The sequence below is a fragment of the Pseudomonas sp. GW821-FHT04D07 genome (assembly GCF_059420225.1).
Map to the genome: position 1 here is coordinate 425,190 of NZ_JBWKTH010000002.1, position 56,045 is coordinate 481,234.

Annotated in this window: 55 protein-coding genes (2 of these 55 cut by a window edge); 18 read left to right on the forward strand and 37 right to left on the reverse strand. The window is 61.0% G+C overall.

Translation table 11 applies throughout. The features are described 5' to 3' along the window. Positions 1–1,323, reverse strand: partial view of a putative bifunctional diguanylate cyclase/phosphodiesterase gene (locus AC07T0_RS05500; protein WP_495000206.1) — the 5' portion only. It extends 1,545 nt beyond the left edge of the window; only the first 1,323 of its 2,868 coding nucleotides appear in the window; its start codon is at positions 1,321–1,323; its stop codon lies beyond the left edge, outside the window. A gap of 381 nt (positions 1,324–1,704) precedes the next feature. On the opposite strand from AC07T0_RS05500, the gene uvrD reads away from it, so the two are divergent. The 4 genes from uvrD (at position 1,705) to AC07T0_RS05520 (ending at position 6,030) form a co-directional block, all read left to right on the forward strand. Beyond that, positions 1,705–3,888, forward strand: a complete 2,184-nt coding sequence (uvrD, locus tag AC07T0_RS05505) for a DNA helicase II (protein ID WP_495000207.1) — start codon at positions 1,705–1,707, stop codon at positions 3,886–3,888. Between the two features lie 90 nt (positions 3,889–3,978). Next, positions 3,979–4,419 carry an EamA family transporter gene (locus tag AC07T0_RS05510; RefSeq protein ID WP_495000208.1) on the forward strand — a complete coding sequence of 147 codons (441 nt, stop codon included), beginning with the start codon at positions 3,979–3,981 and terminating at the stop codon, positions 4,417–4,419. Between the two features lie 191 nt (positions 4,420–4,610). Continuing rightward, a complete protein-coding gene (locus AC07T0_RS05515) occupies positions 4,611–5,486 on the forward strand; it encodes a Tim44 domain-containing protein (protein ID WP_495000209.1) in 876 nt (291 codons plus the stop codon). 136 nt (positions 5,487–5,622) lie between these two features. Continuing rightward, positions 5,623–6,030, forward strand: coding sequence for an SMI1/KNR4 family protein (locus tag AC07T0_RS05520; protein WP_495000210.1), 408 nt, complete (start codon positions 5,623–5,625; stop codon positions 6,028–6,030). Between the two features lie 149 nt (positions 6,031–6,179). Here the strand turns inward: AC07T0_RS05520 and AC07T0_RS05525 are convergent, their stop codons facing one another. Next, positions 6,180–7,943, reverse strand: a complete 1,764-nt coding sequence (locus AC07T0_RS05525; protein ID WP_495000211.1) for a cation:proton antiporter — start codon at positions 7,941–7,943, stop codon at positions 6,180–6,182. A 278-nt stretch (positions 7,944–8,221) separates the two neighbouring features. On the opposite strand from AC07T0_RS05525, the gene AC07T0_RS05530 reads away from it, so the two are divergent. Further along, positions 8,222–8,707, forward strand: coding sequence for an acyl-CoA thioesterase (locus AC07T0_RS05530; protein ID WP_495000212.1), 486 nt, complete (start codon positions 8,222–8,224; stop codon positions 8,705–8,707). A gap of 155 nt (positions 8,708–8,862) precedes the next feature. Here the strand turns inward: AC07T0_RS05530 and pdxY are convergent, their stop codons facing one another. After that, on the reverse strand, positions 8,863–9,735 hold the full coding sequence (gene pdxY, locus AC07T0_RS05535; RefSeq protein WP_495000213.1) for a pyridoxal kinase PdxY: 873 nt from the start codon (positions 9,733–9,735) through the stop codon (positions 8,863–8,865). Between the two features lie 114 nt (positions 9,736–9,849). Between pdxY and AC07T0_RS05540 the strand changes: the two genes are divergently transcribed. Then, on the forward strand, positions 9,850–10,254 hold the full coding sequence (locus AC07T0_RS05540) for a DUF3301 domain-containing protein (protein ID WP_495000214.1): 405 nt from the start codon (positions 9,850–9,852) through the stop codon (positions 10,252–10,254). A gap of 178 nt (positions 10,255–10,432) precedes the next feature. On the opposite strand, the gene AC07T0_RS05545 is transcribed toward AC07T0_RS05540, so the two are convergent. Beyond that, positions 10,433–11,419: a CobW family GTP-binding protein gene (locus AC07T0_RS05545; RefSeq protein WP_495000215.1), complete on the reverse strand. Its 987-nt coding sequence runs from the start codon at positions 11,417–11,419 to the stop codon at positions 10,433–10,435. Between the two features lie 34 nt (positions 11,420–11,453). Here AC07T0_RS05545 and AC07T0_RS05550 point away from each other — a divergent pair, with 34 nt between their 5' ends. Next, positions 11,454–11,804, forward strand: coding sequence for an NADH:ubiquinone oxidoreductase (locus AC07T0_RS05550; RefSeq protein ID WP_178129709.1), 351 nt, complete (start codon positions 11,454–11,456; stop codon positions 11,802–11,804). A gap of 159 nt (positions 11,805–11,963) precedes the next feature. Here AC07T0_RS05550 and AC07T0_RS05555 read toward each other — a convergent pair whose 3' ends face one another. Continuing rightward, positions 11,964–12,614, reverse strand: coding sequence for a DUF1826 domain-containing protein (locus tag AC07T0_RS05555; RefSeq protein ID WP_495000216.1), 651 nt, complete (start codon positions 12,612–12,614; stop codon positions 11,964–11,966). Further along, entirely contained in the window at positions 12,614–13,822 is a 1,209-nt protein-coding gene (zigA, locus tag AC07T0_RS05560; protein ID WP_495000217.1) for a zinc metallochaperone GTPase ZigA, read from the reverse strand. The genes AC07T0_RS05555 and zigA overlap by 1 nt, the downstream gene beginning before the upstream one ends. Positions 13,823–14,024: 202 nt before the next feature. Here zigA and AC07T0_RS05565 point away from each other — a divergent pair, with 202 nt between their 5' ends. After that, the gene (locus AC07T0_RS05565) at positions 14,025–14,405 is read left to right on the forward strand and encodes a glutamine synthetase (RefSeq protein ID WP_495000303.1); all 381 of its coding nucleotides are present in this window, start codon (positions 14,025–14,027) and stop codon (positions 14,403–14,405) included. A 159-nt stretch (positions 14,406–14,564) separates the two neighbouring features. Here the strand turns inward: AC07T0_RS05565 and AC07T0_RS05570 are convergent, their stop codons facing one another. Further along, on the reverse strand, positions 14,565–15,803 hold the full coding sequence (locus AC07T0_RS05570; protein WP_495000218.1) for an N-acetylmuramoyl-L-alanine amidase: 1,239 nt from the start codon (positions 15,801–15,803) through the stop codon (positions 14,565–14,567). A 127-nt stretch (positions 15,804–15,930) separates the two neighbouring features. On the opposite strand from AC07T0_RS05570, the gene folE2 reads away from it, so the two are divergent. The 4 genes from folE2 to AC07T0_RS05590 are packed head-to-tail and all read left to right on the forward strand — an operon-like array spanning position 15,931 to position 19,260. Continuing rightward, positions 15,931–16,827, forward strand: coding sequence for a GTP cyclohydrolase FolE2 (folE2, locus tag AC07T0_RS05575; protein ID WP_495000219.1), 897 nt, complete (start codon positions 15,931–15,933; stop codon positions 16,825–16,827). Further along, entirely contained in the window at positions 16,824–17,492 is a 669-nt protein-coding gene (locus AC07T0_RS05580) for a metal ABC transporter ATP-binding protein (RefSeq protein WP_495000220.1), read from the forward strand. The genes folE2 and AC07T0_RS05580 overlap by 4 nt, the downstream gene beginning before the upstream one ends. A gap of 2 nt (positions 17,493–17,494) precedes the next feature. Further along, complete coding sequence (locus AC07T0_RS05585; protein ID WP_495000304.1) at positions 17,495–18,361, forward strand: metal ABC transporter permease; 867 nt, start codon at positions 17,495–17,497, stop codon at positions 18,359–18,361. A gap of 11 nt (positions 18,362–18,372) precedes the next feature. Beyond that, on the forward strand, positions 18,373–19,260 hold the full coding sequence (locus tag AC07T0_RS05590) for a metal ABC transporter substrate-binding protein (RefSeq protein ID WP_495000221.1): 888 nt from the start codon (positions 18,373–18,375) through the stop codon (positions 19,258–19,260). 159 nt (positions 19,261–19,419) lie between these two features. Here AC07T0_RS05590 and AC07T0_RS05595 read toward each other — a convergent pair whose 3' ends face one another. Then, positions 19,420–19,935, reverse strand: coding sequence for a DUF3617 domain-containing protein (locus tag AC07T0_RS05595; RefSeq protein ID WP_495000222.1), 516 nt, complete (start codon positions 19,933–19,935; stop codon positions 19,420–19,422). Between the two features lie 130 nt (positions 19,936–20,065). Between AC07T0_RS05595 and cls the strand changes: the two genes are divergently transcribed. Both cls and AC07T0_RS05605 read left to right on the forward strand, forming a co-directional pair. After that, complete coding sequence (gene cls / locus AC07T0_RS05600; protein ID WP_495000223.1) at positions 20,066–21,505, forward strand: cardiolipin synthase; 1,440 nt, start codon at positions 20,066–20,068, stop codon at positions 21,503–21,505. A gap of 123 nt (positions 21,506–21,628) precedes the next feature. Beyond that, a complete protein-coding gene (locus tag AC07T0_RS05605) occupies positions 21,629–22,090 on the forward strand; it encodes a hypothetical protein (protein WP_495000224.1) in 462 nt (153 codons plus the stop codon). On the opposite strand, the gene cfaB is transcribed toward AC07T0_RS05605, so the two are convergent. The 4 genes from cfaB to bufA2 all read right to left on the reverse strand — a co-directional run bounded on the left by cfaB (position 22,081) and on the right by bufA2 (position 25,342). Further along, positions 22,081–23,265, reverse strand: a complete 1,185-nt coding sequence (gene cfaB / locus AC07T0_RS05610) for a C17 cyclopropane fatty acid synthase CfaB (protein WP_495000225.1) — start codon at positions 23,263–23,265, stop codon at positions 22,081–22,083. The genes AC07T0_RS05605 and cfaB overlap by 10 nt on opposite strands. 127 nt (positions 23,266–23,392) lie before the next feature. Next, on the reverse strand, positions 23,393–24,184 hold the full coding sequence (locus tag AC07T0_RS05615) for an HvfC/BufC family peptide modification chaperone (protein ID WP_495000226.1): 792 nt from the start codon (positions 24,182–24,184) through the stop codon (positions 23,393–23,395). Further along, a complete protein-coding gene (gene bufB, locus AC07T0_RS05620) occupies positions 24,175–25,020 on the reverse strand; it encodes an MNIO family bufferin maturase (protein ID WP_495000227.1) in 846 nt (281 codons plus the stop codon). Before bufB ends, AC07T0_RS05615 begins: the two co-directional genes overlap by 10 nt. A 70-nt stretch (positions 25,021–25,090) precedes the next feature. Then, the gene (bufA2, locus tag AC07T0_RS05625; RefSeq protein WP_495000228.1) at positions 25,091–25,342 is read right to left on the reverse strand and encodes a BufA2 family periplasmic bufferin-type metallophore; all 252 of its coding nucleotides are present in this window, start codon (positions 25,340–25,342) and stop codon (positions 25,091–25,093) included. A 687-nt stretch (positions 25,343–26,029) separates the two neighbouring features. Here bufA2 and AC07T0_RS05630 point away from each other — a divergent pair. Both AC07T0_RS05630 and lpdA read left to right on the forward strand, forming a co-directional pair. Further along, on the forward strand, positions 26,030–26,368 hold the full coding sequence (locus AC07T0_RS05630; RefSeq protein WP_495000229.1) for a hypothetical protein: 339 nt from the start codon (positions 26,030–26,032) through the stop codon (positions 26,366–26,368). Between the two features lie 129 nt (positions 26,369–26,497). After that, positions 26,498–27,898 (forward strand): dihydrolipoyl dehydrogenase, encoded by a 1,401-nt coding sequence (gene lpdA, locus AC07T0_RS05635; RefSeq protein ID WP_495000230.1) that lies wholly within the window; start codon positions 26,498–26,500, stop codon positions 27,896–27,898. A gap of 1 nt (position 27,899) precedes the next feature. On the opposite strand, the gene AC07T0_RS05640 is transcribed toward lpdA, so the two are convergent. Continuing rightward, the gene (locus AC07T0_RS05640) at positions 27,900–28,373 is read right to left on the reverse strand and encodes an Lrp/AsnC family transcriptional regulator (RefSeq protein ID WP_495000305.1); all 474 of its coding nucleotides are present in this window, start codon (positions 28,371–28,373) and stop codon (positions 27,900–27,902) included. A 143-nt stretch (positions 28,374–28,516) separates the two neighbouring features. Between AC07T0_RS05640 and AC07T0_RS05645 the strand changes: the two genes are divergently transcribed. Together AC07T0_RS05645 and AC07T0_RS05650 are read left to right on the forward strand one after the other, a co-directional pair. After that, positions 28,517–29,140 carry a LysE family translocator gene (locus AC07T0_RS05645; protein ID WP_495000231.1) on the forward strand — a complete coding sequence of 208 codons (624 nt, stop codon included), beginning with the start codon at positions 28,517–28,519 and terminating at the stop codon, positions 29,138–29,140. Between the two features lie 237 nt (positions 29,141–29,377). After that, positions 29,378–30,880, forward strand: coding sequence for an aldehyde dehydrogenase family protein (locus tag AC07T0_RS05650; protein ID WP_495000232.1), 1,503 nt, complete (start codon positions 29,378–29,380; stop codon positions 30,878–30,880). 56 nt (positions 30,881–30,936) lie between these two features. On the opposite strand, the gene AC07T0_RS05655 is transcribed toward AC07T0_RS05650, so the two are convergent. The 24 genes from AC07T0_RS05655 to yidC form a co-directional block, all read right to left on the reverse strand. Continuing rightward, the gene (locus tag AC07T0_RS05655) at positions 30,937–32,991 is read right to left on the reverse strand and encodes a 2Fe-2S iron-sulfur cluster-binding protein (RefSeq protein WP_495000233.1); all 2,055 of its coding nucleotides are present in this window, start codon (positions 32,989–32,991) and stop codon (positions 30,937–30,939) included. A gap of 58 nt (positions 32,992–33,049) precedes the next feature. Then, positions 33,050–33,679 (reverse strand): glutathione S-transferase family protein, encoded by a 630-nt coding sequence (locus tag AC07T0_RS05660; RefSeq protein WP_495000234.1) that lies wholly within the window; start codon positions 33,677–33,679, stop codon positions 33,050–33,052. 129 nt (positions 33,680–33,808) lie between these two features. Continuing rightward, complete coding sequence (locus AC07T0_RS05665) at positions 33,809–34,711, reverse strand: LysR family transcriptional regulator (RefSeq protein WP_495000235.1); 903 nt, start codon at positions 34,709–34,711, stop codon at positions 33,809–33,811. 37 nt (positions 34,712–34,748) lie between these two features. After that, positions 34,749–35,564, reverse strand: a complete 816-nt coding sequence (locus tag AC07T0_RS05670; RefSeq protein WP_495000236.1) for an alpha/beta fold hydrolase — start codon at positions 35,562–35,564, stop codon at positions 34,749–34,751. 285 nt (positions 35,565–35,849) lie between these two features. Next, positions 35,850–36,224 (reverse strand): YjaZ family protein, encoded by a 375-nt coding sequence (locus AC07T0_RS05675; RefSeq protein ID WP_495000237.1) that lies wholly within the window; start codon positions 36,222–36,224, stop codon positions 35,850–35,852. Then, positions 36,122–36,478 (reverse strand): YjaZ family protein, encoded by a 357-nt coding sequence (locus tag AC07T0_RS05680; protein WP_495000238.1) that lies wholly within the window; start codon positions 36,476–36,478, stop codon positions 36,122–36,124. The genes AC07T0_RS05675 and AC07T0_RS05680 overlap by 103 nt, the downstream gene beginning before the upstream one ends. 311 nt (positions 36,479–36,789) lie before the next feature. Then, positions 36,790–38,625, reverse strand: coding sequence for a glutamine--fructose-6-phosphate transaminase (isomerizing) (glmS, locus tag AC07T0_RS05685; RefSeq protein ID WP_495000239.1), 1,836 nt, complete (start codon positions 38,623–38,625; stop codon positions 36,790–36,792). A gap of 3 nt (positions 38,626–38,628) precedes the next feature. After that, positions 38,629–39,408, reverse strand: coding sequence for a DeoR/GlpR family DNA-binding transcription regulator (locus tag AC07T0_RS05690; RefSeq protein WP_495000306.1), 780 nt, complete (start codon positions 39,406–39,408; stop codon positions 38,629–38,631). Positions 39,409–39,524: 116 nt separating this feature from the next. Beyond that, positions 39,525–40,892: a bifunctional UDP-N-acetylglucosamine diphosphorylase/glucosamine-1-phosphate N-acetyltransferase GlmU gene (gene glmU, locus AC07T0_RS05695; RefSeq protein WP_495000240.1), complete on the reverse strand. Its 1,368-nt coding sequence runs from the start codon at positions 40,890–40,892 to the stop codon at positions 39,525–39,527. 112 nt (positions 40,893–41,004) lie between these two features. Next, complete coding sequence (locus tag AC07T0_RS05700) at positions 41,005–41,430, reverse strand: F0F1 ATP synthase subunit epsilon (RefSeq protein ID WP_040071848.1); 426 nt, start codon at positions 41,428–41,430, stop codon at positions 41,005–41,007. A 45-nt stretch (positions 41,431–41,475) separates the two neighbouring features. Next, positions 41,476–42,852: a F0F1 ATP synthase subunit beta gene (atpD, locus tag AC07T0_RS05705; RefSeq protein ID WP_177093899.1), complete on the reverse strand. Its 1,377-nt coding sequence runs from the start codon at positions 42,850–42,852 to the stop codon at positions 41,476–41,478. A 27-nt stretch (positions 42,853–42,879) separates the two neighbouring features. Continuing rightward, positions 42,880–43,740 (reverse strand): F0F1 ATP synthase subunit gamma, encoded by an 861-nt coding sequence (gene atpG, locus AC07T0_RS05710; RefSeq protein WP_248806899.1) that lies wholly within the window; start codon positions 43,738–43,740, stop codon positions 42,880–42,882. A 50-nt stretch (positions 43,741–43,790) separates the two neighbouring features. Then, entirely contained in the window at positions 43,791–45,335 is a 1,545-nt protein-coding gene (gene atpA, locus AC07T0_RS05715) for a F0F1 ATP synthase subunit alpha (RefSeq protein WP_495000241.1), read from the reverse strand. A 21-nt stretch (positions 45,336–45,356) separates the two neighbouring features. After that, a complete protein-coding gene (locus tag AC07T0_RS05720) occupies positions 45,357–45,893 on the reverse strand; it encodes a F0F1 ATP synthase subunit delta (protein WP_248799659.1) in 537 nt (178 codons plus the stop codon). Positions 45,894–45,905: 12 nt separating this feature from the next. After that, complete coding sequence (locus tag AC07T0_RS05725) at positions 45,906–46,376, reverse strand: F0F1 ATP synthase subunit B (protein WP_191489152.1); 471 nt, start codon at positions 46,374–46,376, stop codon at positions 45,906–45,908. 58 nt (positions 46,377–46,434) lie between these two features. Then, positions 46,435–46,692 (reverse strand): F0F1 ATP synthase subunit C, encoded by a 258-nt coding sequence (gene atpE / locus AC07T0_RS05730; protein WP_019694395.1) that lies wholly within the window; start codon positions 46,690–46,692, stop codon positions 46,435–46,437. Positions 46,693–46,825: 133 nt separating this feature from the next. Next, positions 46,826–47,698: a F0F1 ATP synthase subunit A gene (gene atpB / locus AC07T0_RS05735; protein WP_495000242.1), complete on the reverse strand. Its 873-nt coding sequence runs from the start codon at positions 47,696–47,698 to the stop codon at positions 46,826–46,828. A 16-nt stretch (positions 47,699–47,714) separates the two neighbouring features. Beyond that, positions 47,715–48,122, reverse strand: coding sequence for a F0F1 ATP synthase subunit I (locus AC07T0_RS05740; RefSeq protein WP_495000243.1), 408 nt, complete (start codon positions 48,120–48,122; stop codon positions 47,715–47,717). 157 nt (positions 48,123–48,279) lie between these two features. Beyond that, positions 48,280–49,152, reverse strand: a complete 873-nt coding sequence (locus tag AC07T0_RS05745; RefSeq protein ID WP_495000244.1) for a ParB/RepB/Spo0J family partition protein — start codon at positions 49,150–49,152, stop codon at positions 48,280–48,282. 9 nt (positions 49,153–49,161) lie between these two features. Then, positions 49,162–49,956, reverse strand: a complete 795-nt coding sequence (locus AC07T0_RS05750) for a ParA family protein (protein WP_495000245.1) — start codon at positions 49,954–49,956, stop codon at positions 49,162–49,164. Between the two features lie 18 nt (positions 49,957–49,974). Beyond that, complete coding sequence (gene rsmG / locus AC07T0_RS05755) at positions 49,975–50,619, reverse strand: 16S rRNA (guanine(527)-N(7))-methyltransferase RsmG (RefSeq protein ID WP_495000246.1); 645 nt, start codon at positions 50,617–50,619, stop codon at positions 49,975–49,977. After that, a complete protein-coding gene (gene mnmG, locus AC07T0_RS05760; RefSeq protein WP_495000247.1) occupies positions 50,616–52,508 on the reverse strand; it encodes a tRNA uridine-5-carboxymethylaminomethyl(34) synthesis enzyme MnmG in 1,893 nt (630 codons plus the stop codon). The genes rsmG and mnmG overlap by 4 nt, the downstream gene beginning before the upstream one ends. Before the next feature lie 672 nt (positions 52,509–53,180). Beyond that, positions 53,181–54,551: a tRNA uridine-5-carboxymethylaminomethyl(34) synthesis GTPase MnmE gene (mnmE, locus tag AC07T0_RS05765; RefSeq protein ID WP_495000248.1), complete on the reverse strand. Its 1,371-nt coding sequence runs from the start codon at positions 54,549–54,551 to the stop codon at positions 53,181–53,183. 81 nt (positions 54,552–54,632) lie between these two features. Continuing rightward, positions 54,633–56,045, reverse strand: partial view of a membrane protein insertase YidC gene (gene yidC, locus AC07T0_RS05770; protein WP_495000249.1) — the 3' portion only. Its footprint extends 270 nt past the window's final position; only the last 1,413 of its 1,683 coding nucleotides appear in the window; its start codon lies beyond the right edge, outside the window; the stop codon is at positions 54,633–54,635.

The following is a 56,045-nucleotide window of genomic DNA, read 5'->3' on the forward strand; positions in this document are numbered from 1 at the left end:
CTCGGGCAGGTAACCGGTGACTCGGCTGAAAGCCTGGTTGATCGCCAGCAGGATGTAATTCGGGTCGAAAATCACAATGCCTTCACTGGCGGCCTCGAACACCGTCGCGGCCAATTGGCGTTGGGCTTCCTGCTCCTTGTGCGCGCTGATATCACGCCGGGTGCCGACCATGCGCAACACGCGACCGCCGGCGGTACGCTCGACCGCCCGTCCGCGGTCCTCGATCCAGACCCAGTGGCCATCGCCATGCCGGACCCGGTACTCGATCACATAATCCTCGGTGCGCCCCTTCAAATGCTCCACCAGCGCGTGCTTGAGCACCGGTACATCGGCGGGGTGCAGGCGCGGCTTGAGGTGGCCGAGTATCGAGGTCACGTATTCCGGGTCCAGGCCGAACAGCTCCTTGATCTGGGTGTGATGCACCTCGTCGGTCTGCAGGTTCCAGTCCCACAGCCCGAGTTCGCTGGCCTGCAACGCCAGGGCCAGGCGCGTTTCGCTTTTGCTCAAGGCCTGGTTCGCCGCGTCCAGCTCCAGGCTGCGCTGGGCGACCCGGCTTTCCAGGCCGATCTGGGCCTCGCGCAGCTCCTGTTCGGCGCGGCGGCGCTGCTCGATTTCCCGCGCCAGCTCATGGTTGAGTTGTTCGCTACGGGTTTGCGCCCGTTGCAAGCTCTCGATCAGCGCCTGGTTCTGGAAACGCCGTAACAGGCCGCGCCGGATCAGGCGATTGACCTGCAGGGCGACCACGCTCAGCGACACCAGCAGGATCAGCCCGAGCCAGCCCCAGCCTTGCTGTTGTTCACCGCCGCCCCAGAACAGGTAGCCGATGGCCGGCAACAGGCAGGGCAAGGTAAAGGTCAGGAACGCCGGGATGCTCACGGCATAGGCCACGCTGGCGGACAGCGTGGCGGCACCGATCAGGCCGAAAACCCAGGCCTGTTCGAGGAAACTGTCGGTGGGCACCAGGGCAATGCCGGCGCAGGCCAGGGTCAGGCCACTGACCGCCGAGCCCAGCAGGAACATGCGCCGCCAAATCGGCTGGGCCTGCCGACTGGGCATCGCCGAATCGAACGCCGCCACCTGGATCACGCGCAAGGCCACCAGCGCCATCAACCACACCAGCCAGACGCTGACCAGCAGGTAGCGCTGCGGGCTCCAGAGCAACCAGGCGCAGACCAACCCGTTCAACAACATGAATAAAGTCGGCAGCAACGACCCCTGGTACAACAGGCGCGTCCGTTCGACTGTCAGTTCAGTGGCGAACTGTTTGTGGATAACCCGCCCAGCCGCCATAGAGGGGCTCAGCGCGTCAAAGCTCTGGGTCATGGGCAGTATTCTTATAATGGTTAAGCCATAAACGTGGCAGGAGCATACACAAGCATCCGGCTGGACCAAACTGCCTCAAGTCATAAAATGTAATGAATTAGCCAGGCACCAGAGCCCTTGTGCAGGGCCAAAGCAAGGCCCCACGCCACCTGTAGCCGATGACTGACCGGTCGTCACAACCGATCTTTTTATCTGGCGATGCGCACGCCCCCCTTGTAGGAGCGAGCTTGCTCGCGATGGACGCCAACGATGACGCGGGAAACCTGATGCCCCGCGGTCCCCCTGCCACCATCGCGAGCAAGCTCGCTCCTACAGGGTTCCACGTCGCCCGGGCTAGCATTAGGGTTTGCCCGCCCAGGCCCGGCACCCTAGAATGCGTCGATGCGCGATGATCTCTCCTTTTTGCTGAACTCCCTCAACGATGCCCAACGCCAGGCCGTAGCGGCTCCCGTTGGCCGTCAGTTGGTCCTGGCCGGTGCCGGCTCGGGTAAAACCCGGGTGCTGGTGCACCGTATCGCCTGGTTGATCCAGGTCGAAAATGCCTCGTCCCACTCGATCCTGTCGGTGACTTTCACCAACAAGGCCGCCGCCGAGATGCGCCATCGCATCGAGCAGCTGCTGGGCATCAGCCCGGCCGGCATGTGGGTCGGCACCTTCCACGGCCTGGCGCACCGCCTGTTGCGGGCGCACTGGCAGGAAGCCGGTCTGAGCCAGACCTTCCAGATCCTCGACAGCGACGACCAGCAACGCCTGGTCAAGCGGGTGATCCGCGACCTCGGCCTCGACGAACAGCGCTGGCCGGCCCGCCAGGCCCAGTGGTTTATCAACGGCCAGAAGGACGAGGGCCTGCGCCCGCAGCATATCCAGGCCAGTGGCGACCTGTTCCTGGCGACCATGCGCAGCATCTATGAAGCCTACGAGGCCGCCTGCGCCCGCGCCGGGGTCATCGACTTCTCCGAGCTGCTGCTGCGCGCCCTGGACCTGTGGCGCGACCATCCGGGCCTGCTGGCGCACTACCAGAAGCGCTTCCGGCATATTCTGGTAGACGAATTCCAGGACACCAACGCCGTGCAGTACGCCTGGTTGCGCCTGCTGGCCAAGGGTGGCGACAGCCTGATGGTGGTCGGCGACGACGACCAGTCGATCTACGGCTGGCGCGGCGCGAAAATCGAGAACATCCACCAGTATTCCGCCGACTTCGCGGACGCCGTGACCATCCGCCTGGAGCAGAACTACCGCTCCACGGCCGGCATCCTCAAGGCCGCCAACGCCCTGATCGCCCATAACACCGGACGCCTGGGCAAGGAGTTGTGGACCGACGGCGGCGACGGCGAGGCGATCAACCTCTACGCCGCCTTCAACGAACACGACGAAGCGCGCTACGTGGTGGAAACCATCGAAAGCGCCCTGAAAACCGGCCTGGCCCGTAGCGATATCGCCATTCTCTACCGTTCCAACGCCCAGTCCCGGGTGCTGGAAGAGGCTTTGCTGCGCGAGCGTATCCCGTACCGTATCTACGGCGGCCAGCGCTTCTTCGAGCGAGCTGAAATCAAGAACGCCATGGCCTACCTGCGCCTGCTCGAAGGCCGTGGCAACGACGCGGCACTGGAGCGGGTGATCAACGTTCCGGCCCGCGGTATCGGCGAGAAAACCGTCGAGGCCATTCGTGAGCACGCCCGCCACAGCGAGTTGTCGATGTGGGAGGCCATGCGCCAGCTGGTCGCCAACAAGGGCCTGACCGGACGTGCCGCAGGAGCGCTGGGGGTGTTTGTCGAGCTGATCGAGGACCTCGCGGCGAAAACCCGGGAAATGCCGCTGCACCTGATGACCCAGGTGGTCATCGAGCAGTCCGGGCTGATCGCCTACCACGAAGCGGAAAAGGGCGAGAAAGGCCAGGCCCGGGTGGAAAACCTTGAGGAACTGGTCAGCGCCGCGCGTAACTTCGAGGCCGCCGAAGAAGACGCCGAGCTCACGCCGCTGGCCGCCTTCCTCGGTCACGCATCGCTGGAGGCCGGCGACACCCAGGCCGACGAGCACGAAGACAGCATTCAACTGATGACCCTGCACAGCGCCAAGGGCCTGGAATTCCCCTACGTGTTCCTGGTGGGCATGGAAGAAGGCCTGTTCCCCCACAAGATGAGCCTGGAAGAACCCGGTCGCCTTGAGGAAGAACGCCGGCTGGCCTACGTGGGCATCACCCGGGCGATGCAGAACCTGGTGCTGACCTACGCCGAGACCCGACGCCTGTACGGCAGCGAGACCTACAACAAGGTCTCGCGTTTCGTCCGCGAAGTGCCGAAAGGACTGATCCAGGAAGTGCGCCTGTCCAACAGCGTCAGCCGACCGTTCGGCGGTGCCCAGGCCCAGGTCAGCAGCAGCCTGTTCGGTGGCAGCGACATCCCGGACACCGGTTTCAGCCTCGGCCAGACCGTACGCCACAGCCTTTTCGGCGACGGTGTGATCCTCAACTTCGAAGGCGCTGGCGCCCAGGCCCGGGTCCAGGTGAATTTCAGCGAAGGCAGCAAGTGGCTGATGCTCGGCTACGCCAAGCTGGAAGCGGTCTGAGCGTGACGCTCAAGCGTTTCCACGCCCAGTGTGGGAACGCTCGACAGCACGCCATGCAGGTCTAATCATTCAATCGAGGTCGCGACAAGCATGGGCTCGGGCTTTTTTTCTTCGTGGACATTCTGGGCCCTGCTCTCGGCGACTTTCGCCGCCCTGACGGCGATCTTCGCCAAGATCGGCATCGACAACGTCAACTCGGACTTCGCCACCCTGCTGCGCACCATCGTGGTATTGGTCAGCCTGGCCTTGATTTTGTACGCAACGGGCCAATATCAGTCATTGAGTACGATTTCCGCCAAGAGCTATCTGTTCCTGCTGTTGTCGGGCCTGGCTACCGGTGCTTCGTGGTTGTGCTATTTCCGCGCGCTGAAGGTCGGCCCGGCCTCGCTGGTGGCCCCGGTGGACAAGCTCAGCGTGGTGTTCGTCGCCGTGATCAGCGTGTTGCTGCTGGGCGAGAAGCTCGACCTGCGTCAATGGGGTGGTATCGGCCTGATTACCGCCGGCGTGGTCATGCTGGCTCTCCGACGCTAATCGGGAACATTTCACACAGCGTTTATCGACTCGTTTTACGAAACAAACGGTATCGGCGCAATGGCCTTTCATGAAACCTTCAGGTGGGGCATGGGAGGATCAGGCAAAAGCCGGAAACACTCTCGCGCTAGCCAGTAACATTTCACCTGTGCAGTATGGCGCGCGTGCACTCCACAAACGGGAATACCCTTATGCAACGTTTTCTCAGTATCGTCCTGGCGCTCTGTATCGGTCTGACGATGAGCCTCGACGCGAACGCCAAGCGCTTCGGCGGCGGCAAGAGCATGGGCTCGGCACCCAGCCATCAAACCAGCCAGATGGCGCCTTCCGCCGGTGCCGGTGTCGGCGGCGCTGCCGCGACTGCCGGTGCAGCCGGTGCCGCGGGCGCTGCCGCCAAAGCCGGCGGTGCTTCACGCTGGCTCGGCCCCCTGGCTGGCATCGCCGCCGGTGGCCTGCTCGCCTCCATGTTCATGGGCGGCGGCTTCCACGGCATGCAGTTCTTCGACATCCTGATCATGGCGGTCATCGCCTTCGTGATCTTCCGTTTCATTGCCGCCCGTCGACGCAAGCAGCAGGAGCACATGACGCCAGCTGGCGCGCCGTTCCAGCGCGAAGTATTCGAGCAACCGGCGCAGCCGCAAAACGCGATCTTCGGCGGTTCCGCCCCGGTCGCCCCACGCCGCGTGATCAACGCCCCGGCCTGGTTCAACGAGGAACGCTTCCTCGAAGCCGCCCGCAGCCACTTCCAGGCGCTGCAGCAGCACTGGGACGCCAATGAGATGGACAAGATCGCCGAGTTCGTCACCCCGCAGATGCTGCAATTCCTGAAACAGGAACGGGCAAACGAGGGTGACGGCTTCCAGTCCACCTACATCGAGAACCTGCACGTGCAGTTGGACGGCCTGGACGATCGCGCCGACAAGACCATCGCCACCCTGACCTTCAGCGGTGTGTCGAAGAACTCGCGTTTCGACCAGGGCGAAGCCTTCAGCGAAAGCTGGAACATGGAGCGTCCACAAGGCGACAACCAGCCTTGGCTGGTGGCCGGTATTCGCCAGAACGGCTGATCCACGGCTCGCGCTGAAAAAAGCTACAAAAACCCCGGACCTGTCCGGGGTTTTGCATTTCACAATTGTACTTTTTGCAAGCTACTGTATAAGACCCGTGATACGAACCGCGCCATAAAGCAAGAGGATTGAGGCCGTGGAAGAAGTCATTGAACAATTGCGTGAAGCCAACGAACCCGTACCGGTTCCTTTGGAGTTGCCCGACGAGGATCAGTTGGTCGAGATCGAAGAGGAGCTGTTCATCAACATCCCCTTCGTTTTCAAGGAATTCCTGCTGACCGTCAGTGATGTGGTGTATGGCAGCCTGGAACCGGTGACCGTCACCGATCCGCAGTCGCACACCTACCTGCCCGACGTCGCGGCCAATGCCTGGGATTCTGGCGTGCCGCGGGAGCTGATCCCGATCTGCCAGGACGGTGACGACTACTACTGTGTCGAGGAAGACGGCACCGTGGTGCTGTGGTCCGCCGAGGAAGAGCTGATCACCGAAGAGTCCTGGGAATCGGTGTGGCACTGGGCGCGGGACGTCTGGCTGGAGAGCTGATCCGCGCGATGCGGCCCCAATGCCCCCTGTAGGAGCGAGCTTGCTCGCGATGGTCGTCAATGATGACGCGGGGCATCTGAAGCCCAGAGGTGTTTGTTCTATCATCGCGAGCAAGCTCGCTCCTACAGGGAGGCATCGGCGTTCGGGCTTCAGTGTCCGGCCGAATCGCTCTTCTGCTCCAGGGTTTCCAGCAAGGCGATCTGCATCCGCGTGTGCACACGCACAAACCAGCGCCACAACAGCGCCGCGACCGCCGCCGCAACCACGGCGATCAACACCAGCAACTCATTGCTCGGCAGAATGCTCGCCGACAGCGCCGACAGCAGCAAGAAAATCACCAGCAGCGAGAGGAGCGGAATCACCTCGGCGATCACCCTTCTGACCCGCTGGGTATGCCGCCCCGCCACCTCGGCCTTGACCCCCATCTCCGCCAGCAGCATCGACAGCGCCTTGAGCTTGCGGTACGCCGCGATCAGGAACGGCAATGACAGCAGCAGCGCCCCGCCCCAGATCAGGCCGTTATGCCAGCTCGGCTCATTGATCCAACCGGCCAGGTAGTTGGCAATCGGCGCCGCGAAGAAGCCACCGGCAAAGAAAATTGCCATCACCAGCGCCAGGTTGACCCCCACCTGCAACAAGATCCGCCGAATCATCGACGCCAGCAGCGCACCCTCGCCCTGGGGCTGGATGCTGCGCAGCCATTCACCGTAAAGGCTGAACACCCGCGCCAGACGCCGCGGCATCAGCGCCGCCAGCTTCAGTGATAGAGGATCCGCCGCGCGGATCAGATAGGGCGTCAGCAGCGTGGTAATCACCGAGACCGCCACCGCCACCGGATAGAGAAAGTCACTGGTGACCTGCAAGGTCATCCCCAGCGCCGCGATAATGAAAGAGAACTCGCCGATCTGCGACAGCCCCATCCCCACCCGCAACGAAGTGCAGCCATCGTTGCCGGCAATAAATGCCCCCAGTCCGCAGGAGAGCATCTTGCCCAGCACCACCGCCACGCTGATCACGGCAATCGGCCAGGCGTAATCGAGCAGGATCACCGGGTCGATCATCAAACCGATGGCGACGAAAAAGATCGCGCTGAACAGGTCGCGAACCGGCTCGATCAGGCGCTCGATCTTCAGCAACTGACGGGACTCGGCCATGATCGCGCCAATCAGGAACGCCCCGAGGACCATGCTGTATTCCAGCTTGACCACCAACAGGCAGAAGCCGAAACACAGGCCCAGCACGGTGATCAGCAGCATCTCGTTGCTGTCGAAGCGAGCGACGTAGGCCAACAACCGTGGCACCAGCAGGATGCCGACCACCAGGGCGACGATCATGAACAGCGACAGCTTGCCCACGGTGGAGAACACCTCGCCCGAACTCACGGTCCCGCTGACCGCAATGCTCGACAGCAAGGCGATGATGCCGATGCCGAGAATGTCCTCGACGATCAGTACGCCGAAAATCAGCTGGGCGAAGCGCTGGTTCTTCATCTTCAGGTCATTGAGCGCCTTGACGATGATGGTGGTCGAGGAAATCGCCAGGATCGCGCCGAGGAATAGCGAGTCCATGGTGTTCCAGTCGAACCAGCGGCCGATTTCGTAGCCGATCCAGATCATCAGCACAATTTCCAGGAACGCCGCGATAAACGCCGTGGCCCCGACCTTGAACAGCTTGCCCAGGCTGAACTCCAGGCCCAAACAGAACATCAGGAAAATTACCCCCAGCTCGGCCAGGGTCTTGATGGTCTCTTCGTCGTGGATCAGGCCGAACGGCGGTGTGTGCGGCCCGATGATAAAGCCGGCGACGATATAGCCGAGCACCACCGGTTGCTTGAAGCGATGAAAGAGGATGGTCACCACACCGGCCACCAGCATGAGCACGGCCAGGTCCTGGATAAAACTGATGGCATGCATGACGTGGCGCTCCTTGCTGCTCGGAACCCGTCATGGGACAGCTTTTTGAGCTGTCAGCAATCACTGTTCCGAGTGTGAGAATTTTCTATGGCATGGCTTTCGGAAGGTTAACACCGCGACTTCCGACAAAAAGCCGGTGCAATATGTAGAAACAGATCCCTAGAAGCGTGACGATGGCCCGATCGATGGCGTCCCGTTATCGAGTGTCTGTGAAAAATGAAGGAAGCGCCCGTAGAGGTGCCTGAGCCAATCCCTGCCTACCCAACCGTGAGCGTGCTATGGAACCCGGAAATGCCCAGCTGTCGATGACTGTTTTGATGACCCCGGACATGGCCAACTTTTCTGGCAATGTCCACGGCGGCACCTTGCTCAAGTACCTGGATGAAGTGGCCTACGCCTGCGCCAGCCGTTATGCCGGTCGTTATGTGGTGACCCTGTCGGTGGACCAGGTGATTTTCCGCGAGCCGATCCATGTCGGCGAACTGGTGACCTTCCTGGCCTCGGTCAACTACACCGGCAACACCTCCATGGAGGTGGGCATCAAGGTGGTGACGGAGAATATTCGCGAGCGTTCGGTGCGCCACACCAACAGCTGCTTCTTCACCATGGTCGCGGTCGACGACCAGCGCAAACCGGCCGCCGTACCACCGTTGCAGCCGCAAAACAGCGAGGACAAGCGTCGCTACGTGCAGGCGCAACAGCGCCGGCAGATTCGCCAGGAACTGGAGAAGCGCTACCAGGAAATCAAAGCCGACGCGCCTTGATTGGATCGGGCCGGAGCCCTTCAGGCTGAGCCAAGGCCGAACGCGGTCACTGTAGGAGCCAGCTTGCTGGCGATAGCGGCCGCAAGGGCGATGCAAGACTCAAGGCAAGCCGGCTCCCACAGGGTTCTGGGTGTTTTCAGGATCCCAGGCAAGGCTTACAGGCTGATCGACTCTGCCTCGAACCGCACCCGCGGATGCGCGATGCGGTCCTGGGCCCGCACCAGCTCCAGCTCGTAGCTGGCGCAGGCCTGGGTTTCCAGCAGCACTTCGTGCACCGCCGAGGCCGCGAACTCGAACGCCGTCACCAGGCTGTCGCCCAGCAGCACCCGCGCCAGGAACAGCCCCGAGGTCAGGTCGCCGACGCCCACCGGCTGCTTCGGGAACGCCAGCAAGGGTCGCCGCAAGTGCCAGCTGCCATCCGCCGTCACCAATAGCATCTCGAAACTCTCAGCCGGTTTGCCCGGATAGGCCAGATGTTTGACCAGCACCGCCTTCGGTCCCCGCGTCAGCAAGCTGCGGGCCATGGCCAGGCAGTCGAACAGGGAGTTCGGCGCCCGTCCGCAGAAGCTATCGAGCTCAAGCTGGTTGGGACAGAGAAAGTCGGCCATGGCCGCGGCTTCTTCCAGGAGGAAATCACTGACCTCGGTCGGCACGCTGCAGCCCTTCTCCGGGTGCCCCATCACCGGGTCGCAGAGGTACAGGGCATTGGGATTGATCGCCTTGATCCGCGCCACCCCACTGAGTATCGCCCGGCCTTGGGTGGCACTGCCGAGATAGCCGGACAGCACGGCATCGCAGTTGCCCAACTCGCCGATGGCGGCAATCCCCTCGACCAGTTCGGGAATCCGCTGCGGCGCCAGCACTTCGCCCGCCCACTGCCCGTATTGGGTGTGGTTGGAGAACTGCACGGTGTTCAGCGGCCAGACATTGACCCCGACGCGCTGCATGGGGAAAACCGCCGCACTGTTGCCGGCATGGCCGAAAACCACGTGGGATTGAATGGCGAGCAGATGGGGAGTGCGTTTCATTCCGTATTCCAGAAAGGCCGGTGGATTCAAGCCGCTGAGTATGCGACTAAACGGAGCCTGTACGACAGACCGGGGAGCCAGTTAAGCTGAGCTGACTTTGTTGGAGTGGCGTTCATGCTGACCCTGGGAAATATGTTCGTGCTGATGTTGCTGGCGACCGGCGCTGCCTGGCTCTGGCACAACCATGGCCTGCGCGAGCGAGCGCTGGAGCGGGTCAAGCAGCATTGCGCCAAGCTCGATATCGAGCTGTTGGATGGCAACGTCGCCCTCAAGCGCATCGGCTTTGTCCGTGACGCCCATGGCCGGCGGCGCCTGGCGCGGATCTACAACTTCGAGTTCACCGTCACCGGTGAGCAGCGTCACGCCGGGACCATTACCCAGTTCGGCGCCCACAGCGCCCATATCGAGCTGGCGCCCTACCCGTTCGAAGCCAAGCCGGAAGCACGTAGCGCCGAAGTGATCGAATTGAGCCAATGGCGCCAGGATCATGCCAAGGACCATAATAATTTGCGTCGTTGAATGGTCCAGGCAAGCCAGTTGGCGGTGGTTTGCCAGTGATTGCGATGCAAGATGCACTGCCGCCATCGCCGGCAAGCCGGCTCCCACATTAGTTCGGTGTTCCAACGCAAAATATCGTCAAGCCCGGAACCTTGTAGGCGCCGGCTTGCTGGCGATGGCAATGTCACATTCAACGTTGTTATCCCGACAAACGACACCGCGCCATCCCCACTTTTAACCACTCGATCTCCTGCTTTTCCACGAAGATCAGCTCGACACGTGAATCCCGTCGCCATTCACTCGGCTGCCACCGCACCACCGAGTTATCCACAGCATTAGCGGAAACCCAGCCGTCCGGGCTGTGGATAACCAGTTTGGCTCGCAACCAATCCAACCCCGAGAGCCAGCGCTGGAGCCTTTCCGTATCGAAACGCTGGCTCGGGTGCCAGCGCCAGCCGATGCTCCAGTTGCCGTCCTGGGTGTGATCCAGGCAAATCGGTTGGGCCGGATCGGTCCAGATCGCCGGCAATCGGGCGGTGACCGGCGCGCCAGCGGAGGACGTGCTATCACCGTAAGGGGGAGCCTGCTCGCGATGACCGTTATCCAGGGCAAGCAACTCGGCCAACCCCAACGCCCCCTCCTCGGTCCAGCGCACAGGCCCCTCGGGCAAGCGGGCCAGCACCCGTTGCCGTTCAACCGCGTCCAACCCCGCGGACTTGTTCAGCACCCGTAACCCCGCCAGCCCCAGCGCCTCCTGCTGCGACTCCGGCAACGGCTTGCCCGCCGCCAGAGCCCGGGCATCCAGCACCAGCACGCAAGGCTGCAACGCCAACACCCCCAACCACGGCGCCTCGGCCAGTTGTTTGAGAATCTGCACCGGATGCCCCAACCCGGAGGGCTCGATCAATAGCCGATCCGGTCGCGCCTTGCGCAACAGTCGGGTCAATCCCACCTGGAACGGCGCGCCATTGACGCAGCAGACACAACCGCCTGCCACTTCCCCCAGTGCGATACCATCGTCGGCCTGGGTCAGCAGCGCGGCGTCCAGGCCGATCTGGCCGAACTCGTTGATCAGCACCGCCCAGCGCTCGCCTTCGGGCCTTTGCGCCAGCAGCTGGCGAATCAGAGTGGTCTTGCCCGCGCCCAGCGGGCCGGCGATGACATGAGTGGGAATGTTCTGCAACATAGAGGGCCGATGTTCTGAAAGAGATGAAAGCATGATGCGCCTGATCTGCCTGGCGTTGCTGTTCGGCTCAGGCCAGGTGCTGGCGCAGGCCTGCGTGGTACATAGCCATGGGCAGCGGCTGGACGTCAAAGTCTGCCAGGAAAACATCAATATCCCGGCCAAGCTGTTCAGCGACGGCTTCTGCCAGCCGAACCTGCCGGGGCAGAAGGTCGAGGTCGAATACGTCGAGCAGTGCCCGGGCGGTTCGTTCGGCGTGTGCGGCAACGCGCAAGTGGCCAATATGCCTTATCGGCAGAATATCCACTATTACGGCGTGGCGACGGACGCGGCGTATCTCAAGCCGTTCTGTGAGGGCCAAAGCCAGGGCCACTGGCAAACCCCATAAGGACAACCACCGCAGATCCCAATGTGGGAGCGGAGCTTGCCCGCGAAAGGAACGCCGCGATTCTCCAGAGACACCGCATCATCGTTCTTCGCGGGCAAGCTCCGCTCCCACAGGGGTTTTGTGGTGTTTACCAGGATGAGTAACTCCTGAGAGTCCGGATCAGGCCAACCAATCCAGGGTCAGGATCAACCGCCGTTCGCCCTCCGGCACCGGCGGCGAACGGTGCACCAGGCCAAAACCTTCATTGCCGTGCCAGCGCTCGCCCTTGAGCAGAGCCACGGCTCCGCTCTCCACCTGCTGGATCAGCGCTGGCTCGCCCGGCTCCGCCGTCGCATTGCCCAGCAGCCGACGATCAATCGCCCCTTCCGCCAGCCACTGGCTACCCACCCCCGCATAGGTGGTGATCAAGCGCACCGGCACATGATCGACGTGAAAACGCGGACACATCGCTTTATCCAGCACCCGCAAACGCAGGCCGATCCGCCGTGCGCCAAGCAGACAGGCATAAGCGCTGACCAGCCAGGACACATCGCTCAAGAACCCTTCATAGCCCTCAAGATCGCTAAACCCCGAGGCCAGGCCGTGCAGATTCGGCCGTGCCTCGTCATCCGGCATTTCCAGGCTCAGGGACTCGGCCAACGGCTCGTCCAATGACAACAGCAAGGTCGCGAAATCGGCAATATGCCCCGGCAACCGACGCTGCCAGACCGCCAGGTTGACCCCCTCGTCGAGAATCTCGCCCAGCACCGTCGGCGCCTCGCCCTGCACCTGCCGAATCGTCGGCCAGGCCTTCCAACTTGGCGCCAGCATCAGGCGGCCTCCTCTTCATGCCAGGGACCGAACGGATCGGGCAACGCGCTCCAACCCTCGACCCCCAGGGCCATTTCCTCATCGCTCAACAGGCAGTTATCCAGCCGCACAGTCATCTGGGCGAAGTCGATGTTCTGCCCGATAAACACCAGTTCCTGGCGGCAATCGCCGGTTTCCGCCATCCAGTGCCCCATGATCGCCGTGACGCTTTCCGGATCCTGCGGCCACTGCGGTTTCGGCACAAAACGCCACCAGCGCCCGGCAAAACCATGACGCATCAAGCCGCCGGCCTGGGACCAACTACCGGCCTCCTGATACTTGCTGGCCAGCCAGAAAAAGCCCTTGGAACGCAGCAGCTTGCCGTTCACCCAGGGCCGGTTGATAAAGTCGAAAAAACGCTCGGGATGAAACGGCCGCCGCGCCCGGTACGCCGTGGAAGCAATGCCGTACTCCTCGGTTTCCGGCACATGCTCGCCACGCAGCTCCTGCAACCAGCCCGGCGCCTGGGCCGCGCGCTCGAAGTCGAAACGCCCGGTGTCGAGAATCTTCGCCAGCGGGATCTGGCCCATCACCATGGGCATGATTTCCGCCTGGGCGTTCAGGCGCTGCAGTATCGCCATCAACTCCTGGCGTTCGCTGCTGCTGATCAGGTCGATCTTGCTGATCAGGATCACATCGGCAAACTCGATCTGCTCGATCAACAGGTCGGTGATCGAGCGCTCATCCTCTTCACCCAGGGTTTCGCCACGGGAGGCGAGGCTTTCGGCGGCCTGGTAATCGAGCAGGAAGTTCATGCCGTCGACCACCGTGACCATGGTGTCGAGCCGGGCGACATCCGCCAGGCTCTGGCCGTTTTCATCGCGGAAGGTAAAGGTCTCGGCCACCGGCAGCGGCTCGGAGATGCCGGTGGATTCGATCAACAGGTAATCGAAACGACCGTCGCGGGCCAGCTTGCCAACCTCCTCCAGCAAGTCTTCGCGCAAGGTGCAGCAGATGCAGCCGTTGCTCATCTCGACGAGCTTTTCCTCGGCGCGGTTGAGGCTGACGTCGCGCTGGACTTCGCTGCCGTCGATATTGATCTCGCTCATGTCATTGACGATCACGGCCACCCGCAGGTTTTCGCGATTGCGCAGTACGTAATTGAGCAGGGTGCTTTTGCCGGCGCCGAGAAAGCCAGACAACACGGTCACGGGTAGACGTTGGGGCATGGGGATATTCCTCATCAGGTCGGCCGGGTCAAAGCGCCCGTTTAGGGCGTTCGCGCAACGCTTCACGCTCTCTGGCTTCGATGCACATCGGATCCGGGATTTATCTAATGTTATATTATAACAATGCAAATAATCCAATCCTCGCTTGCTCGCCACGACGAAGGGCGCAATGCTGGCGTTGACCCTGTTGCCGAGAATGTCGATGCGTGCTGCCCTGAACTATCTGCTGCCGATTCTGTTGCTGGTGGCGGCGAACGCCCAGGCCCAAGTGCCGGCCACTCCCCAGACGAGCTGTACCCGCAGCGCCAACCTGCTGGCGTGCAAGGATGCGCTGGGCAATGCCTACGGTGTCGCCACCGAGGGCAAGACGATTTACCTGCAGGGGTTTGAAGTGATCGGCAAGCGCCACTGGGCGCAGACCAGCAGCCGCTATGGGCAGTTGACGTTCTTCACCGGGATAGCCTCGGACGGTGAGGCCTGGGTCGGTTACAGCCGGCGGGTGGGCTGGACCACCCAGAACCGTTTTTCCAGTTCAGGCGGGTTGAGCAAGAAGTTTGTCTGCGATCGGATGGTGGGGTGCTAGCCCCCTAGGAGTGACGCCCCCAATTTGTAGGGGCCGGCTTGCTGGCGATGAGGCCGGCAAGTCTTGCATCGACTATTCGACCGCCATCGCCGGCAAGCCAGCTCCTACAGGGGTAACGGTCATCCAGAAACCCCGCGTCCAGCGAGCGTCAGCAGGGGGCTATACCAACCCTTCCTTCATCTGCTGCTGCCAGGCGATATAGCTGTCCGCCGGCGGGTTTTTCTCGAAGTAGCGCTTCAAGCCCTCGAACAAACCATCGGCAATCGCCTGCTGGTGCCGCGCCGTGACCAGCCGCTGGCTGTCGCGGGCATTGGAGATAAAGCCGGTTTCCACCAGGATCGAGGGCACGTCCGGCGACTTCAGCACCGCGAACCCCGCCTGCTCCACGCGCTTCTGGTGCAAGGTGGTGATGCCTTCCAGGCTGCCCAGCACGCTGTGCCCCAGTTGCAGGCTGGAAGCAATGGTGGCGTTCATCGACATGTCGAGAATCACCCCGGCCAGCATCGGGTCCTTGTCCTTGAGATTGAGCAGGCTCTGCGCGCCCAACAGGTCGGCACCGTTTTCGCGCTGGGCCATGAACCGCGCCGTGGTCGACGTCGCGCCACCTTCGGACAGAGCGAACACCGAAGCCCCCGAAGCAGTGATACGCGGCGCGGCATCGGCATGCACCGAGATAAACATGTCGGCGTTGTTCTTACGGGAGAACTCCACCCGCTTGCGCAGGGGCACGAAGAAGTCATCGTTGCGCACCAGACGCACATCGAAACCCTTCTCACGCTTGAGGCGCTTGGCCAACAATCGGCCAATGGACAACACCACATCTTTCTCGCGCTCGCCCTTCGAACCCAGCGCGCCCGGATCCTTGCCGCCATGGCCTGGGTCGACCACCACCATGATGTCGCGCTTGGGGTGGGCCTTGCCGCTCGCCTCCTCATGCCGCACCGGCGGTGGCGGGGCAACGACCGGTGCCGCCGCCAGGGCCGCCGGCGCCACGACGGCGCTGCCATGACGGGTCAGGTCGAGCACCAGCCGATGCCCCTGCGCTCCCTCGGGTGGCAACAGGAAGCTGTTGAGCTGAACCGGGCTGGCCAGGTCGAGGACGATCCGCGTATCGCCCTGGCCGAAATGCCCGGAACGGATCGAACGGATCACCGTGTTGCCCAGCGCCAATTGTCGGAAATCTCCGGTGAACTTGGCACCGCTCAGGTCGATGATCAGCCGCTCGGGCGAGGTCAGGGAAAAGGTCTTGTATTGAATCGGACCACTGAGGTCCAGCACCAGCCGCAGCTTGTTGCCGTCGCGCCACAGCCGCGCATTCTGGATCTGTGCCGCCGACAAGCCGAACGGCAGAACCACCGTGCCGGCCAATAAAAAGTTGAGCAACTGACGTCTATGCATAACAGGTACCGCGGATAAGGGAGCGTCCATGCTCGTTGTCGCTGTGTAAAGCCCCAGCAAAAAAGGCATCGTCGACTGAATGGTTATAATATAACATGTCGTTTTATTTCCGACGATGGACCTGCTCATGAATGCGTTGACGCTGCCGGATATCGCCGCGCAGTCATCCCGGCAAGCCTTGCCCCTCGAGTGGGTGGGCATGTGCGGCATTGCCCTTCCGGTCTCGATTGACGGCCACCGCCTCAGCGCCAAAGCCGATGCGGGTGTCAGCCTCGACGATGGCGAAGCGCGAGGCATTCATATGTCACGTCTGTACCTGGCCCTGGAACGACTGGAACAGGAAGACCTGACGCCCGCGCTGATCCGAGAAGTGCTGCAGCAGTTTCTCGACAGCCACGACGGCCTTTCCAGCAACGCCTACCTACGCATCCATAGCGATCTGCTGCTCAAACGCCCGGCGTTGGTCAGTCCGCTGGCCGGCTGGAAAACCTATCCAGTCAGTGTCTTGGCCGAACTGAAAAACGGAGTGTTCCACGTGGAACTAAAAATTGATGTGACCTACTCATCAACCTGCCCGTGCTCGGCCGCCCTCGCCCGGCAGTTGATCCAACAGCAATTCATCACCGATTTCGCCGACAAGCCCCTGGAGCACAGTGACATCCTCAGCTGGCTCGGTGGACCGCAAGGCGTCGTCGCCACACCTCACAGTCAGCGCAGCATTGCACAATTGCAGATTCACCTGGATGAAAAAACGTATCACTTTCCCTTCGAGGCCCTGATCAACGAAGCCGAGGCCGCGGTCGGCACCGCCGTGCAGACCGCGGTGAAACGCGTGGACGAACAGGCCTTCGCCCTCGCCAACGGCCAGAACCTGATGTTCTGCGAAGACGCGGCACGCCGCCTCAACCTGGCGCTCAAGCGCTCGGAGGCGGTCAGCGGTTTCCACTTGCGGGTGGTCCACGCCGAAAGCCTGCACGCCCATGACGCCGTGGCCGAAAGCCGCTGGAACTGGAGGCAGGCATGATCCGCTGCCAAGGCCTGCGCTGGGGCGCTCCGGGCCAGCCGCTCACCCCCGCCGTGGATTTCGAACTCGCCGCCGGCAGCCTGACCGCCGTGATCGGGGCCAACGGCACCGGCAAAAGCAGCTTGTTGAAAGTCATCGCCGGGCTGCAAAAACCCCTGGCCGGCAAAGTGACCCTGGATGTTCCACGGCGCGGCAGCCTGTCGTTCCTGCCGCAGCAACAGCATCTCGACCGACAGTTCCCCATCAGTCTGCAAGAGCTGGTGGCCGCCGGGTTCTGGGGCATCAAGCAAACCCCACAGCAACGCAGTGAACGGCTGCAAGCCGTGCTCGAAGACTGGTGCCTCGCCGGCCTCGAACAGCGCCCGCTGATGGCCCTGTCCGGTGGCGAATTGCAGCGCGCCTTGCTGGCGCGGATGAGCCTGGCCGCGGCACCGATCCTGCTGCTCGACGAACCTCACGCCGCCCTCGACGAGGATGGCCAGGCCCTGCTGTGGAAACATATCCACGCCTGGCACGCGGCGGGTCGCACGCTGGTGGTGGTCTGCCATGACCTGGCCGCCGTGCGCCAACACATTCCCAGCGCCTTGCAGATCAAGAGTAGCGGTTGCGTCCTGGCGCCCAGCACCGAGCTGATCCGCCAACAACCCATTACGCAGGTAGCCTGATGTTGATATTCGCCAGCCACCTGTTGCAACCGTTCCAGGATTTCGTGTTCATGCGCCGGGCGTTAATCGGTGGCCTGGTCCTGGCCTGCAGCACCGCGCCGCTCGGGGTGTTCCTGATCCTGCGGCGCATGAGCCTGATCGGTGACGCGGTGGCCCACGGCATACTGCCGGGAGCCGCCCTGGGCTTCTGGATCGCCGGCCTCAGCCTGCCGGCCCTGACCCTCGGCGGCCTCGGCGCCGGCATGAGCATGGCCGGGCTCTCGGCCTGGATCACCCGCCGTACCGGCCTGCGCGAAGACGCCAGCCTGGCGGCGATCTACCCGATCTCCCTGGCCAGCGGCGTGCTGATCCTCGGCATCGCCGGCAAGCGCCTGGACCTGCTGCACCTGCTGTTCGGCTCGGCCCTGGCGGTGGACGGCCCGACACTGACCGGCATGCTCTGGGTCTGCGGCATCAGCCTGGTGTTGATGGCAATCATCTATCGCCCACTGCTGCTGGACACCCTCGATCCGCTGTTCCTGCAGACCGTCAGCCGCCTCGGCCCCCTCGCCCACGGGGTGTTCCTGACCCTGGTGGTGTTGAACCTGGTGATCGGTTTCCAAGCCATCGGCGCGCTGATGGTGGTCGGTCTGATGATGCTGCCGGCAATCGCCTCGCGTTTCTGGAGCCGCAACCTGCCGGTGCTGATGCTGATTGCCGCAGTGATCGGCTGTGTCTCGGTCACCCTCGGTTTGTTGCTGTCGTTCTACTACTCGCTGCCCAGCGGCCCGGCCATTGTGCTGGTGGCTGGCGGCTTCTACCTGCTGTCCGTGGTCTTCGGTCCGGTGCACGGCTTGCTGCGCCGCCCGCCCTTGCCAACATCCCAATGAGGTGTCACCCGATGCGCGCTTTACTTGTGCTGTTCAGCTCCGTGCTGGCCTTGTCACTGAACCTGTCCGCCGCCCAGGCCGCGGACAAACTCCCGGTGGTCGCCAGTTTCAGTATTCTGCGCGACATCACTCAGCAGATCGGCGGTGATCATATCGAGGTGACCGGCATGGTCGGCCCCGACGCCGACGCCCACACCTATGAGCCGACACCGGATGACGCCAAGGCCCTGCTCAACGCCAAGCTGATCGTCAAGAACGGCCTGGGCTTCGAACCCTGGCTCGACCGCCTGGTGACCAGCACCGAGACCAAGGCCCCGGTGGTCACCGCCAGCAAGGGTGTGATTTCCCACACCATGGTCGACGACGGCGAAACCATTCCCGACCCGCACGCCTGGCACAACCTGGCCAACGCCGAGTTGTATGTGAACAACATCACCAAAGCACTGATCAAGGTCGACCCGGCGAACAAGGACGACTACACCCGTAATAGCCAGGCCTACCTGAAAGAGATCTACCGCCTGTTGGCCGAAGCCAAGATCAAGCTCGGCAATCTGCCGGCCGGCAACCGTCGCATCGTCACCTCCCATGACGCCTTCGGTTACCTGGGCCAGGCCTATGGCATCCAGTTCATGGCGCCACAGGGCCTGTCCACCGAACGCGAACCGTCCGCCGCCGAAGTCGCCACGCTGATCACCCAGATCCGCAAGGACAAGGTCAAGGCCGTGTTCATGGAAAACATCAAGGACGCCCGCCTGCTCCAGCAGATTGCCGACGAAAGCGGCGCGCAGATCGGCGGCACCCTGTATTCCGACGCCCTCGCCGCCGAAGGTCCGGCCAGCACCTTTACCGGTCTGTTCGAATACAACATGAACACCCTGCACGCGGCGCTGAGCAAATAACCGCGAGGCTACCCTTGTCGATGCTCGGTCCTGTAGGAGCCAGCTTGCTGGCGATGAACGTCGCCACACCGCGCTCAGTCTGACGCCCCGCGTTATCGTTGGTGACCATCACCAGCAAGCTGGCTCCTACAAGGTTTTGTAGCGTTTTTGCCACGTGTATCAGGTGCGCGGTTTCACCGTCCCGCAATCCTGCCCCATCCACACCGCCCGGGTTTCCATGCTGCCGTTCTGCTGAATGCCGGTGGCATTGAAGGTGCCGCTGACCTTGGTGCTGAACTCGCGGTCACTGACAAAATGCGCCACGCCAGCGCCCTGGGCCTTCGGACAACTGAAACGGAACTTCCAATCCGGCCCGTTGCGCTCGGTGACCTGCTGCTGGCAACCCGATTGCGGGTCGGTCAGCGGAATCGATTCGGAGGCCACCTGTTGCGGCGTCAGGCACACCCGTACGCCCTCGCCCCCCAGGTTGATCCCTTGCTTCTCCAGCGCCGCGCGCTGCTCCGGGGTGGTGTTCTGTTTCAGCACGCCCATAAGCATGCCGACATCCAGTTGTTGGTTCTCGACCTGCACATTACTGGAGGTCAGTTCCCACAAACCCGGTTGCAGCACCTGCGCCTGGGCAAAGGGAATCATTGAGCCAAGGACAAGGGCCAGGCCCGGCAGACGAAGGTTCATCAAGTAGCTCCTAGAGAGTGGTCCGTCTTAGACGTCAGAATCATGCTGGGGTTGCGTCAAGAATTAAATAGCGACAATAACGGTGGAACATGGTCTGTTAGAGATCGAAAACGCCTGAGCAGGATCGCCCATGGATTATTTTGGCCCACACTTTTTCGCCTACCTGATTGCCCTGATTCATTCCCTAGGCCTGATCGCCGCCATCCATGCCGTGTTGACCGTGCGCACCGCCCAGGGCGCGATCGCCTGGGCCCTGTCGCTGATGTTCATCCCGTACCTGACGCTGATTCCCTATCTGGTCTTCGGACGCAGTACCTTCGATGCCTACATCAAGGCCCGGCGTCAGGCCAACGTGGAAATGCGCAAGGCCATCGCCGACCTCAACTGGCGGCCCTGGGTCGAAGAAGCCTTGGCCGCCCGCAACTCCCAGGCCTACGCCTCACTGCGGGCCATGCCGAAACTGGGACGCATGCCCTGCCTGGCGAATAACCAAGTGCAGTTGCTGATCAACGGCGAAGCAACCTTCGAGGCAATCTTCCAGGCCATCGACCAGGCCCGGGAAGCGGTGCTGGTGCAGTTTTTCATTATCCACGACGACCCGCTCGGCCGGCGACTGCAACAAAAGCTCCTGGAAAAGGCCGCCGAAGGCGTGGCGGTCTATGTGTTGTACGACCGGATCGGCAGCCACGCCCTGCCCCACGGGTATGTCGATATCTTGCGCGAGGGCGGTGTGCAGATCCGTGCATTCGCCACCCGCAGTGGCTGGCTGAACCGCTTTCAGGTGAATTTCCGCAATCATCGCAAGGTGGTGGTGGTCGATGGCCTGGTCGGCTTCGTCGGCGGGCATAACGTCGGCGATGAATACCTCGGGGCCACGCCGCCCCTGTCGCCCTGGCGCGATACCCATGTGCAGGTCAGCGGTCCGGTGGTCGCCTGCTTGCAGGAATCGTTCGCCGAAGACTGGTTCTGGGCCTCACGCAAATTGCCGCCGCTGATCCTCCCGGAGTCCTACCCGGACGACGGCGTACTCTGCCAGTTGCTCGCCAGCGGCCCGGCCGATCCGGTGGAGACCTGTTCGCTGTTCTTCGTCGAAGCCATTCATGCGGCGCGGGAACGGGTCTGGATCACCAGTCCCTACTTCATCCCCGACGAAGCCGTGTTCGCCGCCTTGCGCCTGGCGGTGCTGCGCGGCGTGGATGTGCGCCTGCTGCTGCCCTCACGGCCGGACCACCGCATTGTCTACGCCGCCTCCAGCCTCTATGCCTTCGAAGCGGTGCGTGCCGGTGTGCGGGTGTTCCGCTACCGTCCCGGCTTCCTGCATCAGAAGGTGGTGCTGGTGGACAACGAAATCAGCGCGATCGGCAGCGCGAACCTGGACAACCGCTCGTTCCGGCTGAATTTCGAAGTGATGTTGCTGACCGTGGACGAAGCCTTCGCCCGGAAAGTCGAACAGATGCTCGAACAGGACTTTGCCCTGGCCCATGAGGTGGCCAAGGACGAAAGCCGGAAAACCCATCGTTTGCAACAGATCGGCATGCGGGTCGCGCGGTTGATTTCACCGATTCTCTAGGCGGGCCTGAAGGATAAGTTCCAAAGGTTTGCAGGATCGGTCTGAAACCCTCGCACCGCCCTGTGGAGGATAGGAGGGTTCTTCTAAGCTGGGTGTTTCCCAGACGACCGGAAGGCCATAACGATGAAATTCACCTTCATGGGGCTGCTCTTGAGCATTGGCGCCGCCCAGGCGAGCGCGGCGCCGTCGCTCAACGTCGAGTTCGGCAAGCCCAGCTACATTCACCACCTGACCTACGAGGTGCTGTACAAGGATAAACCCTTCAAGGAGGCGACGTTGTATTACTACGACAACGGCCTCTACAAGATCGTCTCGCCCGGGGAAGAACACTACGGGGTCTATGTCGTCAAAGGCCAGTTCAGCGACGCGCAATACGCCATCAGCTACATCTCACTGCCGTCCAGCGACTGGTATGGCAATGTCGCCCTGCATGATCTGGCCTTCGACAAGGACACCGGGGTGTTCCAGCAACAGGCGCACCTGCCGTCGGACCAGAACATTGCCCCCCAGCACGGTAGCTACCGCCTGGAGAGCAATGGGTTGGCCGACCCGTTGCCCATCAAATGGCAAACACCTCAACGATAAAGATCGTCGCGGGTCCAGGGCAGGTTGTGGCTGCCGTCGGCGAAGGCCTTCACCGCCAGGATCTGGTGCAGGTTGATCCAGCCTTTTTCGAAGGCGTAGGCGCAACCGGCCAGGTACAGCCGCCAGATCCGCAGGGCCTGTTCCGGCACCTCGCGCCCCGCCGCCGCCAGGTTGTTTTCCAGGCGTTGACTCCACTGGTCCAAGGTGCGCGCGTAGTGCAGGCGCAAGCTCTCGACGTCGACCACTTCCAGGCCGGCCTCGCTGATTTGCGCGGTAATCATCGACACATGCGGCAACTCGCCATTGGGGAACACATAACGATCGATGAAGTCGCCAGCACCGCGTCCCACCGGACGCCCGTCGGTGTGTTTGGCGGTAATGCCATGGTTCATCACCAGGCCGCCTTCGCGCACGGCGCCAAACAGGATCTCGCAGTACTGCTTGAGGTTGGCATGGCCGACATGTTCGAACATGCCGACGCTGACCACCTTGTCGAAGCGACCGTCCTGGGGCAGGTCACGGTAATCGAGCAGTTGCAGGTCGACCTTGTCCTGCAGGCCCTCGGCGGCGACACGCTGCTTCGCCAGCGCCAGCTGTTCCTTGCTCAGGGTGATACCGAACACCTTGACCCCGAACTCCCGCGCCGCATAGCGCGCCAGCCCGCCCCAACCGCAGCCGACATCCAGCAGGTACTCGCCGGGCTGCAGGCGCAGCTTGCGGCACAGATGGCGGAATTTGGCTTGCTGGGCTTCCTCGAGGGTCGCGTCGGCGCTTTCGAAGTAGGCACAGGAATAGACCATCTCGCGGTCCAGCCAGAGCTGGTAGAAGGCGTTGGAAAGGTCGTAATGGTAGGAAATCGAAGCGGCGTCGGTTTCCTTGTCGTGGGCCAGACGCGCCGGCGGGTTGTCCCCTTCATCCTCCAGCAAGGCCTGACTCAGTTCGTCGCAGACCCGCACGACTTCACGGATCGACCCTTCAAGTTCCAGCTTGCCTTCAACAAAGGCACTGCCCAGCAAGTCCAGCGTGGGATGAGTGAATTGCGCGACCAGTTGTGGGTCCTTCACAATGATCGTGACACTGGGCGTTGGCCCGAGATTGATTTCGTGGCCGTCCCAGAGTCTCAGGCGAAGCGGTAGCTGAAGATTCTGTAAGGCCGGTGGAAGTTGCGCGAGCATGAATTATCCCCCTTGTTTCAGACGTCTGAATTAAGGGTAGCGCATTCACGGGAACTGTCAGCCTATCGAGATAATAGACTCGATCTATGGATTTTGCCCGCCAGCGCTGCCGCGGGAAATGGCGGCGTCAAAGCGTGCGGACTTGAGAGACCAGGCCGTCGTTCACCCATTGTTTGAGCCAACTGACCGCTTGCAAGGGCGCACCCTCTCCCAGACTGACCGCCAGCTCGGCGCACAGTTCGGCGAAACTCCAACCGGCCTGCAGCATGCCACCCAGGGCCAGGGCTTCTGCTGGCTCAAGGCTGCGGTACTGGCAGACCAGGCCGGCACGCCAGACCAGGCAAACCTGGGGCTGTTCCAGTTCGAGACTGTCAGGGAATTGCGCCTCGGCCTTGACCGCCCGCCACATCGCCAGGCTGTTGAAGCGGCCGTCGAGCCATTGGACGCTGGGCAGCAGTGCCAAGCGCAGCTGCGGCCAGGCTTCGGCCGGCAAGGTGGCCATGCTCTCCAGGGTCAGAGGCTCACCCGGCAAGGCATCGAACGCCAGGGTAAAGGCCCATTCCAGGCGAATCAGTTCCGCCAGAGGCGCGCCTTGAGCCGGTACCAGATGGCGCAGGACAAAAGCTTCAAAGCCGGCTCCCAGCCAGCGCAGGCTGTAATGCGACGAGGGGCATTCACGCAGGTAGGCGGCGGTCAGCGCATCAAACTCTTCATCACCCAGCCAGTGCCAGACCGTCGGGAAGTCGCTGCGCAGGGCTTCCTGCAAACGGGCGCGGTAGGCGTTGTGGTAGATGGCCAGACCCGTTTCGACATCCAGGGTCGGCCCACCGATCAGGCTGGCACCCAATGGCGCGTCGGCGCTGGCATCGTCCCCCAGCAGGTAGCGCTCAAAGGCCAGTTGCCAGTCGTTCAGGCGCATAGCGACCTCCGGCCCAGGGCCGCGCGGCCCAACTCGCGGGCCTTGTCCAACTCGTCCACCAGCTCGGCCAGCGGCGGGAAGTGATCGTCGCGCTCCAGCAAGGTCGCCACCGGGCCCAAGTGTTCAAGGGTCCGCTGATACAGCTCCCAGACCGGATCACAGACCGGATGATCATGGGTGTCGATCACGTAGTCGCCATAGTCGGCATGTCCGGCCAGGTGCAACTGGCGGATCTTCTGTGCCGGCAGGCCGCGGATAAAGGTCCAGGGGTCGAAACCGTGATTGCGCCCACTGACATAGACATTGTTCACGTCCAGCAGCAGCTCGCAGTCGCTCAGGCGGCTCAGGGCTTCGAGAAACTCCCACTCGGAAAATTCATCATCCGCGGCGCGCACGTAACTGGAAACATTTTCCAGCACCAGCGGCTGTTGCAGCACGTCCTGCACCTGACGGACACGACTTGCAACGTAATACAGGCTTTCTTCGGTGTAAGGCAGCGGCAGCAGGTCATGCAACTGATGAGCGTTGCCGCGGCTCCAGCACAAATGGTCGGAAATCCACGCGGGATTGACCCGCCCGGCCAATTGCTTGAGTTGTTTGAGGTACTGCATATCCAGCTCATGGGGCCCGCCGATGGACAGCGACACGCCATGCATCACCAGCGGATAACGCTCGGCGATGGCATCCAGGTAATACAGCGCCTTGCCGCCCTGGACCAGGTAGTTCTCGGAAACGATCTCGAACCAGTCCACCGCGGGCGACTGCTCGAGGATTTCCTGGTGATAGTGACTGCGCAAACCCAGGCCATAACCCAGGCAGGGACGGGAAACGGACATACTGGACTCCTCGCTGAGGTGTCCGCAGCGGCATCGGGGGCCGGCCGCTGCGGGTGCACTCGGTCGCCGCTTATTCGCCGACTTTGCCGCCGGCTTTGTCACAAGCCGACTTGGTCATGGCCTTGAAGCCCATGCCTTTGCAGGAGCCCATGCCTTTGCAGGCGTGGTCCTTGGTCTTGCAGTCATTCTGGCCTTTGCAGGCGTTGACGCCATAGCAGTGAACCTGGGCATCGGCGGCCGACGCCTGGGTAACGACACCGGCAAACAGAGTGGCGGCGGCGAGAGCGAGTGCGGCACCAGCAGCGACGGTTTTGATCGACATGATTGTTATCCTCAGAGTGCGTTAGGGGTATCGGTCCGAACGGAATGTTCAGTCTCGACATGGCACTAGAGAGCGGTCGCCGCCGGCCGTTACAGGTCCTTGCAATTTTTTTTGAAAATAATCTTCGTCACCCCCTCCCCCTCGTCGCCCGACAGCTCCTGTCAGGGATGGCCTGCTGAAGTATTGCGTTACTCCATAACATAAGTTTCCTGACACTGAATAATGGAGCAATGCTTGACCGCTGTCACCCGTCTATTAACTAACCCAACAATATGGAAAGCACTGACATTGATTTATCTGATATCCCACTATTCGAAACAACCAGAAAAATTACCATCCGCTAACAAGGCGCTCATGTAACAAAATTCAACATCTGCGTGACTTGATTGGTGTCCTGGCAATGACTAACATCCCACTGACATCAAATAGCCCTGCTGGTTCATTAAAAACTTCGTAAGTTCCAGTATTGAAAAGCGTCTGCCAACGGTTGCGCACTGCGCCTAACCCATTGAATAGACGGCTCGATAGCCTGAAAACCTTATGTATCCCCGTGCGCTTCAAACGGCACGGGGCCAGATAACTTATAACTATATGCCTCACCCTTAAAACACTTGATCCCCCTTGTGCGCGCCGCCGACTAATAACATGCCCAACACTCGGCGCGCACACTTGAGCGACGGAGCCGCCATGAGCCATACCTTGAGTGAATACCATTACTTTCAACGTCCATTGGGGACGGTCCCGGGTGCTGAAACTTCCAGTTGCCTGACCATCAATCAAGCGGGTTCGCCCCTGGGCCTGAGTAATCTGCTGGACTTGATCAGTCACGAAATCAGCCGGGAAAACAATCAACAGATTCACCGGCTCACCTTCAAAAGCGGCCAGACACTTTGCATAAAGGCCGACTCGCAGCTGATCACCATCCGAGGACGACGGATCAATTTCCACGCCGACCCGGCGTATCCCTACACCACCTTTCTGGAAGATCCGGCCCGCGTCGGCAACAGTAAAACGCGCTCCAGGTGACCCTGTGCCTTGACGACCTATCGACGCATGATGCCTTGACCAGAGTTGCGCACAAGGACAATATTATGATCATAATATTTTATGACACCTACCTTCGTCCTCAACGCGGTGTCGCCCAGGAGAACAGTCATGAGCAGCTACGACGTCATCATCATCGGGGGCGGACCCGGAGGCTATAACGCCGCCATTCGCGCCGGCCAACTGGGCTTGAAGGCCGCCTGCGTGGAGGGGCGGGCGACCCTCGGCGGGACCTGCCTGAACGTCGGCTGCATGCCGTCCAAGGCCCTGCTCCACGCCTCCGAGCTCTACGCATCGGCGATGGGCAGCGAGTTCGCCAACCTCGGGATCGAGGTCAGGCCCCATCTCAACCTCGCGCAGATGATGAAACAGAAAGACCAGAGCGTGGCCGGACTGACCCAGGGCATCGAATACCTGTTTCGCAAGAACAAGGTTGAGTGGATCAAGGGCTGGGGACGGATCGCCGGCCCCGGCAAGGTCCTGGTGAGCGCCGCCGACGGCAGCGAAACCACCTTGCAGGCCAAGGACATCGTGATAGCCACCGGCTCCGAGCCGACGCCGCTACCAGGCGTCGACATCGACAACCGGCGCATCCTCGACTCCACCGGCGCGCTGTCGTTGCCCGAGGTGCCCAAACATCTGGTGGTGATCGGCGCCGGGGTCATCGGCCTGGAACTGGGCTCGGTATGGCGTCGGCTCGGTAGCCAGGTCACGGTGGTCGAATACCTGGACCGGATCTGCCCCGGTGTCGACGTGGAAGCCGGCAAGACCTTGCAACGTTCGTTGAGCAAACAAGGCATGCGCTTCCTGCTGGGTTCCAAGGTCACCAGCGCCACCCGCTCGGCAACCGGCGTGCAGTTGCGCGTGGAACCGGCGACCGGCGGCGAAGCGCAGTTGATCGACGCCGACTACGTGCTGGTGGCCATCGGTCGTCGTCCCTACACGCAAGGGCTCGGGCTGGAGAGCGTCGGGCTTGCCACCGACAAACGCGGCATGCTGGCCAACCAGGGCCATCGCACCGAGGCGACGGGGGTCTGGGTGATCGGCGATGTCACCAGCGGCCCGATGCTCGCGCACAAGGCCGAAGACGAAGCCATGGCCTGCATCGAGCAGATCGTCGGCAAGGCCGGTGAAGTCAACTATGCGCTGATCCCCAGCGTGATCTACACCCGGCCGGAACTGGCCAGTGTCGGCAAGACTGAAGAGCAGCTCAAGGCCGAAGGCCGCGCCTACAAGGTCGGAAAGTTCCCCTTCAGCGCCAACAGTCGAGCCAAGATCAATCACGAGACCGAGGGCTTCGCCAAGGTCCTGGCCGACGCGCACAGCGATGAAGTGCTCGGCGTCCACCTGGTGGGCCCGAGTGTCAGCGAGATGATCGGCGAGTACTGCGTGGCCATGGAGTTTTCCGCCTCGGCCGAAGATATCGCCCTCACCTGCCACCCGCATCCGACCCGCTCCGAAGCGTTGCGCCAGGCGGCAATGAACGTCGAAGGCCTGGCCACGCAGATCTGAGTCAATCGGGCAGGTGATTCAACGGCAGCGGTCCGGGCGCCTTAACCGCCTGGATCGCGAAGTTGCTGCGAATATCACGCACACCGGGCAGGCGCAGCAATTGGCCATTGAGGAAGCGTTCATAAGCCCGCAGGTCGGGCACCACCACTTGCAGCAGAAAGTCCGACTCGCCTGAGACCAGAAACGCCGAGATCACTTGCGGTAAAGCCATGACCGCCAAGCGGAAGGCCTCGGCGTCAGCCTCGTGGTGCCGCTCGACCTTGACCCCGACGAACACCGTCAAACCCAGCCCGACTTCATCACGATCCAGATTCACCTGATAGCCGCGAATCACCCCCGCGTCTTCAAGCATGCGCACCCGACGCAGGCACGGTGACGCCGAAAGGCCGATCTCGGCCGCCAGCTCGACATTGCTCAGGCGTCCATCCCGTTGCAAAGCCGCGAGGATTTTACGGTCGTAGGCATCGAGTTTGATGGTTGGCATATCCGGCTACTCGTTTCGACTATATTGGCAGGAAGTTCCAATTCTAAGCCTTTCAGAGGTTGAATACGCAAGCACCTGCCCTGGCCTTCCGACATAAAATTTTCTCCAGTTACCCTCCTTGGAGAAACAGCACGATGCTCCTCTACCTGTTCGCACTGGCGATGGTTTATCTGCTTCCCGGCCCCGACATGATTCTGCTGCTGCAAACCGGCGCCCGGCATGGCCGTAGCCAGGCCCTGACCACCGCCCTCGGCCTGGGTATCGCCCGCGCCTGCCATGTCGGGCTGGCGGCCCTGGGGTTGGCGGCACTGTTCAAGGCCGCGCCGTGGACCTTCGACGTGGTGCGCCTGGCGGGTGCCGCCTATCTGCTATGGATCGGCATCCGTATGCTCAGGCCCGGTTCACTGGCGTTGTTGAGCACGGCTCACGAGGGCGCCCAACGGACCTTGAGCTGGCGCGCCGCCTTGCAACAAGGCCTGCTCACCAATCTGCTGAACCCCAAGGCATTGCTGTTCTGCTCGGTGCTGCTGCCACAATTCATCGACGCCCAGGCCGGCCCGGTGGCCGCGCAGTTCCTTGGGCTCGGCGTGACCCTGGTGGCGGTCGGACTGCTGTTCGACAGTTGCTACGCCCTGGCCGGCGCCTGGATCGGCCAATGGCTGGACAAGAGCCCACGGGCGCAACGCCTGCAGCAATGGTTGTTCGGCGGCCTGTTGATCGGCTTTGCTGTCCGCTTGGCGTTTATCCAGCAAGCCTGAGGGGCTGGCTACCTTGCTCCTGACACAACACCGACCTTGTGGGAGCCGGCTTGCCGGCGATGAGGCCCTTGAGCCTTGTACCGCCTGAACGGCCACCATCGCCAGCGAGCCGGCTGCTACAGGGCGTGCTCCGCCTGGATGCAACGTCGTGCAAAAGAAACGCCGTTAACAGGTGAGCCGGCGGCGTTTTTCTTATACATTTTGCCTCTACTACTTCCCTGGATTCGTTCTCCCATCATGACCAGCACGCTCGATCGTCTTATCGCCGGCACGCCGATTCTCTACGCGGGTAACCGGGTTTCCCCGGTACCGCCGGAATTGGCCGAGCGTTTCCAGCCGGGCGATCATTTGCTGGTGGACCAGTCCAGTGGTGAACTGCTGTTGATCCCCCACGCTGTGCAACAGATCGCGACCCAGGCCATCGACACCGCGAAAAGCGCGTTCACCGCGCTGGCCCAGGTCTCGGACGAGGCCATCAGCCAGTTCTTCGATCTGTTCGCCCAACATCTGGAAACACCGACTTCCTGGGCCCTGATCGAGGCCGCGAACCAGGCCGATATCGCGCAAGCCAAGGCACGCGGGCGCTCCACCACCCGTCTGCTGGCAAGCGAGGCCATGCGCCGTGACATGATCGCCGGGCTACGCGCCTGGCGTGATGCGCCGCTGATTCGCGGCCGGGTTCGCGAGGCCGTGGAACACGAAGGCTGGAAGGTCGAACAGGTCGTCGCGCCCCTGGGTGTGGTGGCGTTTGTCTTTGAGGGTCGACCGAATGTGTTTGCCGATGCCGCCGGTGTCCTGCGTACCGGCAATACCGCGGTGCTGCGGATCGGCAGCGATGCCCTCGGCACGGCCCAGGCGATAGTCCGCCATGCGCTCGACCCGGCGCTGCGCGAAGCCGGTTTGCCAGCGGGCGCGGTATCGCTGGTGGAAAGCAGTGACCGCGCGGCCGGCTGGGCGATGTTCGCCGACCGCCGCCTGTCCCTCGCGGTGGCCCGGGGTTCAGGCCATGCCGTGAAACAACTCGGCGGGATCGCCCAGCAGGCCGGCACCGTGGTCAGCCTGCACGGCACCGGCGGCGCCTGGCTGGTGGCCCATCAGGACGCCGATGCCAAACGTTTTGCCGAAGTGGTGCGCAACTCACTGGATCGCAAGGTCTGCAACACCCTTAACGTCTGCCTGATCCATCGTCAACGCGCGGCCGAACTGGTGCCGCTGTTTCTCGATGCACTGAAGGCCGCCGGCGAGGCACGCGGCCAACGCTGCAAGCTGCATATCGTCAGTGGCGATGAAAGCGTGCTGCCCGCCGAGTGGCTGCAAGCACGGGTGCAGGTCCAGCGTGCCGAAGGTTATGAGGAAGAAGCACAAACCGAATCATTGCCCGAAGACCAACTGGGCCGTGAGTGGGAGTGGGAAGAGACCCCGGAAGTCAGCCTGAAAATCGTCGACGACCTGGATCAGGCAATTGCCCTGTTCAATCGTTACAGCCCGCAGTTCACCGTGTCGCTGATCAGCGCCGAGCGTGCTGCCCATGACTACTTCTACAACAGCATCAATGCGCCCTTTGTCGGCGACGGCTTCACCCGCTGGGTCGATGGCCAGTACGCGCTGAACAAGCCGGAGCTGGGGCTTTCGAACTGGGAGAACGGGCGCTTGTTTGCCCGTGGAGCGATCCTGTCCGGGGATGGGGTATTTACCCTGCGTAGCCGGATGAGCCAGATCGATACCCGCCTGCGGCGCTGAAAAGGCCTTCTGTAAGACCAACTGGCTACGGTGAATGCACCGCCGCTGGCACGCCGTTACAGGTCCAACACCAACGGCTCCGCACCTTGCGCCGGAATCGCGCAACAAATCAGCACCTGCCCCTCGCCCGGCAACTCCGCGGGCGGTTGTGGATAATGCACCTGCCCGCTGATCAAACGGGTGCTACAGGTTCCACAAGACCCACCCCGGCAACTGAACTCCGGCTGTAAACCCCGGCTTTCCGCCAACACCAACAAGCTCTCACCTTGCGCTAGCCAGCGCGCCTCCTTGCCCGAACGATGGAACACCACCGGCACCGACTGCGTAGCCGCCGGCGGCTGCTCGATCTGCGGCACACCCGGATCCTGTCGGCGGCGCAACGTCGAGGGACCGAAAGTCTCCGCATAAATACGCTCATCGCGGATATCCATATCGCGCAGTTGGTCATACAGGCCCTGGGTAAAACCACCCGGACCGCATAGAACAAAATCCACTGAGTCATAGTCATCGACCATCAGCATTGCCTTCAGCACCTCGATATCGAGTCGACCTTGCAGATGGTAATCCTCGCCCGGCACCGCCTCGGGCTCCGGCTGGCTCAACAGTCGTACCACTTGGACCGTATCGCCCGAACGCGCCATCAGTTCATCCAGCTCAGCCCTGAACGGCAGTTCCGCCAACGACCGGGCGCTGTGGAACAAAACCGTAGGCCGCATGCGCCGGGTGCGCTTGCCCTGGTACACCACCTCCCGCAACATCGACAGCAAGGGCGTAATGCCCACCCCAGCCGCAAGCAATACCAACGGGCGCTGCTCATGGGTCGCCACGGTGAAATGCCCCTGCGGCGCACGCGCCTCAATCACATCACCGACCTTGAGCTGCTCATGCGCATGGGACGACACCCGGCCGTCGCGCTTGACGCTGATCCGACAGAACCCATCCGACGGCGCGCCCGACAGGCTATAGGTACGAATCTGCCTCTGCTCGCCCAGGTCGAAACGCAGCGGCAGATGCTGCCCGGCCTGAAACACCGGCAGCCCCGCCCCATCCGTCGGCTCCAGGTACAGCGAACGAATATTGCGACTTTCCTCGACAATCCGGCTGATCCGCAAAGGCCGCCAGGCGTTGCCCAACGCCTCGGCTTGCAAGCGTGCAGCGGCCTGATCCCAGCTGCCGGTCATCAGGCTGTTGGGGGAAAAGCCCGCGAACTTCCAACGCAGGGTCGATGCCGCCGGGCGCCGCACACAATGTTCCACGTGGAACGTCCACAAACGTTCGGCACCCTGGAAGGCTTTCACCAACGGTCCTTCGAGAATTACCTCGGTGCGTCCGCTGAGTTGCAACAGGTCACCCGTATTGAAATCGATAAACAACAAGCCGGCGTGGGGATTGATCAGCAGATTGCCCAAGGTATTGAAGTGCAGGTTACCGGCGAAATCCGGGATCGTCAGGCAGTCGCCCTCAACCCGGACAAAACCGCTTTGCCCGCCACGGTGGGAGACGTCCACGGAACGGGCTCCATCGATATCCACATAACTGGCAACGAAGAACGTATCGGCGGCATGGATCATTGCCGCAGCCTCGGCGTCCAACCCTGACGAGCGATAGACCACTTGCGTGGCCGGGCCCGACACCGGCACCCGTTCGAACTGACGCAACTGGATGTACTGCGGGCAGTTGCCGAAGGCATGTTCCACAGCCACGCTCAGGGTTTGTTCAGTCAGCGCCGCAACACGTCCATTGATCCGGTTGCGCCGCCGGGTATGCAGTTCCATTCCCAGCAAGCCGATAGCCGCACCGGCTCGCAGCGCTGAGTGAGTGGGATCCGCGACCTGGGGAAAACTCGCCACTTGCAGTAGCCTGGGCTCGGGAGAACAGGCAAACCCGGGCTCGCCTTCAAACAGGCTCGCCCAGGGATTGCCCTGATCGTCCACAGTGCCGAACAGCAGGAACGGCAACTGACGATAGAAGTCACGATGCTGGTCCGGCATATAGTCGCGGATCACCTTGGGGCCCAGCTCAGCCATCCGTTCGGCGACACCGACCCGGGCCTGCATCTGCAACTCGCCGACATGCCAGGGGGATGCGCTGGATGGGCTGTGTCTGTTCATTGCGACTTCTCCACGGGAAAGCCCTCCCGACCGAAGTGAGCGGGAGGTTGCACCGACCTCAGGCGGTCTGCAATCCTGCGACGGTGCGCGGCATCGGCACAAAGCCCGGCAAGGCTTCGATCCGCGCCAACCAGGCCCGGACATTGGGGTAGTCCGCCAGCGAGACATTGCCTTCCGGCGCATGGGCGATATAGCTGTAACCGGCGACATCGGCGATGGTCGCTGTGTCACCCACCAGGTAGGATGACTGACTCAGTTCCTGCTCAACGACCTTGAGCAAGGCATGGGAACGGCTGATCGCCTCCTCCGCGTCAAAGGCCGCACCGAAGACCGTGATCAACCGGGCCCGGGCCGGACCGAAGGCGATCGGCCCCGCAGCCACCGACAGCCAGCGTTGCACCTGGGCGGCGCCAAGCGGATCGGTGGGCAGCCAGCGGCCTTGCCCGTACTTGAGCGCCAGGTACACCAGAATCGCTGCGGAGTCGGCGAGGACCAGACCTTGATCATCGATGACCGGCACTTGGCCGAAGGCATTCAGCGCCAGGTATTCCGGGGCTTTATGGGCACCGCTGGGCAGGTCCACATGAATCAGCTCCACCGGCAGACCGAGCAGGGACAACATCAGTTCGGCACGATGAGCATGGCCGGAACGGGAAAAATTGTAGAGTTTGATGGAGGGCTGGGACATGGTGGGACTCCACGAGGGCAGAAGCGCAACCCGGGATGGTTCGCGCTGATCGAGTGATCTTGCTCCTTCAGCGAAAACCGCAGAATCACCAGAAACGGCAATCCATTCTTTCAAAAAATGAAATGCCGATCAGCCTTTCAGGTTCGGGTGGTCGCGCAAGGCCGCGACCACGAAATCGACAAAGCTGCGCACCCGCACGGAGACCGTACGGCCACCTTGATACACCACGTGGATTGGCAGCGGCGGTAACTCGAAATCTTCCAGCACGATCTCCAGCTCGCCAGTGGCCAGCTTGTCCGCGACTTGATAAGACAGCACCCGGGTCAGGCCAAAACCCAGGCAGGCGGCGTGGATCGCCGCCCGATTCGCGGTCAGCGCCAACCGTGGTTCCAGACGGATGCTCAAGGGTTTGTCACCCTCGAGGAACTGCCAGCTCCTGACCTGCGAAGCCGACGCGGCCATAACGATCTGTGCCTGACGCAACTCGTCCGGATGACGGGGACGGCCCTGTTTATCCAGATAGGCCGGTGCAGCGCAGACCACCCGGCGCACTTGCCCTACCTTGACGGCGTGATAACCACTGTCGGGCAACTCACCAATGCGCACCGCAACGTCAATCCCGTCCTCGACCATGGGTACCACGCGGTCCAACAGCAGCGCGTTGATATCCACCGCCGGATACTGCGCCAGGTAACGCACCATCACCGGCGTAACGTACAACTCACCGAACAGCACCGGCGCGGTCATGGTTAGCTGGCCGCTGGGGCGCGCGTGACTGTCGGCGGCCGAGGCTTCGGCTTCCTCCATCGCGGCGAGGATGCGCCGGCAATCTTCCAGATAACGTTGCCCGGGTTCGGTCAGGTGTACATTGCGCGTGGTACGCACGAGCAACTGGGCGCCGATGCGCTTTTCCAGCGCCGCCACCGCCCGGGTGACGCTCGGCGCCGAGAGGCTCAGGCGCCGCGCCGCCGACGCGAAACCTTGCTCTTGGGCAACGGCGACGAACACCTGCATTTCCTGGAATCTGTCCATGGATGGGCTTACTCGCTCCTACGGAGGATCGCGGTGACTATGCAGGCAGCTCGGACAGGAATGCCAACAGTGCATCGTTCACGAACGTCGGGTTTTCAAGGCTGGAAATATGCCCGGCCTCCGGTATCCCGATGTAAGCGCAGCCGATCAACTCCGCCATTTCCCGGGCCTCGCTCGGTGGCCGGGGCTTGTCCTGCTCACCGCCCATCACCAGGGTGCTCGCGGCATCCAGTCCTGCCACCGCGGCCAGGCGATCGTCACGTCCGAAGATCAGCCGTCCCAGCGGTACGACGCTGTCGCGCAGGCGCTCGCCCGACCAGGTCGCCAGGGACGAGCGAAATGCCTGGTAGTACGACAGCTGTGGATCGATACCCGGCCTGAAGAAAATCGGCACAATTGCATCGAGCAAAGGCACTGGAACACTGCCGGCATCCTCGATCATCTTCAGCATCGAAAAGTAATACTGTTGGGTCGGCGCGGGCTCTTCACCGGCATAGGTGTCCATCAACACCAGGCCACGAACGCGCTCGGGCGCCGCCAGGGCCAGGCGCGCGCCCCACATGCCACCGACCGACAGGCCGACCAGGGTGAAACGCCGAACTTCCAAGTGGTCGAGCAAGGCCAGTACCTGATTGGCCAGATCGTCGAGGCTGCGGGTGTTTTCCGGCAACGGTCCTGACTGCCCATGGCCCCAGAGCTCCGGCACGATCACCCGATAGTGTTGCGACAGCGCGGCGATCTGCGGTGCCCACATGCCGCTGTCCCACAGGTAGCTGGAGCCCAGCACCACCACCTCGCCCACGCCCTGGTCGAGGAAGTGAAGTGGTTGTCCATCGATCGTCACAAACGGCATTGAGTTTTCCTTCGCTAATGGATGAAGCAACGAGTGCCCAAGTCCCTTGCACTCGCAATCAAGAGATGGGACAGCGTTGCCTGCACGCGCTCAAATGTCCAGAGGTATGCGACGTTGACGGGTCAGCCGTTTTTCATTAGCCTGAACAGGTCTGGATATATACGGAGCTTCGACCTTTCAGGTCTGAAGTGTTCAGATGCCGCCATTGGTTCTCGGCCGTGCCGGTTGATGGGATCACTCCCTAAGGGCTTCCGCGAAACCCCCTTCATTGGGGGTTTGCTTTTTCTACACCCGCCCTTTCCTCTTCATGTTCAAAGCACTGTTTCTCGCCACTTTGATCGATGTCCCTCGCGCCGTGTTCAAGAACAATTTCCAAGCCCTGATCTTGTCAGCCTTCTTGAAATTAACCGGTCTGTTGTCTGCGTCTTCGTCCCGTACATAAGCGCTTTCGATAAACAGTCTGAGCGTGTTCTTGCCCTCCCCTTTGCGCACATTGAAATAGATTTCATAGCGCATGCCCGTGGCTTGGCCCGGCATTGCGCTACCGAGCTCCAGAGTCAGAAAATTCTCTCGTCCAGTAAAGAAGCACCGACGGTCAGCGATGGACGCAATGATGTCCGGGAGCAAGAAAGACAATGCATGCCGCCCAGAGTGGAACACACGACGGACCTTGCGATGATCAGACGCTCGTATCCGAGTGTGTGGAAATCAATCACCTGGCCTTGCTTTGGGCCGGCACTGACACAATGGGAACTGTATTCAACATGCAGCGTCAGGGTGACTGAAGGATGCCCTTCTGCAGCTGGAACGACAAGGCTCTGGGTGCGGGGCCGCAAGTGGCCCAACAGCCAACACGCACCTTCAATCTCAACGTGCAGAACTTTCAGATGGTCCGGCCAATACTTTCCTCGCACAACGGGTTCCCTTGCACCGATTGAAGCTCTGCAGATTCAGTCGGTTTCATGAACATGAGCCGACGGGTTTAGCCCCTATTTTCGACTCTTCTCTAATACCTCCCCAGAGCCCCTCACCCCAGCTTGACGTAGGACTGATCCGAATCTTTTGGGTGCCTTCAGCGCAGTTTTCGCAAGTTTTTTACGGTACCCCATGAACGTCCATGAGCATGGGCCAACAGCGAGACCGAGAACGGCGCGGTGATAAATCGCAGGTGCAAAAAAGCCGCCTTGAAAGGCGGCTTTTTCACAAAACGGCTGAATCCACAGCCTTACTCCACCGTCACCGACTTCGCCAGGTTACGCGGCTGATCGACGTCCGTGCCCTTGAGCACCGCCACGTAGTACGACAGCAGTTGCAGCGGGATGGTGTAGAGAATCGGTGCCAGGGTGTCGTGGATGTGCGGCATGGTGATGACATGTGTGCCTTCGGCATTAACCATCCCGGCCTGTTCGTCGGCGAAGACGATCAGTTGACCACCGCGGGCGCGGACTTCCTGCAGGTTGGATTTGAGCTTCTCCAACAATTCGTTGTTCGGCGCCACGGTAACGATCGGCATATCGTTGTCCACCAGCGCCAACGGACCGTGCTTCAGCTCGCCGGCCGGATAGGCCTCGGCGTGGATGTAGGAGATTTCCTTGAGCTTGAGCGAGCCTTCCATCGCCACCGGGTACTGCGCGCCACGGCCGAGGAACAGGGTGTGGTGCTTGTCGGCGAACAACTCGGCGATTTTCTCGACCTTGGTGTCCATGGCCAGGGTCTCGCCCAGGCGGGTCGGCAGGCGCCGCAGCTCTTCCACCAGCTCAGCTTCCACACCTTCGGCCAGGCTGCCCTGAACCTGGCCCAGGGCCAGGGTCAACAGCAACAGGCTCACCAGTTGGGTGGTGAAGGCCTTGGTCGAAGCCACGCCGATTTCGCGACCGGCCTGGGTCAGCAGGGTCAGGTCCGACTCGCGCACCAGCGAGCTGATGCTGACGTTGCAGATCGCCAGGCTGCCGAGGAAACCCAACTCCTTGGCATTGCGCAGCGCCGCCAGGGTGTCGGCGGTTTCGCCGGACTGGGAGATAGCAACAAACAAGGTGTCCGGCTGCACCACCACCTTGCGATAGCGGAACTCACTGGCGACCTCGACCTGGCACGGGATACCCGCCAACCCTTCGAGCCAGTAACGCGCAACCATACCGGCGTGATAGCTGGTGCCGCAGGCGACGATCTGGACATTGCGCACTTTGGCGAACAACTCAGCGGCCTGGGGGCCGAACGCCTGCACCAGGACCTGGTTCGGGCCGAGACGGTTTTCCAGGGTCCGCTGGACCACGGTCGGTTGCTCGTGGATTTCCTTGAGCATGAAGTGGCGGAATGCGCCCTTCTCGGCCGCTTCCGCGCCGTCGCGATACTGCACCGCTTCGCGCTCGACCTGACGGCCATCGATGTCCCAGATCTGCACGCTGTCGCGGTGGATCTCGGCGATATCGCCCTCTTCCAGGTACATGAAACGGTCGGTGACCTGACGCAACGCCAGTTGGTCGGAAGCGAGGAAGTTTTCCCCCAGACCCAGGCCGATCACCAGCGGGCTGCCACTGCGGGCCGCCAGCAGGCGATCCGGTTGCTGCGCGTTGATCACCGCCAGGCCGTAGGCGCCGTGCAGCTCCTTGACCGTGGCTTTCAACGCCTTGGTCAGGTCACCCAGGTCCTTGAACTTGTGGTTCAGCAGGTGAGCGATAACTTCGGTGTCGGTTTCCGAGGTAAAGACGTAGCCTAGCCCCTTGAGTTGTTCACGCAAGGCTTCGTGGTTCTCGATGATGCCGTTGTGCACCACGGCAATATCGGACCCGGAGAAATGCGGGTGGGCATTGTGTTCGCACGGCGCACCATGGGTCGCCCAACGGGTGTGGGCAATGCCCAGGCGACCGGCCAGCGGTTCGCCGGCCAGGGCCTGCTCCAGCTCGCTGACCTTGCCGGTGCGACGGGTACGCTCCAGCGTGCCGTTATGGCTGAAAACGGCGACACCGGCGCTGTCGTAGCCGCGGTATTCCAGACGCTTCAGGCCTTCGACCAGGATGGCCGTGATATTACGTTCAGCAACTGCACCGACAATTCCACACATGCTCTATTTCTCCTGGCTGGCAACCGCGCAAATGACAGTGATACCACGGGCCTGAATCTGTTCGCGTACCTCTTTGGGCAAACGATCATCGGTAATAAGGGTATGGATACTGCTCCAGGGCAGCTCCAGGTTGGGAATCTTGCGGCCGATCTTGTCGGACTCGACCATGACCACCACTTCACGGGCGACCTCCGCCATCACCCGGCTCAACCCCAGCAATTCGTGGAAGGTGGTGGTGCCACGCTCCAGATCGATGCCGTCAGCGCCGATGAACAACTGGTCGAAGTCATAGGAACGCAGGACGCGCTCGGCGACCTGGCCCTGGAACGACTCGGAATGCGGGTCCCAGGTGCCACCGGTCATCAGCAGCACCGGTTCGTGTTCCAGTTCGCTCAGGGCACGGGCGACATGCAGAGAGTTGGTCATCACCACCAGGCCAGGTTGCTGGCCCAGTTGGGGGATCATCGCGGCGGTGGTGCTGCCACTGTCGATAATAATACGCGCGTGTTCACGAATACGCCCCACCGCGGCGCGGGCAATCGCCTGTTTATACCGGGAAACCGCCTGGGCCGGGTCGCTGAACAGTTCGTGGGGGATGGTAATCGCGCCGCCGTAGCGACGCATCAACAGGCCATGGCTTTCCAGGGCCGCGAGGTCCTTGCGAATCGTCACCTCGGAGGTTTCGAAGCGCCTGGCCAATTCATCCACACTGACTTCGCCCTGGTCATTGAGCATGGCCAGGATATTGTGCCGACGTTGCGGGGTGTTGCGTTTCGATATGATCACTTAAGTTTCGATTCGAAAGATAATAGCGACCATAAGACCTTCGAAACGAAACTTAGTCAAGTGAAATGAGGGAGACTGTGGATAAATGAGCTCCCGTTGCCATTGTGGATAACTCAGGACTTACTGACCTTCACCGGACGCTTCCAACCGTCGATATTGCGCTGACGGGCACGGGCCACACCCAACTGCCCTTCACCGACGTTCTGGTTGATGGTCGAACCCGCCGCTGTGCTGGCGCCGGAAGAGATATCCACAGGTGCCACCAAGGCGTTGTTGGAGCCGATGAAGACGTCCTCGCCCAGCACCGTCTTGTGCTTGTTGGCCCCATCATAGTTACAGGTGATGGTACCGGCACCGATATTGGTCCGCGCACCGACTTCAGCATCGCCGAGGTAGGTCAGGTGGCCGCACTTGGCGTCTTCGCCCAGGTGCGCATTTTTCAGTTCAACAAAGTTACCCACATGGGCACGGGCGTCGAGCACGCTCCCCGGGCGCAAGCGCGCGAACGGACCGGCATCGCTGCCCTCGCCCATGATCGCGCCGTCGATATGGCTGTTGGCCTTGATGGTCACACCCTTGCGCAGGGTGCTGTTCCTGATCACACAGTTCGGGCCGATGACTACATCGTCCTCGATCACCACCTGGCCTTCGAGAATCACGTTGATGTCGATCAGCACATCGCGACCGACAGTCACCTCGCCGCGCACATCGAAGCGCGCTGGATCGCGCAACGTCACACCCTGCGCCATCAACCGCCGCCCCGCGCGCAACTGGTAATGACGCTCCAGTTCGGCCAACTGCTGGCGGTCGTTGGCGCCCTGCACCTCCATTGCATCCTGGGGTTGCTCGGTGGCGACCACCAGGCCGTCACCCACCGCCATGGCAATCACGTCGGTCAGGTAGTACTCGCCCTGGGCGTTGTTGTTCGACAGGCGGCTCATCCACTCACCCAGGCGCTTGGCCGGCACCGCGAGAATCCCGGTGTTGCCCTCGGTGATGGCCAGTTCCGCCGCGCTGGCGTCTTTCTGCTCGACAATGGCGGCCACCTTGCCGGCGGCATCGCGGACGATCCGCCCATAACCGGTCGGGTTATCCAACTCGACCGTCAACAGGCCGAGTTGCCCGGGGCCTGCCTGCTCCAGCAGACGCCGCAAGGTCTCGACTTCGATCAAGGGCACGTCGCCATAGAGGATCAGCACGGTGTCGGCACTGATGAACGGCACCGCCTGGGCCACGGCATGACCGGTACCGAGTTGCTGGTCCTGCAGGACAAAGTTCAGGTCATCGGCGGCCAGACGCTCGCGCACCCGCTCGGCACCATGGCCAATCACCACATGGATGCGCTGTGGATCAAGTTGTCGGGCGCTGTGGATAACATGTCCCAACATCGAATTGCCCGCGACCGGGTGCAGCACTTTAGGCAACGACGAACGCATCCGGGTGCCCTGACCCGCCGCGAGGATAACGATTTCGAGAGACATGACTGGCTACCAATCCTGGGTGGTCAGCGACTGTGACCACGTGATAAACGCGGAAAAGAAAAAAGGGTAGCCGAGGCTACCCTTTTTAATCAATCACACAACAAGCCTTGGCTTAACCGCCGAACTTCTTGCGGATCTGCTGGACGGTGCGCAGCTGAGCTGACGCCTCGGCCAGACGTGCGGCGGCGGAACCGTAATCGAACTCCGCGCCACGTTCATGCAGGGCCTTCTCGGCAGCCTTGACGGCTTCCTGAGCGGAGGCTTCATCCAGGTCGGCAGCACGTTGCACGGTATCGGCAAGCACCTTGACCATGTTCGGCTGAACCTCGAGGAAACCACCGGAGATGTAGAACACCTCGGCTTCCCCGCCTTGCTTGATCAGGCGGATCGGACCTGGTTTCAGATTAGTGATCAGCGGCGCGTGACCCAGGGCGATACCCAGATCACCCAGTGCACCGTGCGCAATCACCATCTCGACCAGACCGGAGAAGATTTCACCTTCCGCACTGACGATGTCGCAATGGACTGTCATAGCCATCTGATTGCCTCAACCTAAATTAGCGCCCGTTGCCGGGCGCTGGGATTACAGTTTCTTGGCTTTCTCGATCGCTTCTTCGATGCCGCCAACCATGTAGAACGCTTGTTCTGGCAGGTGGTCGTAGTCACCGTTGAGGATGCCTTTGAAGCCAGCAATGGTGTCTTTCAGGGAAACGTATTTACCCGAGGCACCGGTGAAGACTTCAGCCACGAAGAACGGCTGCGACAGGAAGCGCTGGATCTTACGAGCGCGGGATACCAACTGCTTGTCGGTCTCCGACAGTTCGTCCATACCCAGGATCGCGATGATGTCCTTCAGCTCTTTGTAACGCTGCAGCACGTACTGAACGCCGCGAGCGGTTTCGTAGTGCTCGTTGCCGATCACGTTCGGGTCCAGCTGGCGCGAAGTCGAGTCCAGTGGATCGACCGCTGGGTAGATACCCAGGGAGGCGATGTCACGGGACAGTACGACGGTGGCGTCCAAGTGGGCGAAGGTGGTCGCCGGCGACGGGTCGGTCAAGTCATCCGCGGGAACGTAGACGGCCTGGATCGAGGTAATCGAACCGTTCTTGGTCGAAGTGATGCGCTCTTGCAGCACGCCCATCTCTTCAGCCAGGGTCGGCTGGTAACCTACTGCCGAAGGCATACGGCCCAGCAGTGCGGATACTTCGGTACCGGCCAGGGTGTAACGGTAGATGTTGTCGACGAACAGCAGAACGTCGTTACCTTCGTCACGGAACTTCTCGGCCATGGTCAGGCCGGTCAGGGCGACGCGCAGACGGTTGCCCGGCGGCTCGTTCATCTGACCGTAAACCAGTGCCACTTTGTCCAGAACGTTGGAGTCCTTCATCTCGTGGTAGAAGTCGTTACCCTCACGAGTACGCTCACCCACACCGGCGAACACGGAATAACCGCTGTGCTCGATGGCGATGTTACGGATCAGTTCCATCATGTTTACGGTCTTGCCGACACCGGCACCACCGAACAGACCGACTTTACCGCCCTTGGCGAACGGGCAAACCAGGTCGATAACCTTGATGCCGGTTTCCAGCAGGTCGTTGCCGCCCGCTTGTTCCGCGAAGGATGGCGCAGGACGGTGAATGCCCCAGCGTTCTTCGGTGTCGATCGGGCCAGCTTCGTCGATCGGGTTGCCGAGGACGTCCATGATCCGGCCCAGGGTCGCTTTACCGACCGGTACGGAGATGGCAGCGCCAGAGTCGATAACGTCCAGACCGCGCTTCAAGCCTTCGGTGGAACCCATCGCAATGGTACGCACCACACCGTCGCCCAGCTGCTGCTGGACTTCCAGGGTGGTTTCCGCGCCTTGTACTTTCAGCGCGTTGTAGATGCTCGGTACGCTGTCGCGTGGAAATTCCACGTCGATAACGGCGCCGATGATTTGAACGATACGTCCGCTACTCATAGCTGGATCCTCTGAATATTTGAACCGTTAAACCGCGGCAGCGCCGCCGACGATTTCCGAGATCTCTTGGGTGATCGCAGCCTGACGCGCCTTGTTGTAGATCAGCTGCAAATCGCTGATCAAATCACCGGCGTTGTCGGTAGCGTTCTTCATCGCGATCATCCGCGCAGCTTGTTCAGCCGCGTTGTTCTCGACCACCGCCTGGTAGACCTGCGACTCCACGTAACGCACCATCAGGCCGTCAAGCAGCTCTTTGGCGTCCGGTTCGTAGAGATAGTCCCAGTGGTGCTTGAGTGCTTGATCCGGGGTCGCCACCAGAGGAATCAACTGCTCCACTGTAGGCTGCTGGGTCATGGTGTTGATGAACTTGTTGGACACCACGGACAGGCGGTCAATACGGCCGTCCAGGTAGGCATCCAGCATCACCTTGACGCTGCCGATCAGATCGTTGATCGACGGCTCTTCACCCAGGTGGCTGATAGCGGCGACGACGTTACCGCCGAAGTTGCGGAAAAACGCCGCACCTTTGCTACCGACCACACACAGATCAATCTCGACGCCGTTTTCGCGGTTTACCGCCATGTCCTTGACCAGGGCCTTGAACAGGTTGGTGTTCAAGCCACCGCACAGACCACGGTCACTGCTCACCACGACATAGCCGACGCGCTTGACGGCGCGGTCGATCATGAATGGGTGGCGGTATTCCGGGTTGGCGTTGGCCAGATGCCCAATTACCTGGCGGATACGCTCCGCATAAGGACGGCTAGCAGCCATGCGCATTTGTGCCTTGCGCATTTTGCTGACCGCCACTTTTTCCATGGCGCTGGTAATCTTTTGCGTGCTTTTGATGCTCGCAATCTTACTGCGAATCTCTTTTGCGCCTGCCATGTAACACCTATCAGGTTAGCAAGCGGGAGCCTTGCAGCTCCCGCTGCGGCTTACCAGGTTTGGGTGGCCTTGAACTTCTCGATACCAGCCTTCAGGCCAGCGTCGATCTCGTCATTGAAGTCACCCTTCACGTTGATCTTGGCCAACAAGTCGGCATGATCGCGGTTGAAGTAAGCAATCAGCGCTTGTTCGAAGCTACCGACCTTGGTGATTTCGACGTCAGTCAGGAACCCACGCTCAGCGGCATACAGCGACAGCGACATGTCGGCAATCGACATCGGCGCATATTGCTTCTGCTTCATCAGCTCGGTAACGCGCTGACCGTGTTCAAGTTGCTTGCGGGTCGCTTCGTCCAGGTCAGAAGCGAACTGGGCGAATGCCGCCAGTTCACGGTACTGAGCCAGGGCGGTACGGATACCACCGGACAGCTTCTTGATGATCTTGGTCTGAGCGGCACCACCTACGCGGGATACCGAAACACCGGCGTTCACAGCAGGACGGATCCCGGAGTTGAACATGGCCGATTCCAGGAAGATCTGACCGTCGGTGATGGAAATCACGTTGGTCGGAACGAACGCGGAAACGTCGCCAGCCTGGGTTTCGATGATCGGCAGCGCGGTCAGGGAACCGGTCTTGCCAGTCACTGCGCCCTTGGTGAACTTCTCGACATACTCTTCCGAAACGCGGGATGCGCGCTCCAGCAGACGGGAGTGGAGATAGAACACGTCGCCTGGGTAGGCTTCACGGCCTGGTGGACGGCGCAGCAGCAGGGAAATCTGGCGGTAAGCCACTGCTTGCTTGGACAGATCGTCATAAACGATCAGCGCGTCTTCACCACGGTCGCGGAAGTACTCGCCCATGGTGCAACCGGAGTACGGTGCCAGGAACTGCAGCGCAGGAGATTCCGAAGCACTGGCCGCCACGATGATGGTGTTGGCCAGGGCGCCGTTTTCTTCCAGCTTGCGAACCACGTTGGCGATGGTCGATTGCTTCTGACCAATGGCTACGTAGACGCAGAAAATGCCGCTGTCTTTCTGGTTGATGATCGCGTCGATCGCCAGAGCGGTTTTACCGATCTGACGGTCACCGATGATCAGCTCACGCTGGCCACGGCCAACCGGGATCATGGCATCGACAGCCTTGTAGCCAGTCTGTACAGGCTGGTCTACCGACTTACGCCAGATCACGCCTGGAGCAACTTTCTCGACCGCGTCGGTCTCGGTGTTGTTCAGCGGACCTTTGCCGTCAACCGGGTTACCCAGTGCGTCGACAACGCGACCCAGCAGTTCCTTACCGACCGGAACTTCGAGGATGCGGCCGGTGCACTTGGCGCTCATGCCTTCAGCCAGACTGGTGTAAGCGCCCAGTACCACGGCACCTACGGAGTCTTGCTCGAGGTTGAGGGCCATACCGTAGACGCCGCCCGGAAACTCGATCATCTCGCCGTACATGACGTCGGCCAGACCGTGAATCCGCACGATACCGTCAGACACGCTGACGACAGTGCCTTCGTTACGGGCTTGGGAGGTCACATCGAGCTTGTCGATGCGGCCCTTGATAATTTCACTTATTTCGGAAGGATTGAGTTGCTGCATTGCTCTGCTGCCCCTTCAAACTCAAGATTTCAATGCTTCGGCCAGGCTCGCGAGTTTGCCGCGAACCGAGCCATCGATAACCAGGTCGCCGGCGCGGATCACGACGCCACCAATCAGGGTGGCGTCCTCCGCAACTTGCAGGCGCACTTCCCGATTGAGTCGTGCACTGAGAACCTTGGCGAGTTTGTCTTGCTGTTCTTGGTTCAATGCAAAAGCACTGGTGACTTCCACGTCTACCGATTTCTCTTGTTCGGCCTTGTACAGGTCGAACAGAGCGGCGATCTCCGGCAACAGCAGGAGACGGTCGTTTTCAGCAACGACATGGATGAAATTCTGTGCCTTGACATCGAACTTGTCGCCACACACGTCAATGAACGTGGTGGCCTTTTCTGCGCTCGTCAGTCGCGGGGCCTTGAGCACGCGCTGCATGGTGTCGTCTTCCGACACCGCTGCTGCCAGGCCGAGCATGGCTGACCAATTGGCCAGTTGCTGGTGGGCCTGAGCGTGCTCGAAGGCCGCCTTAGCGTAAGGTCGGGCCAACGTGGTCAGTTCTGCCATGGTCGCCCTCGCTTAGATTTCAGTAGCCAGTTGGTTAACCAGCTCTGCGTGCGCGTCTTTATCAATTGCCTTGCCCAGGATCTTCCCGGCGCCGTCGACTACCAAGCTACCCAATTGGGCGCGCAGCGCGTCTTTGACACTGTTGAGTTCCTGTTCGATCTCGGCCAGAGCCTGAGCCTTCACACGGTCAGCTTCGACACGAGCCTGTTCACGGGCCTCGTCGACGATCTGGTTACCGCGTTTCTTGGCTTGCTCAATGATTTCGGCTGCCTGAGCTTTCGCATCGCGCAGTTGATGACCCGCTTTCTCTTGGGCCAACTCCAGGTCGCGAGCTGCTCGGCTGGCAGCGTCCAGTCCATCCGCGATCTTCTTCTGACGTTCGTGCAGTGCCGCGATGACCGGAGGCCACACGAACTTCATGCAAAACAGTACAAAAATGAGGAACGCAACGGACTGGCCAATCAGGGTCGCATTAATGTTCACGCCAACACCTCGCTCGTTCGTTGTCCATCACACCAATCCACTCGAAATATCCGAGTGATTAGTGAGCGAGTTGACCGACGAAGGGGTTCGCGAAGGTGAAGAACAAAGCGATACCAACACCGATCATGGTCACGGCGTCGAGCAGACCGGCGACGATGAACATTTTGACTTGCAGCATTGGGACCATTTCTGGCTGACGCGCGGCGCCTTCCAGGAACTTGCCGCCCAGCAGGCCGAAACCAATTGCGGTACCCAGTGCGCCCAGGCCGATCAACAGTGCAACAGCGATAGCGGTTAGACCAACTACAGTTTCCATCTTTCCTCCCGACTTTTACGTCGTATGGTTTAGGTTTTTTTAATTTAAAGCGGTAAAACAAATCGTTTCGCGGCCCCTTGCGGGGCCACCCCGCGCCGAAGCGCCAGGGACATCAGAGCCGTCGGGACGGCTCTTAATGGTTTTCTTCGTGTGCCATCGACAGGTAGACGATGGTCAGCATCATGAAGATGAACGCCTGCAAGGTGATGATCAGGATGTGGAACACTGCCCACGCCCACTGCAACACCACGCCCAGGCCACTGAGCCAGAGCAGGCCGCTGCCGAACATCACGGCGATCAGGATGAACACCAGCTCACCGGCATACATGTTGCCGAACAGTCGCAGGGCCAACGAGATCGGCTTGGCGATCAGGGTGACGAATTCCAGCAGGAAGTTCACCGGGATCAACAGTGCCTGCAGGAAGATGTTCTTGCTACCGAATGGGTGCAGGGTCAGTTCGCCGATAAAACCGCCGAGGCCCTTGATCTTGATGCTGTAGAAAATGATCAGTGCGAAGACCGAGAAGGCCATGCCCAGGGTCGCGTTCGGGTCGGTGGTCGACACGGCGCGGAACGGGATGTGCTCGTCACCGGTGATCAGTATGGCCAGATGAGGAATCCAGTCGACCGGGATCAGGTCGACGGCGTTCATCAGGAACACCCAGACGAAGATGGTCAGGGCCAGCGGTGCAATCACCGGGCTACGACCGTGGAAGCTGTCCTTCACGCTGCCGTCGACGAACTCGACCAGGACTTCAACGAAGTTCTGCAAGGCACCGGGTTGACCGGATGTGGCCTTCTTCGCCGCCATGCGGAAAACCAGAATGAAGATCAGGCCCAGTGCGACAGACCAACCCAGAGTATCCAGGTGGAATGCCCAGAAGCCCATGGCCTTGGCCTCTGCTGCGGAATGGGCAAAGCCCCAGCCGCCAGTCGGTAGCTGACCGAAGGTCAGGTTCTGCAGGTGGTGCTGGATATAGCCCGAAGCGGTTGTTTCTGCTGACATGGTTGCCTCAAACGCCCTAAGGTCTCGAAAGTCTTGTTTTCATTAGCACGGGTGCGAACCAGCTGACCGACTGGGTCAGCACGAAGACACCGAAGACTGCTATCGGCGCCAATGGCTTCACACCTGCGAACGTCAGTGCAAACAGCACTGCCGTCAAAATCAATTTACCCGCCTCGCCGGCATAAAAAGACCGGACGATGGACTGGGCTGCTCGGGCGCCGGAAAACCGAAAGGCCCTATGAGCAAAATACACATTGGGGAGCAAGGCTATCAGGCCTCCGCAGAGTCCTGAGTATCCGGCAACGACACCCCGCCATTGCCAAAGCGCCAAAGCCGCCACCAACAAAACGACAAACTGGGCCAACAACACCGGAAATACCGCCAAGCGATGGAACGGCAACCTGTTTGGCGTGCGGGTTTCCATCACTAACGCTCCTCAAGGGTCGGCTGCCACAAATCAATAACTTGGCATAAATTGTGCCGACAAAATGCGCGCAGAGTATAGGGGCGGTTCAGCCCCTATTCAACTGCCGGGTAGTGATTTCCGACTGCCCGCTACATGAGGAAATGTTTCAGCAGATTCAGCGGATATGCGCGAGTACCCCTTGTAGTTCATCCAGGGAGTTATAGCGAATCACCAACTGACCTTTTCCCTTCTGGCCATGGCGAATCTGCACTGCGGAGCCCAGCCGCTCTGCCAGGCGCTGTTCAAGGCGACTGATGTCCGGATCGACCTTGGCCGGCTCGGCAGGCTCCTGTTTGCCACTCAGCCACTGGCGAACCAGCGCCTCGGTCTGGCGCACCGTGAGGCCGCGTGCGACAACGTGTCGCGCCCCTTCGACCTGTCGGTCATCCGGCAAACCGAGCAAGGCACGGGCATGACCCATTTCCAGGTCCCCGTGGGACAACATGGTCTTGATCACTTCCGGCAATGCGATCAGGCGCAGCAGGTTGGCCACGGTCACGCGGGACTTGCCCACGGCTTCGGCGACCTGTTGCTGGGTCAACTGGAACTCCTGCTGCAAGCGCTGCAGGGCCACGGCTTCCTCGATCGGATTGAGATCTTCGCGCTGGATGTTCTCGATCAGCGCCATGGCGATGGCGGTTTCATCCGGCACGTCGCGGACCATGGCCGGAATGGTTTCCTGCCCGGCCTGCTGGCTGGCACGCCAGCGGCGTTCGCCGGCAATGATTTCAAAGCGACCGCCGCCGACCGGGCGGACCACGATCGGTTGCATCACGCCCTGGGCCTTGATCGATTGCGCCAGTTCTTCCAGCGCCTGGGGGTCCATGTCGCGGCGCGGCTGGTACTTGCCGCGCTGGATCAGGTCCAGCGGCAGGTGCTGCAACTCCCGTTGATCGGCCTGGACGGCCTGTTCTTCCAGCGAACTGACAGTCGGACCACTCAGCAGTGCATCCAGTCCACGTCCGAGACCTCGTTTCTTGACGGCCATGGGGATTCCTTAAGTTGCCGGGGCTGCGGTGCGTGAAGTGCGGCGTTGCCGACGAACCATCTCGCCCGCCAGGGCCAGGTAGGCCAGGGCGCCACGGGATTGTTTGTCGTATGCCAGCGCGGGCATGCCGTAGCTCGGGGCTTCGGCCAGGCGGATGTTGCGCGGAATCACGGTGTCGTACAGCTGGTCACCGAAATGTTCCTTGAGCTGTGCGGAAACGTCGTTCATCAAACTCAGACGCGGGTCGTACATGGTCCGCAGCAAGCCTTCGACTTTCAGCTCCGGGTTGAGCAACTCGGCAATGCGCTTGATGTTATCCACAAGGTCGCTAAGCCCTTCCAGAGCAAAGTATTCGCACTGCATGGGGATAATCACCCCATCGGCGGCCACCAACGCATTGAGGGTCAGCATCGACAGCGACGGCGGGCAGTCGATGAGGATGTAATCGTAATTCTCGCGAATCGGCGCCAGGGCGCTGCGCAGACGGCTTTCCTTCATCTGCATTTCCAGCAGCACCACTTCGGCCGCCGTCAGGTCACGGTTGGCCGGCAGCAGTTGATAACCGCCGTGCTCAGAGAAATGCATGGCCTGGGCCAAGTCGCATTCGCCGATCAGCACATCGTAGATGGAGTTTTCCAGCGCGTGTTTATCCACACCGCTACCCATGGTGGCGTTGCCCTGTGGATCGAGGTCGATCAGCAGCACCCGACGCTTGGTCGCGACCAGGGATGCTGCGAGGTTGATGCAGGTGGTGGTCTTGCCCACGCCACCCTTCTGGTTCGCTATCGCGAATACCTTAGCCATTCTTGCTTGTGTTCCCAATCATGCCGTGCGGCGCAGTATCAGCAGATGGCGTTGGCCTTGGCAACCGGGTACGGCCAAGGCGTGTTCGCTATCGAGGTGGAAGTCTGCCGGCAATGCTACCAGCTCATCGGCGGGATGGACGCCCTTCATTGCCAGCCAACGTGTATCAGCATCGCCGAGGTGGCGAGTCCAGCCGGTGAAGTTCTCCATGCTGCTGAAGGCCCGGGAAATAATCCCGTTGAACGGCTGCGGCGGCTGGAAGGCTTCGACCCGGCTGTGGATAACTTGCAGGTTATCCAGTTTGAGTTCGAGTTTGACCTGGGTCAGGAAGCGGGTTTTCTTGCCGTTGCTGTCCAGGCAGGTCACGGGTGAATCGGGAAACAGGATCGCCAGGGGAATCCCCGGCATCCCACCGCCACTGCCGACATCGAGCCAGCGACCGTTTTCGACGAAAGACATCACGCTCAGGCTGTCGAGCAGATGGCGCGAGACCATTTCGTCGGGATCGCGGACGGCGGTGAGGTTGTAGGCCTGATTCCATTTGATCAACAGGGCCAGATAACCCAGCAGCAAGGCGTGCTGGGCTTCACTCAGGTTGACGCCAAGCTGACGAGCACCTGTGGATAACTCTTCTGCGTGTTGCGAAGTAACCAACGAACTCAAGCGCTTTGCTCCAACTGACGGCCGGCGCCGCGTTTTTTCAGGTGAATCATCAACAGGGAAATCGCCGCCGGCGTCACGCCAGGGATCCGCGAAGCCTGGCCCAGGGTTTCCGGACGGGTTGCACTGAGCTTGCTCTGGATCTCCTTGGACAGGCCGGAAATACCGGTGTACTCGATATCCACAGGCAGCTTGGTGTCTTCACTGGCGCGCAGACGAGCGATTTCATCCTGCTGGCGATCGATATAACCGGCGTATTTGGTCTTGATCTCGACCTGCTCGGCGACTTGTGGGTCTTCGGCGCCCTGTCCGGTCACGGCGACCAGACCAGCGTAGTCGATTTCCGGACGGCTCAGCAGGTTCAGCAAGTTGTATTCGTGGGTCAGTGGCGTACCGAATTTTTCGGCAATGGCATCGCCCTGTTCGGTACCCGGGCGAACCCAGGTGCTTTTCAGCCGCTGTTCTTCCAGCTCGATGCTTTCGCGTTTCGTGCAGAAAGCAGCCCAGCGCACCTCGTCCACCAGACCCAGTTCGCGACCTTTTTCGGTCAGGCGCAGGTCGGCGTTGTCTTCGCGCAGGATCAGGCGGTACTCGGCGCGGGAGGTGAACATCCGATACGGTTCCTGGGTCCCCAGGGTAATCAGATCGTCGACCAACACACCGATGTACGCTTCGTCGCGACGCGGACACCAGCTGTCCTTGCCCTGGGCACGCAACGCGGCGTTGGCCCCGGCCAACAAGCCTTGGGCGCCGGCTTCTTCGTAGCCGGTGGTGCCATTGATCTGCCCGGCAAAGAACAAGCCGCCGATAACTTTGGTTTCCAGGCTGTATTTCAGGTCACGGGGATCGAAGTAGTCGTACTCGATGGCATAACCCGGCCGCACGATATGGGCGTTTTCCATGCCGCGGATCGACTGGACGATCTGCAACTGCACGTCGAACGGCAGGGAGGTGGATATCCCGTTCGGGTACAACTCGTGGGTAGTCAAGCCTTCGGGTTCGATAAAGACCTGGTGGCTTTCCTTGTCGGCAAAGCGATGGATCTTGTCTTCGATGGACGGGCAATAGCGCGGGCCAATGCCTTCGATCACCCCGGAATACATCGGCGAACGATCGAGGTTCGCGGCGATGATTTCGTGGGTGCGCGCGTTGGTGTGGGTAATCCAGCAACTGACCTGCCGTGGATGCTGCTCTTTCGAGCCCATGAACGACATTACCGGGATCGGCGTATCGCCCGGTTGTTCGGACATCACCGAAAAATCCACCGAGCGACCGTCGATACGTGGCGGTGTACCGGTTTTCAGGCGGCCGACACGCAGCGGCAGTTCCCGCAGGCGTTGGGCCAGGGCAATCGACGGTGGATCGCCGGCACGGCCGCCGGAATAGTTCTGCATCCCGATGTGGATAAGTCCACCGAGGAAGGTTCCGGTGGTCAGGACCACGGATTCGGCGAAGAACCGCAGGCCCATCTGGGTAACCACACCGCGAACCTGATCCTGCTCGACGATCAGGTCGTCGGCGGCTTGTTGAAATATCCACAGGTTCGGCTGGTTTTCCAGGATCTCGCGCACCGCGGCCTTGTACAGCACACGGTCGGCCTGGGCGCGGGTAGCGCGCACGGCTGGGCCTTTGCGGCTGTTCAAGACCCGAAACTGGATGCCACCCTTATCGGTGGCGATGGCCATCGCACCACCGAGGGCATCGATTTCCTTGACCAGATGGCTTTTGCCGATCCCGCCGATCGCGGGGTTGCAGCTCATGGCGCCGAGGGTTTCCACGTTATGCGTCAGCAGCAGGGTTTTTGCCCCCATGCGTGCGGACGCCAGTGCTGCCTCGGTACCGGCATGACCGCCGCCGATGACGATCACCTCAAAACGGGAAGGGAAATCCACCACGCACCTCGTGCCTGCTTCAAGTAGGTAATTAGGAATAGGGTCGGCCCACTTTTTTGAGCCAGGTCGGCAAGTATAGGGACTTCCCCCCTCCTAAAGAACCCTTTGCACAAAATTTAACCAGCTGTGGATGAATCACGGACAATAGAAATTAAAAGAGAGAAATTTATTAAATCTTTGTTTTTATGTTTATTCTTAGTCAGCACCCTTTCTGTGGATAAGGTTCTACAGGCCTTATTTATCAATGTGTACAGAGATTCAAAAGTCTGTGGTCATGTGGGTCGGAGGGTTTGGGATAACCGGTCTAAGCCTGTGGATTAAACAGGTGGTTATCCACAAGCTGGTTCATCCTCAGTTTTCAGGCCCTGTTATCAACCGAGCTGAGGCGTGGTTATTCACAGGGCTTAATCCACAGAAAAGCGTCTGCTGGGACAAATCCCAGGCAGCCGAAAGCCGCCAGAACGATCTGAAATCATCCGGACGGCAAAGAAATGTAGGAGCGAGCTTGCTCGCGATAGCGATCTTAGGGCGCCGCGATACCTGACGTAGAGGTATCCGATCTTTAGAAGACAACAAAACCTGTAGGAGCGGCCGGTCGACGCTCGATTGCCAGCGAAGTTTTAGCGGTCTCGAGGACGCTATCGCCAGCAAGCTGGCTCCTACATGGGAAGGTTATTTACCGATGCAGAAGCTGGAAAAGATCCTTCCCAACAAGTCATCCGAGCTGAATGCGCCGGTAATCTCGCCCAGGAACTGCTGAGCATGGCGCAGATCCTCCGCCAGCAGCTCGCCGGCTCCCGCCAGGGTCAACTGCGCGTGACCGTGCTCCAGAGCCGCGCTGGCATGCCGCAGGGCTTCCAGATGGCGGCGACGGGCGCTGAAGCTGCTCTCGGAGGTCTGTTCATAACCCATGCAGGCCTTGAGGTGCTCGCGCAACAGCTCCAGCCCCTTCCCGCCGACCTTGGCGCTCAAGCTGATGGTGACATGGCCATCCTCGCTGACCTCCATCGCCATGGCCTCGCCACTCAGGTCGGCTTTATTACGGATCAAGGTCACTTTGGCCGGATCTGGCCGCTGCTCGAGGAATTCCGGCCACAAGGCAAAAGGATCCACAGCCTCCGGCGCGGTTGCATCCACCACCAGCAACACCCGGTCCGCCTCGCCAATGGCCTTGAGCGCACGTTCCACGCCGATCTTTTCCACATGGTCGTCGGTGTTGCGCAAACCGGCGGTATCCACCACATGCAGGGGCATGCCATCGATGTGGATATGTTCACGCAGGACATCGCGAGTGGTGCCGGCGATCTCGGTGACGATCGCTGCTTCGCGTCCGGCCAAGGCATTGAGCAGGCTGGACTTGCCGGCATTCGGCCGACCAGCAATCACCACCGTCATGCCGTCGCGCAACAAGGCGCCCTGACCGGCTTCGCGCATCACTGTGGATAACTCGTTACGCACCGCGTTGAGCAAGGCCAGCACATGGCCGTCGGCAAGGAAGTCGATTTCTTCCTCGGGAAAGTCGATGGCCGCTTCCACATAGATCCGCAGGCCGATCAGTTGCTCAGTGAGGTTATGCACACGCTGGGAAAATGCGCCTTGCAACGAACGCAGTGCATTACGCGCCGCCTGTGCGGAACTGGCTTCGATCAGATCGGCGATCGCCTCGGCCTGGGCCAGGTCGAGCTTGTCATTGAGAAACGCCCGCTCGCTGAATTCCCCGGGCCGGGCCAGTCGGCAACCCAGTTGCAAGCAACGTTGCAGCAGCATATCGAGAACCACCGGGCCGCCATGGCCCTGCAGCTCGAGCACATCTTCGCCGGTGAAGGAGTGCGGCCCGGGGAAATACAAGGCAATGCCTTCGTCGAGCACATCACCGATGCCGTCGAGGAACGGGCCGTAGTGGGCATACCGCGGTTTCAACTCGCGGCCGCTGATGGCCAGCGCCGCGGCGTGTGCCAGGGGCCCGGAAATTCGAACGATACCGACCCCACCACGGCCCTGGGCGGTGGCAACGGCGGCGATGGTTTCCCGAGAAAGGTTCATGAAGCGGGTCTCGACGCTAAAAATGACAGATAGCAAAACGCCCCACTAGGGGGCGTCTTGAGTGGTTATCCACAGAGTAGGTTACGCAGTGGCTTTTTTGGTAGCCGCTTCGATCTTACGTGTGATGTACCACTGTTGGGTGATGGACAGGCAGTTGTTAACAACCCAGTACAGCACCAGACCTGCAGGGAACCACAGGAAGAAGAAGGTGAAGATGATTGGCATCAGCTTCATCACCTTGGCCTGCATCGGATCCGGCGGAGTCGGGTTCAAACGCTGCTGGATAAACATGGTTGCGCCCATGATGATCGGCAGGATGAAGAACGGATCCTTGATCGACAAGTCGGTAATCCACAGGATGAACGGTGCCTGGCGCATTTCAACGCTTTCCAGCAACACCCAGTACAGCGAAAGGAAAACCGGCATCTGCACCAGGATCGGCAAGCAGCCGCCCAGCGGATTGATCTTCTCTTTCTTGTACAGCTCCATCATGGCTTGCGACATTTTCTGCCGGTCGTCGCCATGTTGCTCTTTCAGTGCCGCCAGTTTCGGTGCCACGGCACGCATGCGCGCCATCGATTTGTAGCTGGCCGCCGACAATGGGAAGAACAGACCCTTGATCAGCATGGTCAGAACGATGATCGAGAAGCCCCAGTTACCGAGCAGGCTGTGGATATGTTGCAGCAACCAGAAGATCGGTTGGGCGATAAACCACAGGATGCCGTAGTCGACCGTCAGTTCCAGACCTGGGGACAACTGTTTCAGCACGGCCTGGCTTTTCGGGCCGGCGTACAGAACGGCGCTGGTCTCGGTTTTCTGGCCAGGAGCCAGGGTCAGCGAAGGACCGGTGTAGCCAATGATGTAATTGCCCTGGCTGTCCTTGCGAGTGGTCACGACATTGCTGTCGCCCTTGGCCGGAATCCAGGCAGTCACGAAGTAGTGTTGCAACCAGGCAACCCAACCACCCTGAACGGTTTCTTTCAGTTGGGCCTTGTCGATATCTTTCATCGACACTTTTTTGTACGGCTCGGAACTTGTCCACAGGGCGGCGCCCAGGTAAGTCGCGGTACCGGTGGCGGTGCTGGAGGACGGATCGGCGCTGTTGTCACGTTTCAGCTGGGCGAACATCGCACCCGACCAGGACTGGGCGCTTGTGTTGTCGATCAGATACGACACGGTCACGTCATACAGGCCGCGTTTCAAGCTGAAACGCTTGATGTAATTGACGCCGTTCTCGCTGAATTTCAGGTCGACGACCAGTTGGTCCTGACCCTCAGCCAGTTGATAACTTTTCTGTGCCGAAGCGTACAGCGGGCGACCGGCCGAACTCGCGTCCGGGCCGTTGGCACCGATCAGGCCGCTCTGGGCCAGGTAGGTACGCTCGCCACCGTTGTCGAACAACTGGAAAGGAATTTCCGGATGGTCCTGACGACGTGGATAAAGCGGCAGCTTCAGCTGGGCAACATCCCCACCTTTTGGATCGATAGCCAGGTC

Excerpts from the sequence above, each read along its gene's own strand:
- uvrD (WP_495000207.1), top strand. The coding sequence starts at position 1,705 with ATGCGCGATGATCTCTCCTTTTTGCTGAACTCCCTCAACGATGCCCAA.
- AC07T0_RS05510 (WP_495000208.1), top strand. The coding sequence starts at position 3,979 with ATGGGCTCGGGCTTTTTTTCTTCGTGGACATTCTGGGCCCTGCTCTCG.
- AC07T0_RS05515 (WP_495000209.1), top strand. The coding sequence starts at position 4,611 with ATGCAACGTTTTCTCAGTATCGTCCTGGCGCTCTGTATCGGTCTGACG.
- AC07T0_RS05525 (WP_495000211.1), bottom strand. The coding sequence starts at position 7,943 with ATGCATGCCATCAGTTTTATCCAGGACCTGGCCGTGCTCATGCTGGTG.
- AC07T0_RS05530 (WP_495000212.1), top strand. The coding sequence starts at position 8,222 with ATGGAACCCGGAAATGCCCAGCTGTCGATGACTGTTTTGATGACCCCG.
- pdxY (WP_495000213.1), bottom strand. The coding sequence starts at position 9,735 with ATGAAACGCACTCCCCATCTGCTCGCCATTCAATCCCACGTGGTTTTC.
- AC07T0_RS05540 (WP_495000214.1), top strand. The coding sequence starts at position 9,850 with ATGCTGACCCTGGGAAATATGTTCGTGCTGATGTTGCTGGCGACCGGC.
- AC07T0_RS05545 (WP_495000215.1), bottom strand. The coding sequence starts at position 11,419 with ATGTTGCAGAACATTCCCACTCATGTCATCGCCGGCCCGCTGGGCGCG.
- AC07T0_RS05550 (WP_178129709.1), top strand. The coding sequence starts at position 11,454 with ATGCGCCTGATCTGCCTGGCGTTGCTGTTCGGCTCAGGCCAGGTGCTG.
- AC07T0_RS05555 (WP_495000216.1), bottom strand. The coding sequence starts at position 12,614 with ATGCTGGCGCCAAGTTGGAAGGCCTGGCCGACGATTCGGCAGGTGCAG.
- zigA (WP_495000217.1), bottom strand. The coding sequence starts at position 13,822 with ATGCCCCAACGTCTACCCGTGACCGTGTTGTCTGGCTTTCTCGGCGCC.
- AC07T0_RS05565 (WP_495000303.1), top strand. The coding sequence starts at position 14,025 with ATGCGTGCTGCCCTGAACTATCTGCTGCCGATTCTGTTGCTGGTGGCG.
- AC07T0_RS05570 (WP_495000218.1), bottom strand. The coding sequence starts at position 15,803 with ATGCATAGACGTCAGTTGCTCAACTTTTTATTGGCCGGCACGGTGGTT.
- folE2 (WP_495000219.1), top strand. The coding sequence starts at position 15,931 with ATGAATGCGTTGACGCTGCCGGATATCGCCGCGCAGTCATCCCGGCAA.
- AC07T0_RS05580 (WP_495000220.1), top strand. The coding sequence starts at position 16,824 with ATGATCCGCTGCCAAGGCCTGCGCTGGGGCGCTCCGGGCCAGCCGCTC.
- AC07T0_RS05590 (WP_495000221.1), top strand. The coding sequence starts at position 18,373 with ATGCGCGCTTTACTTGTGCTGTTCAGCTCCGTGCTGGCCTTGTCACTG.
- AC07T0_RS05595 (WP_495000222.1), bottom strand. The coding sequence starts at position 19,935 with ATGAACCTTCGTCTGCCGGGCCTGGCCCTTGTCCTTGGCTCAATGATT.
- cls (WP_495000223.1), top strand. The coding sequence starts at position 20,066 with ATGGATTATTTTGGCCCACACTTTTTCGCCTACCTGATTGCCCTGATT.
- AC07T0_RS05605 (WP_495000224.1), top strand. The coding sequence starts at position 21,629 with ATGAAATTCACCTTCATGGGGCTGCTCTTGAGCATTGGCGCCGCCCAG.
- cfaB (WP_495000225.1), bottom strand. The coding sequence starts at position 23,265 with ATGCTCGCGCAACTTCCACCGGCCTTACAGAATCTTCAGCTACCGCTT.
- AC07T0_RS05615 (WP_495000226.1), bottom strand. The coding sequence starts at position 24,184 with ATGCGCCTGAACGACTGGCAACTGGCCTTTGAGCGCTACCTGCTGGGG.
- bufB (WP_495000227.1), bottom strand. The coding sequence starts at position 25,020 with ATGTCCGTTTCCCGTCCCTGCCTGGGTTATGGCCTGGGTTTGCGCAGT.
- bufA2 (WP_495000228.1), bottom strand. The coding sequence starts at position 25,342 with ATGTCGATCAAAACCGTCGCTGCTGGTGCCGCACTCGCTCTCGCCGCC.
- AC07T0_RS05630 (WP_495000229.1), top strand. The coding sequence starts at position 26,030 with ATGAGCCATACCTTGAGTGAATACCATTACTTTCAACGTCCATTGGGG.
- lpdA (WP_495000230.1), top strand. The coding sequence starts at position 26,498 with ATGAGCAGCTACGACGTCATCATCATCGGGGGCGGACCCGGAGGCTAT.
- AC07T0_RS05645 (WP_495000231.1), top strand. The coding sequence starts at position 28,517 with ATGCTCCTCTACCTGTTCGCACTGGCGATGGTTTATCTGCTTCCCGGC.
- AC07T0_RS05650 (WP_495000232.1), top strand. The coding sequence starts at position 29,378 with ATGACCAGCACGCTCGATCGTCTTATCGCCGGCACGCCGATTCTCTAC.
- AC07T0_RS05655 (WP_495000233.1), bottom strand. The coding sequence starts at position 32,991 with ATGAACAGACACAGCCCATCCAGCGCATCCCCCTGGCATGTCGGCGAG.
- AC07T0_RS05660 (WP_495000234.1), bottom strand. The coding sequence starts at position 33,679 with ATGTCCCAGCCCTCCATCAAACTCTACAATTTTTCCCGTTCCGGCCAT.
- AC07T0_RS05665 (WP_495000235.1), bottom strand. The coding sequence starts at position 34,711 with ATGGACAGATTCCAGGAAATGCAGGTGTTCGTCGCCGTTGCCCAAGAG.
- AC07T0_RS05670 (WP_495000236.1), bottom strand. The coding sequence starts at position 35,564 with ATGCCGTTTGTGACGATCGATGGACAACCACTTCACTTCCTCGACCAG.
- glmS (WP_495000239.1), bottom strand. The coding sequence starts at position 38,625 with ATGTGTGGAATTGTCGGTGCAGTTGCTGAACGTAATATCACGGCCATC.
- glmU (WP_495000240.1), bottom strand. The coding sequence starts at position 40,892 with ATGTCTCTCGAAATCGTTATCCTCGCGGCGGGTCAGGGCACCCGGATG.
- AC07T0_RS05700 (WP_040071848.1), bottom strand. The coding sequence starts at position 41,430 with ATGGCTATGACAGTCCATTGCGACATCGTCAGTGCGGAAGGTGAAATC.
- atpD (WP_177093899.1), bottom strand. The coding sequence starts at position 42,852 with ATGAGTAGCGGACGTATCGTTCAAATCATCGGCGCCGTTATCGACGTG.
- atpG (WP_248806899.1), bottom strand. The coding sequence starts at position 43,740 with ATGGCAGGCGCAAAAGAGATTCGCAGTAAGATTGCGAGCATCAAAAGC.
- atpA (WP_495000241.1), bottom strand. The coding sequence starts at position 45,335 with ATGCAGCAACTCAATCCTTCCGAAATAAGTGAAATTATCAAGGGCCGC.
- AC07T0_RS05720 (WP_248799659.1), bottom strand. The coding sequence starts at position 45,893 with ATGGCAGAACTGACCACGTTGGCCCGACCTTACGCTAAGGCGGCCTTC.
- atpE (WP_019694395.1), bottom strand. The coding sequence starts at position 46,692 with ATGGAAACTGTAGTTGGTCTAACCGCTATCGCTGTTGCACTGTTGATC.
- atpB (WP_495000242.1), bottom strand. The coding sequence starts at position 47,698 with ATGTCAGCAGAAACAACCGCTTCGGGCTATATCCAGCACCACCTGCAG.
- AC07T0_RS05740 (WP_495000243.1), bottom strand. The coding sequence starts at position 48,122 with ATGGAAACCCGCACGCCAAACAGGTTGCCGTTCCATCGCTTGGCGGTA.
- AC07T0_RS05745 (WP_495000244.1), bottom strand. The coding sequence starts at position 49,152 with ATGGCCGTCAAGAAACGAGGTCTCGGACGTGGACTGGATGCACTGCTG.
- AC07T0_RS05750 (WP_495000245.1), bottom strand. The coding sequence starts at position 49,956 with ATGGCTAAGGTATTCGCGATAGCGAACCAGAAGGGTGGCGTGGGCAAG.
- mnmE (WP_495000248.1), bottom strand. The coding sequence starts at position 54,551 with ATGAACCTTTCTCGGGAAACCATCGCCGCCGTTGCCACCGCCCAGGGC.